Origin of the sequence: Candidatus Enterococcus wittei (genome assembly GCF_002140175.1) — a bacterium.
Lineage (GTDB): Bacteria > Bacillota > Bacilli > Lactobacillales > Enterococcaceae > Enterococcus_B > Enterococcus_B wittei.
In genome coordinates this window covers 638,619-696,289 of sequence record NZ_NGMO01000002.1, presented here as the reverse complement: position 1 = coordinate 696,289, position 57,671 = coordinate 638,619, and the positions used below count along the sequence as shown (strand labels likewise).

51 protein-coding genes (1 of these 51 only partly in view) are annotated in these 57,671 nt (G+C 37.9%); 9 read left to right on the top strand and 42 right to left on the bottom strand.

The window, feature by feature from the left end; all coding sequences use genetic code 11:
* The 11 genes from A5844_RS07400 to A5844_RS07350 all read right to left on the bottom strand — a co-directional run.
* Nucleotides 1-1,836: the 5' portion of a QWxxN domain gene (locus tag A5844_RS07400; RefSeq protein WP_086284562.1), read on the bottom strand. The gene continues 264 nt to the left of window position 1, outside the view; the window shows 1,836 of its 2,100 coding nt (coding positions 1-1,836); the start codon lies at nucleotides 1,834-1,836; the stop codon falls past the left edge of the window.
* Nucleotides 1,837-2,489: 653 nt separating this feature from the next.
* Nucleotides 2,490-3,095, bottom strand: coding sequence for an aggregation-promoting factor (apf, locus tag A5844_RS07390; protein WP_086284560.1), 606 nt, complete (start codon nucleotides 3,093-3,095; stop codon nucleotides 2,490-2,492).
* Between the two features lie 378 nt (nucleotides 3,096-3,473).
* Nucleotides 3,474-4,640, bottom strand: a complete 1,167-nt coding sequence (gene queG / locus A5844_RS07385; protein ID WP_086284559.1) for a tRNA epoxyqueuosine(34) reductase QueG — start codon at nucleotides 4,638-4,640, stop codon at nucleotides 3,474-3,476.
* A 14-nt stretch (nucleotides 4,641-4,654) separates the two neighbouring features.
* Nucleotides 4,655-5,401, bottom strand: a complete 747-nt coding sequence (locus tag A5844_RS07380; protein WP_086284558.1) for a hypothetical protein — start codon at nucleotides 5,399-5,401, stop codon at nucleotides 4,655-4,657.
* Between the two features lie 184 nt (nucleotides 5,402-5,585).
* The gene (gene efaA / locus A5844_RS07375; protein WP_086284557.1) at nucleotides 5,586-6,527 is read right to left on the bottom strand and encodes an Mn/Fe ABC transporter substrate-binding lipoprotein EfaA; all 942 of its coding nucleotides are present in this window, start codon (nucleotides 6,525-6,527) and stop codon (nucleotides 5,586-5,588) included.
* A gap of 30 nt (nucleotides 6,528-6,557) precedes the next feature.
* Nucleotides 6,558-7,415 carry a metal ABC transporter permease gene (locus A5844_RS07370; RefSeq protein WP_086284556.1) on the bottom strand — a complete coding sequence of 286 codons (858 nt, stop codon included), beginning with the start codon at nucleotides 7,413-7,415 and terminating at the stop codon, nucleotides 6,558-6,560.
* Nucleotides 7,412-8,140 (bottom strand): metal ABC transporter ATP-binding protein, encoded by a 729-nt coding sequence (locus A5844_RS07365; RefSeq protein ID WP_179190571.1) that lies wholly within the window; start codon nucleotides 8,138-8,140, stop codon nucleotides 7,412-7,414. Before A5844_RS07365 ends, A5844_RS07370 begins: the two co-directional genes overlap by 4 nt.
* Nucleotides 8,141-8,770: 630 nt before the next feature.
* The gene (locus A5844_RS07360; RefSeq protein WP_086284554.1) at nucleotides 8,771-9,661 is read right to left on the bottom strand and encodes a peptidoglycan-binding protein LysM; all 891 of its coding nucleotides are present in this window, start codon (nucleotides 9,659-9,661) and stop codon (nucleotides 8,771-8,773) included.
* Nucleotides 9,662-9,778: 117 nt separating this feature from the next.
* On the bottom strand, nucleotides 9,779-9,949 hold the full coding sequence (locus tag A5844_RS14245) for a hypothetical protein (protein ID WP_179190557.1): 171 nt from the start codon (nucleotides 9,947-9,949) through the stop codon (nucleotides 9,779-9,781).
* Nucleotides 9,946-10,623, bottom strand: coding sequence for an NAD(P)H-dependent oxidoreductase (locus A5844_RS07355; protein ID WP_086284553.1), 678 nt, complete (start codon nucleotides 10,621-10,623; stop codon nucleotides 9,946-9,948). Before A5844_RS07355 ends, A5844_RS14245 begins: the two co-directional genes overlap by 4 nt.
* A gap of 84 nt (nucleotides 10,624-10,707) precedes the next feature.
* Nucleotides 10,708-11,613: an AraC family transcriptional regulator gene (locus tag A5844_RS07350; RefSeq protein ID WP_086284552.1), complete on the bottom strand. Its 906-nt coding sequence runs from the start codon at nucleotides 11,611-11,613 to the stop codon at nucleotides 10,708-10,710.
* Nucleotides 11,614-11,809: 196 nt separating this feature from the next.
* Between A5844_RS07350 and A5844_RS07345 the strand changes: the two genes are divergently transcribed.
* From A5844_RS07345 to A5844_RS07335, 3 genes are read left to right on the top strand one after another with little or no spacing between them, the layout of a single operon-like run.
* Nucleotides 11,810-13,267, top strand: a complete 1,458-nt coding sequence (locus A5844_RS07345) for a glycoside-pentoside-hexuronide (GPH):cation symporter (protein WP_086284551.1) — start codon at nucleotides 11,810-11,812, stop codon at nucleotides 13,265-13,267.
* 15 nt (nucleotides 13,268-13,282) lie between these two features.
* A complete protein-coding gene (locus A5844_RS07340) occupies nucleotides 13,283-14,314 on the top strand; it encodes an aldose epimerase family protein (protein ID WP_086284550.1) in 1,032 nt (343 codons plus the stop codon).
* 5 nt (nucleotides 14,315-14,319) lie between these two features.
* Complete coding sequence (locus tag A5844_RS07335) at nucleotides 14,320-15,483, top strand: galactokinase (protein WP_086284549.1); 1,164 nt, start codon at nucleotides 14,320-14,322, stop codon at nucleotides 15,481-15,483.
* A 298-nt stretch (nucleotides 15,484-15,781) separates the two neighbouring features.
* Here the strand turns inward: A5844_RS07335 and A5844_RS07330 are convergent, their stop codons facing one another.
* The 8 genes from A5844_RS07330 to aroF all read right to left on the bottom strand — a co-directional run bounded on the left by A5844_RS07330 (nucleotide 15,782) and on the right by aroF (nucleotide 23,520).
* A complete protein-coding gene (locus A5844_RS07330) occupies nucleotides 15,782-16,291 on the bottom strand; it encodes a type 1 glutamine amidotransferase domain-containing protein (RefSeq protein WP_086284548.1) in 510 nt (169 codons plus the stop codon).
* A gap of 243 nt (nucleotides 16,292-16,534) precedes the next feature.
* Nucleotides 16,535-17,374, bottom strand: coding sequence for a prephenate dehydratase (gene pheA / locus A5844_RS07325; RefSeq protein ID WP_086284547.1), 840 nt, complete (start codon nucleotides 17,372-17,374; stop codon nucleotides 16,535-16,537).
* The gene (locus A5844_RS07320; protein ID WP_086284546.1) at nucleotides 17,371-17,877 is read right to left on the bottom strand and encodes a shikimate kinase; all 507 of its coding nucleotides are present in this window, start codon (nucleotides 17,875-17,877) and stop codon (nucleotides 17,371-17,373) included. The genes pheA and A5844_RS07320 overlap by 4 nt, the downstream gene beginning before the upstream one ends.
* On the bottom strand, nucleotides 17,877-19,157 hold the full coding sequence (gene aroA, locus A5844_RS07315) for a 3-phosphoshikimate 1-carboxyvinyltransferase (protein ID WP_086284545.1): 1,281 nt from the start codon (nucleotides 19,155-19,157) through the stop codon (nucleotides 17,877-17,879). The genes A5844_RS07320 and aroA overlap by 1 nt, the downstream gene beginning before the upstream one ends.
* 4 nt (nucleotides 19,158-19,161) lie before the next feature.
* The gene (locus A5844_RS07310; RefSeq protein ID WP_086284544.1) at nucleotides 19,162-20,241 is read right to left on the bottom strand and encodes a prephenate dehydrogenase; all 1,080 of its coding nucleotides are present in this window, start codon (nucleotides 20,239-20,241) and stop codon (nucleotides 19,162-19,164) included.
* A gap of 13 nt (nucleotides 20,242-20,254) precedes the next feature.
* Nucleotides 20,255-21,421 (bottom strand): chorismate synthase, encoded by a 1,167-nt coding sequence (aroC, locus tag A5844_RS07305; RefSeq protein ID WP_086284543.1) that lies wholly within the window; start codon nucleotides 21,419-21,421, stop codon nucleotides 20,255-20,257.
* The gene (gene aroB / locus A5844_RS07300) at nucleotides 21,422-22,486 is read right to left on the bottom strand and encodes a 3-dehydroquinate synthase (RefSeq protein WP_086284542.1); all 1,065 of its coding nucleotides are present in this window, start codon (nucleotides 22,484-22,486) and stop codon (nucleotides 21,422-21,424) included.
* A 14-nt stretch (nucleotides 22,487-22,500) separates the two neighbouring features.
* The gene (aroF, locus tag A5844_RS07295) at nucleotides 22,501-23,520 is read right to left on the bottom strand and encodes a 3-deoxy-7-phosphoheptulonate synthase (protein WP_086284541.1); all 1,020 of its coding nucleotides are present in this window, start codon (nucleotides 23,518-23,520) and stop codon (nucleotides 22,501-22,503) included.
* Nucleotides 23,521-24,065: 545 nt separating this feature from the next.
* Here aroF and A5844_RS07290 point away from each other — a divergent pair.
* Genes A5844_RS07290 through A5844_RS07280 form a run of 3 tightly spaced genes read left to right on the top strand, consistent with a single transcriptional unit; the run spans nucleotide 24,066 to nucleotide 26,190 of the window.
* The gene (locus tag A5844_RS07290; protein WP_086284540.1) at nucleotides 24,066-25,457 is read left to right on the top strand and encodes a Y-family DNA polymerase; all 1,392 of its coding nucleotides are present in this window, start codon (nucleotides 24,066-24,068) and stop codon (nucleotides 25,455-25,457) included.
* Nucleotides 25,420-25,923, top strand: a complete 504-nt coding sequence (locus A5844_RS07285) for a hypothetical protein (RefSeq protein WP_086284539.1) — start codon at nucleotides 25,420-25,422, stop codon at nucleotides 25,921-25,923. The genes A5844_RS07290 and A5844_RS07285 overlap by 38 nt, the downstream gene beginning before the upstream one ends.
* Nucleotides 25,924-25,953: 30 nt before the next feature.
* On the top strand, nucleotides 25,954-26,190 hold the full coding sequence (locus tag A5844_RS07280; protein ID WP_086284538.1) for a hypothetical protein: 237 nt from the start codon (nucleotides 25,954-25,956) through the stop codon (nucleotides 26,188-26,190).
* A gap of 516 nt (nucleotides 26,191-26,706) precedes the next feature.
* Here A5844_RS07280 and A5844_RS07275 read toward each other — a convergent pair.
* From A5844_RS07275 to A5844_RS07170, 22 genes are all read right to left on the bottom strand, one after another.
* On the bottom strand, nucleotides 26,707-27,105 hold the full coding sequence (locus A5844_RS07275) for a PTS sugar transporter subunit IIA (RefSeq protein WP_086284537.1): 399 nt from the start codon (nucleotides 27,103-27,105) through the stop codon (nucleotides 26,707-26,709).
* A 13-nt stretch (nucleotides 27,106-27,118) separates the two neighbouring features.
* Nucleotides 27,119-27,928: a PTS system mannose/fructose/sorbose family transporter subunit IID gene (locus A5844_RS07270; protein WP_086284536.1), complete on the bottom strand. Its 810-nt coding sequence runs from the start codon at nucleotides 27,926-27,928 to the stop codon at nucleotides 27,119-27,121.
* Nucleotides 27,915-28,802 carry a PTS mannose/fructose/sorbose/N-acetylgalactosamine transporter subunit IIC gene (locus A5844_RS07265; protein ID WP_086284535.1) on the bottom strand — a complete coding sequence of 296 codons (888 nt, stop codon included), beginning with the start codon at nucleotides 28,800-28,802 and terminating at the stop codon, nucleotides 27,915-27,917. The genes A5844_RS07270 and A5844_RS07265 overlap by 14 nt, the downstream gene beginning before the upstream one ends.
* Nucleotides 28,803-28,814: 12 nt before the next feature.
* Nucleotides 28,815-29,294, bottom strand: coding sequence for a PTS sugar transporter subunit IIB (locus A5844_RS07260; protein WP_086284534.1), 480 nt, complete (start codon nucleotides 29,292-29,294; stop codon nucleotides 28,815-28,817).
* Between the two features lie 247 nt (nucleotides 29,295-29,541).
* Nucleotides 29,542-30,546 carry a tagatose-bisphosphate aldolase gene (lacD, locus tag A5844_RS07255; protein WP_086284533.1) on the bottom strand — a complete coding sequence of 335 codons (1,005 nt, stop codon included), beginning with the start codon at nucleotides 30,544-30,546 and terminating at the stop codon, nucleotides 29,542-29,544.
* 5 nt (nucleotides 30,547-30,551) lie between these two features.
* Nucleotides 30,552-31,745, bottom strand: coding sequence for an SIS domain-containing protein (locus A5844_RS07250; protein ID WP_086284532.1), 1,194 nt, complete (start codon nucleotides 31,743-31,745; stop codon nucleotides 30,552-30,554).
* A gap of 13 nt (nucleotides 31,746-31,758) precedes the next feature.
* Complete coding sequence (locus tag A5844_RS07245; RefSeq protein ID WP_086284531.1) at nucleotides 31,759-32,490, bottom strand: GntR family transcriptional regulator; 732 nt, start codon at nucleotides 32,488-32,490, stop codon at nucleotides 31,759-31,761.
* Between the two features lie 782 nt (nucleotides 32,491-33,272).
* On the bottom strand, nucleotides 33,273-34,652 hold the full coding sequence (locus tag A5844_RS07240; protein WP_086284530.1) for an FAD-dependent oxidoreductase: 1,380 nt from the start codon (nucleotides 34,650-34,652) through the stop codon (nucleotides 33,273-33,275).
* Between the two features lie 120 nt (nucleotides 34,653-34,772).
* Complete coding sequence (locus A5844_RS07235; protein ID WP_086284529.1) at nucleotides 34,773-35,939, bottom strand: pyridoxal phosphate-dependent aminotransferase; 1,167 nt, start codon at nucleotides 35,937-35,939, stop codon at nucleotides 34,773-34,775.
* 35 nt (nucleotides 35,940-35,974) lie between these two features.
* A complete protein-coding gene (locus A5844_RS07230) occupies nucleotides 35,975-37,069 on the bottom strand; it encodes a M20 family metallopeptidase (RefSeq protein ID WP_086284528.1) in 1,095 nt (364 codons plus the stop codon).
* Nucleotides 37,029-38,378 carry an aspartate kinase gene (locus tag A5844_RS07225; RefSeq protein ID WP_086284527.1) on the bottom strand — a complete coding sequence of 450 codons (1,350 nt, stop codon included), beginning with the start codon at nucleotides 38,376-38,378 and terminating at the stop codon, nucleotides 37,029-37,031. The genes A5844_RS07230 and A5844_RS07225 overlap by 41 nt, the downstream gene beginning before the upstream one ends.
* Nucleotides 38,375-39,373, bottom strand: a complete 999-nt coding sequence (locus A5844_RS07220) for an aspartate-semialdehyde dehydrogenase (RefSeq protein WP_086284526.1) — start codon at nucleotides 39,371-39,373, stop codon at nucleotides 38,375-38,377. The genes A5844_RS07225 and A5844_RS07220 overlap by 4 nt, the downstream gene beginning before the upstream one ends.
* Nucleotides 39,374-39,396: 23 nt before the next feature.
* Nucleotides 39,397-40,092, bottom strand: coding sequence for a 2,3,4,5-tetrahydropyridine-2,6-dicarboxylate N-acetyltransferase (gene dapD, locus A5844_RS07215; protein WP_086284525.1), 696 nt, complete (start codon nucleotides 40,090-40,092; stop codon nucleotides 39,397-39,399).
* Nucleotides 40,089-40,811, bottom strand: a complete 723-nt coding sequence (gene dapB / locus A5844_RS07210; RefSeq protein ID WP_086284524.1) for a 4-hydroxy-tetrahydrodipicolinate reductase — start codon at nucleotides 40,809-40,811, stop codon at nucleotides 40,089-40,091. The genes dapD and dapB overlap by 4 nt, the downstream gene beginning before the upstream one ends.
* Nucleotides 40,808-41,689, bottom strand: coding sequence for a 4-hydroxy-tetrahydrodipicolinate synthase (gene dapA / locus A5844_RS07205; protein ID WP_086284523.1), 882 nt, complete (start codon nucleotides 41,687-41,689; stop codon nucleotides 40,808-40,810). The genes dapB and dapA overlap by 4 nt, the downstream gene beginning before the upstream one ends.
* A complete protein-coding gene (gene dapF / locus A5844_RS07200; protein ID WP_086284522.1) occupies nucleotides 41,682-42,491 on the bottom strand; it encodes a diaminopimelate epimerase in 810 nt (269 codons plus the stop codon). The genes dapA and dapF overlap by 8 nt, the downstream gene beginning before the upstream one ends.
* Complete coding sequence (gene lysA, locus A5844_RS07195; protein WP_086284521.1) at nucleotides 42,472-43,734, bottom strand: diaminopimelate decarboxylase; 1,263 nt, start codon at nucleotides 43,732-43,734, stop codon at nucleotides 42,472-42,474. The genes dapF and lysA overlap by 20 nt, the downstream gene beginning before the upstream one ends.
* 373 nt (nucleotides 43,735-44,107) lie before the next feature.
* The gene (trhA, locus tag A5844_RS07190) at nucleotides 44,108-44,749 is read right to left on the bottom strand and encodes a PAQR family membrane homeostasis protein TrhA (protein ID WP_086284520.1); all 642 of its coding nucleotides are present in this window, start codon (nucleotides 44,747-44,749) and stop codon (nucleotides 44,108-44,110) included.
* Between the two features lie 106 nt (nucleotides 44,750-44,855).
* Nucleotides 44,856-45,698, bottom strand: a complete 843-nt coding sequence (locus A5844_RS07185; protein ID WP_086284519.1) for a class C sortase — start codon at nucleotides 45,696-45,698, stop codon at nucleotides 44,856-44,858.
* A 37-nt stretch (nucleotides 45,699-45,735) separates the two neighbouring features.
* Nucleotides 45,736-47,583, bottom strand: coding sequence for a SpaH/EbpB family LPXTG-anchored major pilin (locus A5844_RS07180; protein WP_086284685.1), 1,848 nt, complete (start codon nucleotides 47,581-47,583; stop codon nucleotides 45,736-45,738).
* Nucleotides 47,570-48,973, bottom strand: a complete 1,404-nt coding sequence (locus A5844_RS07175) for a SpaH/EbpB family LPXTG-anchored major pilin (protein ID WP_086284518.1) — start codon at nucleotides 48,971-48,973, stop codon at nucleotides 47,570-47,572. The genes A5844_RS07180 and A5844_RS07175 overlap by 14 nt, the downstream gene beginning before the upstream one ends.
* The gene (locus tag A5844_RS07170; RefSeq protein ID WP_086284517.1) at nucleotides 48,970-52,506 is read right to left on the bottom strand and encodes a vWA domain-containing protein; all 3,537 of its coding nucleotides are present in this window, start codon (nucleotides 52,504-52,506) and stop codon (nucleotides 48,970-48,972) included. The genes A5844_RS07175 and A5844_RS07170 overlap by 4 nt, the downstream gene beginning before the upstream one ends.
* Before the next feature lie 349 nt (nucleotides 52,507-52,855).
* On the opposite strand from A5844_RS07170, the gene A5844_RS07165 reads away from it, so the two are divergent.
* Nucleotides 52,856-54,355, top strand: a complete 1,500-nt coding sequence (locus tag A5844_RS07165) for a helix-turn-helix domain-containing protein (RefSeq protein ID WP_086284516.1) — start codon at nucleotides 52,856-52,858, stop codon at nucleotides 54,353-54,355.
* A 91-nt stretch (nucleotides 54,356-54,446) separates the two neighbouring features.
* Here the strand turns inward: A5844_RS07165 and efp are convergent, their stop codons facing one another.
* Nucleotides 54,447-55,010 (bottom strand): elongation factor P, encoded by a 564-nt coding sequence (efp, locus tag A5844_RS07160; protein ID WP_086284515.1) that lies wholly within the window; start codon nucleotides 55,008-55,010, stop codon nucleotides 54,447-54,449.
* Nucleotides 55,011-55,377: 367 nt separating this feature from the next.
* Here efp and A5844_RS07155 point away from each other — a divergent pair, with 367 nt between their 5' ends.
* Together A5844_RS07155 and A5844_RS07150 are read left to right on the top strand one after the other, a co-directional pair.
* Nucleotides 55,378-56,295 carry a PLP-dependent cysteine synthase family protein gene (locus A5844_RS07155; protein ID WP_086284514.1) on the top strand — a complete coding sequence of 306 codons (918 nt, stop codon included), beginning with the start codon at nucleotides 55,378-55,380 and terminating at the stop codon, nucleotides 56,293-56,295.
* Nucleotides 56,296-56,355: 60 nt separating this feature from the next.
* On the top strand, nucleotides 56,356-57,501 hold the full coding sequence (locus tag A5844_RS07150; RefSeq protein ID WP_086284513.1) for a cystathionine gamma-synthase: 1,146 nt from the start codon (nucleotides 56,356-56,358) through the stop codon (nucleotides 57,499-57,501).
* The last annotated feature ends 170 nt before the right edge of the window (nucleotides 57,502-57,671 follow it).

The following is a 57,671-nucleotide window of genomic DNA, read 5'->3' as shown; positions in this document are numbered from 1 at the left end:
GGTGGGTTGTTGCTGTCCTTCAAACGTGTAATCTTGAAAGATATTATTATTTCTCCATTGGAAAAGGATATATGTTGCTTTGGTATATTTCAGATCTATATTCTGAAGACCCGAAGCTTTGCGGATAACACTAGCGAGGCGTCTTCTCCTGCTCATTTTAGTCTCCAGACCATCTTTTTCTTCCCATTTCTCTACGGCCTCGAGTAATTCAACCCCTGATAATCCGTCACATGGAACTCCTTGCCCACACAAATAATCTTTGACTTTTTGATTGACCACTTGTAATTTACTCCGCAATTCAAACGTTTCATGATCATACCAAAAAGATGGGAAAGGAACGGTATTCGTTGCATTAAAAGGCTTATGATCCAAATACGCTTTCATAATTTGCTTTATTTTCTCAACGGTTTCTGTCGAAAGTTCTTTAGAAGAGTGTAGGAACAATTCATCAGAAACAGTCGCAGGTAGCACCGCTGCCTCAGCACCTAAGTGTGAGAACATATCGAAATTGAAGCGTTGGAGAAACCCATCCACCCTTCCATAAAAATCCTCTAGCAAATGCCAGATTTGGGGTAAAATACTCTCTTCTTTTGGGGGCGATGCTGGCGTGGCTTTCGGCGCCGATTCTGGAACCATTTCTGAAGCTAGTTCCTGAGAATTATTTTTTTGCTTTTTCTTCTTCGATACTTTTCGTGATGTTTGGGTTGGGAGCGAGTTATCTATCGTGTGAGTGGTCATTGGAAGCTGCATCTTCTTTTCTGATTGAGGATGGTTGGGAATTTGTTCTCCGTAGTTTACCGAAAAGACATTCAGTAGCCAATCAGCAAAATATGACAGCAACGAACTGCTTGCACCATTTTGTTCTTGGGTAGAAGACGAATTTTCATGTTGGTAAAAAAACTGGTAAAACAGCTTAGTCAAGTCACTCCAAAACGTTTCTGTCTCTTGATTATGTACATGATTTGAGGAATCTATTGTAGCGTTATATTTGTTTTCAAAAGATGCTTTAAAGGTTTTACTTAGTCTCTGAGCTGCCTTCTCCGCAGAAAATTGTGGGGGGCCTTGAACTGGCGTATGAGTCATATCATGAGGAGAAGAAAGCCCACTTTCTTTTTTCCTCCCTTGATTATTTTGTGTCCCAGCTTGACCTACTGCATCCTGACAAATGGTTTGAAAACTCGTTTGTTCTACACTTTCTCCTGTGAAAATCAATGTGTTTACCTGATCCGTCCTTCTCATGGTGATACAATTCATTAGTTGATAGAGGTTATGAATTTTCTGATGAACAGAAAGACTCAATTCATGCGCTCTCTTCGCTATGTCAATAGCCGATTGTGTGGTTGTTGACGTCTGATGATAGAACGTCTGATTATCAAAAAGCGAACTAGCATAGACAAAAGGTAGTGCGACAGATGAGGATGAGTGAGGCCATGTATAGGTCCTATTCAAAAATAATGGCAATTGAATTCGTTCACGATTGATGATGGAGGTTGAAACAAAAGAATAAATCCTTGTCTGATTTCCTTCTCTTCTCACATCAATCCGTGTGTTCGCTTCAAATGCTGGCGAATTTTTTTTGATGACCGTCTGTTGTTCTGGAGGATCTACGAATCGAACGTTGTAGAAGATATTCGATAAAAAAAGGACTCCATCGAATGTCAATAAACCATCGGGAGTTAGTGTTTGTCCTATATTATTGGCAATATAATTTAACTGTGCTTGGTCATTTCCTGAGTGATTCTTGTCATTATGTTTGTTGTTTGCCTTCCCAATTGTTTCTCTAGAGGAAGCTTGTGGTATCCTTCCCTTTTTCGACATCTTTGATTTTAGTGGCATCTTTTTCACTCCTTCATTGAAATTATTGAACTATTTTGTTACATAAGTGTTCATTTTAATAACATCTAAAAATCCATGATTTTACATCACCAATCAAATTTCTACGAATAGATCCAACAACTCTACATCATTTCTTCAAAAGGAACAATTTTTTCGTGTAAAAAGGAACAACTCAGCAAACCTAAAAACAAAAAATAGATAAAAACCACAATATAAACTTCTTTAGTAGATCTGACTGCACTAGACCACACTGCTGCGGTTAGTTTCTCTTTTCTATGTAACTTTTTGAAATCTCCTTTTAAGAATCCGCTTTCATATAAATTATAAAATAAAAAAAGGAACATGCCCGTACAGAATTTGTGACTATACCAAATATAAAATTAAAAAAGTTATATAAAATGAAATGATCTTCTCGATTTGTATACAAGACTTGATAAACAACTATTTTATTTGTTATTGAAACCCGAAAAAAATTACGCCACAGACAATACGATCAGTCTACGATTTGTTTTTGTCAACAGCATTTGACAAAAAGCCGATTTTATTTACAAAATCACAAAAAAAGATGCTGGCTTTATGTCCAGCACCTTTTTATCTACAGCCTAAGAAAACTACATGAGCAGATCCCTTGGTTTTTAATTTTATCTAGTTTTTTAGTACCAGCCGTTTGCTAACCAGAAAGCTTTAGCGGCATCCCATGAACCATAACGTCCTGATACATATTGTTCTGCTACACGTTCTTGATTGGCAGCTGAATAGTCACCGTTCAAGTAAGATGCATCTAATTGGTAACGTCCGATATAACGTCCATTAGTAGCAGTATAAGAACCACCTGATTCTTTTTGAGCAATCCACTCTTTTGCAGAGCTACTGTTGCTTGAAGTTGTTACAGTAGGCGCAGCTGGAGCTACTTCAACTGTTTCAACTGGCGCAACGTATGTATGTTCTTGCGCTGTTGTTTCAGTTACTACAGGAGTTTCTACTTTTTCTGTGGTCGTTTTTGGTGTTGCTTGTGAAGCCTCTGTTGGAATCGTTAATTCTTCACCAACATAAATACGGTTGATGTCTGAAATACCATTTTCTTCAGCAATTGCTTTAATTAGTGAATTGTCACCTGCAAATTTTTGTGAAATTTTAGATAATGAATCACCTGATTGAACTGTGTATGCTTCGTCAGCATGTGCAGTTGTACTTACAAACATTGCAGATGCACCAGCGGCAAAAGTTGTTCCTAAAACGATCTTTTTAATTGAATTCATATTAAGCTCCTTTATGTTCTCTTGTTTTGTCTCAACGTCATTAACTTTATCATCTAGAAATATTTCATAGGTGAAAGAATTGTGACATTTAATGACAAAAACACGTTTTTTTTAACATTTGTAACATTAGGAAATAAAAATAAGTCAGACTAAAGTCATAGAATCCTTTAAAACCAAGTGTGGAATCGTTTTATATATTTTATGTATCATTAGTTATAAAATCTGTTTTTTGTAATATAAGTGTGGAATCTTTTCCGAAAAAAAACACTTTTTTAGCGGAATCCTTCTCATTTTTCAAAAAAATGCAAAAAAAAATAAAAAAATCCAGTAATTGTTACAACAATTACTGGACAATAAAATCAATTATGACCAAAATACTTATTTTTTTCTACGATTTTTCTTTTGTAACATTTGTTTTGCTTGCTGAATTTCTTGAATAATTTCTTCTTCTGTCTCTTTTTCTAATGTTAATGAGAGAACTTCTTGCCATTTTTCTGGTTCTTTGACACCTAATTTTCCAATAGCCCAGGCAGCTGTACCACGAATAACTGGGCGAACGTCTTCCAGACATGCTTCAATCTGAGGCAGAGCAGAGCGATCTCCCAAATTTGCTAACGCAATCAATGCATTCCTTTGTAGCGGTTTTTTTCCTCTCCAAGAACCTGCTAAATGCCCAAACTGTTGCTTGAATTCTTTATTGGACATCTCGAGCATTGGTTTTAGTTTAGGGTAAACTTCTTCTACTTTAGGTTCCATTTCTTCGTGAAAATGAAAGTCTTTGCCTCGATTATAAGGACAGACTAATTGACAAATATCACAGCCATAGATGACATTACTCATTTTTTTTCGATATTCTTCTGGCATTAAACCTTTTGTTTGTGTTTGATAAGATAAGCATCTTTGGGCGTTCATTCGACCATCGCCTAATAATGCTTTTGTCGGACAAGCTGTAACACATCGCGTGCAATCACCACACCCAAATACACCAGGCTCGTCTGGCTCAAATGCAATGTTCGTAATAATTTCCCCCAAGTAGACAAAAGAACCAAACTCTTCAGTGATGAGTAATCCATTTCGACCAATAAAACCTAATCCAGCTCTTTGTGCTACTGCTACATCGATCAATTCACCCGTATCAACCATTGGTGCAAACCGCCAGTTTTCTTCTTTTTGCCAATGGCTTGCCCTCGACTGAATAAATTCAATCAAGTCTTTCAGTCGCTCACGTAAGATATCATGATAGTCGATTCCCCAAGAAGCCCGAGCAAACTGCCCTCTCTTCTCATCTTTTGGCACCTTTTCATGGATTTTAGTGGGATAGGCTAATGCAATAGCAATGATCGATCTTGGTTGATCAAATGTCATTTCAGGATAAAGGCGCTCATCGATATTAGGATGTTCAAATCCAGAAGTATGTCCAGCAGCTTTTTGTGCTTCCAATGATTCTTTTAAATAGTCGAAAGGCTCAGCTGTCGTAAACCCGATTTTATCAATCCCTAGTCGTTTACTTTCCTGAATGATTTCTTCTTTTAAAGTTGACGTCATTGTCTCCCCCTAACTTAGACCCGACTATAAAGGCCATAATATAATCGCTCTTTTTTCAATTGTACAAACTGGATCTGTTGATCAGGAACCTTACGTTCATTTAGCCAACGATTTCTAGCTGCAAACACTTCCCAATAGTTCACAGAGACCCATTTTCGACGATTATCTAAAGCATTAAAAAAGTTAAGGGAAACTGGCTTGGTATGCAATAACTCATGTAAGCGTACTTGCTCTTTGGCAGAGAACTCGGATAAGTCTCTCGAATAAACAACTTCTTCATATAAATTCTTTTGTTGTGCATACGTAAAAGTTTGCGGGATTTCTCCTGGACGTGCAATTTGTACCAATTGATTGTAAAACGTATTCATCCATTTACTATTGGCAATAAAAGCACTCTTATAATATGCAGACTGTATTTTTTGTATGACACCTTCTGTGCCTATAACTGAAAATAAAGCAGGCCATGCTTTAATCGTAAGTTCATTGTGTTGTTTGACTAATACTCCCGGAATGAAGCCTACAGATGAAAGAAAGACAAAATACCCTATTCCTGTTTCTTCATCCAATGGTTGGAATTCATCAAAAAGCCATTTCCCTGGATAACGTTCTTCTTCCAGTTCTTCTGGAGTCGCTATGAACAATTTAGCCATTTCTGTTTCAAGAAATTGAAGGTCTTGATCTTTGTCCATATTTTCCTGTTGCGCGATTGTTTTCGTTATTTCTTCTGCAATCAAAAGTTTATCTTTACGGGTAAAATTCATAGCTTCACCTTCCTTTCTTACCTTTAACTATAACGGAATTTTATTCAAATTGGTATCTAAAAAATAAAAAACGAACGAATTTTTTTAGGCAAAAAAAATAGAGGAAAGATTCCTGTCTCCTTCCTCCATTTTTAGTCAATCATAACAATTTATTACTATATTACGTGTAGAATTTTTCATTCTTTTATTCTGCTGTTCTTTTTTCAGACAGACCTTCATAAATCGTTTCAATATTCCATCTCATCATTCCATAGTAAGAATCACCGGTTTCTCCTTCTTTGGCAATAGAATCTGTAAATAGTTTTTCATGGATACTTAAACCTGTCTCATGAGCGACACGCTCCATGCTACGCGGATCGACACTGGATTCGACAAATAGTACCGGTGTATCAGATGCTCTCACCTGATTGATGATATTTTTCATCTGTTCTGGCGTACCTTGGTTCTCAGTATTGATCTCCCAAATATAACTTGAAGGAAGATCATACGCTTTTGAAAAATATTTAAATGCCCCTTCACTAGTCACTAATAATTTTTGGTTTTCAGGAATCAAAGCAAAACTTTCTTTGGCTTGCTGATCCAATTCGCTTAATTTTTCACTATAAGCATTGGCATTTTCTTCGTATTGCTCTCTATGATCTGGATCTTTTTCAGCAAAAATCCTTGCGATTTCCTGAACGTATTTGATGCCATTCCCCAAATCCAGCCAAGCATGTGGATCTGCTTTTGATTCTGCTTCTCCACCGGCTAAATAAAGCGGAGTAACTTCTTTACTTACCGCAAAGTAATCTTGCCCCTCTTCTTTTTTGACAGTTTCCATCAAGTTGGCGAACCAACGATTACCAGTTTCAAGATTTAAGCCATTATATAAAATCACCTGTGCATCACTTGTTTTTTTGATATCTTCCGGTAGTACTTCATATTCATGAGGATCTGTGCCAACTGGTACAATACTATGGATGTCCACAAGATCTTGTCCCACTTCTTTTGCAATGTCTGCGATAATTGAATTTGTAGCGACTACTGATAACTTTTCTTGGTCTTTTCCAGCTGAAGATTTTCCACAACCGGCAAAAATAAATAGAACAGCAAATATAATCGATAAATTCTTTTTTTTATTTTTCATCTATTTCTACCTTTATCTTTCATGATTTTTTTACATTTCAGTACGTTTACTCTGTTTTCTTTTTGAAAAAACAATGCCTTTTTTAGGTGAAAAGAAAAAAGCGAATGTAAAGAATACGGCACTTGCTAAAACAATCGTAGCTCCAGAAGGCCAATTGTAACTATAGCTGAAGAACACCCCTACAATGGCACTCAAGCCACCAACTGTCGCTGAAAGAGCAATCATCTTAGCCAACCGATCTGTCAAGAGATAGGCAGTAGCTGCTGGAGTGATCAACATAGAAATGACCAGAATCGTTCCTACTGTCTGTAAGCTCACAACGGCTACTAACGTGAGGAAAAACATCAATAAATAATGAATCAATGTGGTATTCAACCCGTAAGCCTTCGCCATCATGGGATCAAAAGAAGTGATTTTCAGCTCTTTGTAAAAAATAAAAATGAACAACAAAACGATCCCGCTGACCCATGCGGTCATTTGTAAGTCACTTTGCCTAACTGCTAACACATTTCCAAATAAAATATGATAAAGATCGGTTGCACTTTGAGCAAAGGAAATCAAAATGATCCCTAAGGCAAAAAAAGAACTAAACACAATGCCAATCGCTGTATCATTTTTTAATTGACTACGTTGAGTAACAAATCCGATCACACCAGCTGTTAACATGCCAAAAACTGTTGCTCCTAAAATATAACTGAATCCAAACATATAAGAGATAGCCACTCCGGGAAGCACTGCATGCGAAATCGCATCTCCCATCAAAGACATCCCTCGTAAAATAATAAAGGAGCCGATAACTCCAGAAGCGACCCCCACAAGGATTGATGTAGTTAATGCATACTGCAAGAACTGATAATTAGCGAGTCCTTCAATAAACGATTGAATCATGTTTTCATTTCCCCTTTCACTAACTGACCAATCACCTCACCATAAGCTAATTGTAAATTTTCCGATGTAAAGACTTGTGAAACAGGACCTGCAGCAATCAGTTGGCGATTCAATAGAATCACTTCATCGAAATAAGCCTCTACCTTGTGCAAATCATGATGTACGATCACGATCGTCTTTCCTTCCTTTTTCAATTCACTTAAAATCGAAAAAATCTTTCTTTCACTTACTGCATCAATTCCTACAAATGGCTCATCCAAAAAAAGCCATTCTGCACCTTGTGCCAAAGCACGTGCGATAAAAACACGTTGTAATTGACCGCCAGATAATTCGCTGATTTGCCTTTTTTCATAATCTGCCAAACCAACTTTTAGCAAAGCTTGTTTTGCCCGTTCTTTTTCTTTTCTTCCTGGACGTCGCCCAAATTTTAAGGATGGATAAGTTCCTAACAACACGACCCCAAACACATCAATTGGAAAGGATAGGTCCAGTTCACTTCGTTGCTCCACATAAGCAATTTTTTTTCGTATATTTTTAATCGGCAAGTTGGAAAACAAGATTTCCCCCGACAACTTAGGTACTAATTCTAATAAGGCTTTCATAAAAGTCGATTTCCCAGCACCATTAGGCCCAATAATACCTGTGATCTTTTGAGACTGAATGAGAACATCAATCTCTTTTAATACTGTTTTTCCTTGATAAGCTACCGATAAATCTTGAATCATAATCTCGTGATTATACAACTATAGCACCCTCTTTTTAGGTTAACCTAATTTTTTATTTAAACATAGTTTAACTAATTATTAGGTTGATTACAAGTCTCCAATCAAAAAAGCGTTACTCCTTTCCTTATCAATCACATTTTTTGCCAAGTAATAATAAGGTTTTTATAAAAAAATACAGATATTCCTATTTTTCAATTCTTGGAGAAGTAAATATCAAAGAAGATAACGATTGTTATGCAAATATGTGAACATCTGGCTTTTACTTTCATCTTGATGCCTTAGGAATAAAAATGACTGATTTGATGTAGAATCAAGCAATTGCATGAATGCAGGTTCATTTAAAAATAAGTCAAGAATTTCTAGAACTACAGTCAATTTTTACACACGGATCATCACTTGATTATTAAAAAAATTTACCTAAAAAAGCGTGGAACAAAAGTATGATTTACTCTTGTTTCACGCTCTAAATACATATAATCGGCGGAATCAGAAGCAACTCCTCCGATAATAAGCTGAAATTCACAAAAATTTGAAAAGCAATTTTCGTAAATCCCTTCTTATTTCTCGGAGCTAACCACTTCTGTCCCAGCCACCTTTTTTAGGAACTGAATTCTTTTAAGTTTTAAAAAATCAATCTAATTTCACGACTTCCCCAGGATTGAAGAAAAAGTTATCCATTGTCATTCCATTCAAGGATAGGATTTTCTCTACAGGGACACCTGTACGTTCAGCAATTTGAGTAGGTCCTTCGCCTTCTCGGACAACCGTCGTCGCTTGGCTCATTGGAGTACTACTTTCTATTGTTGTTTGAGTTGTTTCTTGGGCTACTTGAGATTCAGATGTTACTGTTGAAGTTGCTTCAGTGGTCGTACTTGTTTCAGAAGAAGCCACTGTTTCACTACTTACTGTTTCTGACTGTAGTGAAGCACTCGTCCGCAAGTAAATATCAGAGATTTTAGCTACTTGTTCGGTATAATTTGCAGCTAATTGATTAATTAGTGTATCAAGATCTACTTTTTCATTTGCCGCTGAATCTTGATACATCCCTCTTAATTTACTGATACCTTCGTCTGAGATTGCTTGCAATTCACGTGCTTTTTGATTTGCAATTGCCGATAATCCACTTACACCATCTTGATTATGTTGGATCTCTGCTTGATACTCTTCAATCAATACTGGTGCTTTTTCTTCGATTCTCTTGGAGTAATCAGTAACCACCGCTTGTAACTGTTCAGAGATGGTTCTTGTATCTGATGCTTCACTACTTTCCTGTGTCTCCTCAGTCTCAGAAGAAATAGTTGTAGATTCTTTTGTACGTGTTGTCGTTTCACTCGTTACTGTTGAAGGCTTTGCACTAGTATTGTTTTTCCCATGGATATATAATCCAGTCACTCCACCAATAAGTGCTAAGAATACCACTACAATAGCGCCAATCTTCATTAAACGCTGTCGTGCCTCTTGCTTTTGGCGACGTCTTCGCGCCGTCCGAACATTTTCACGTTGTTCATTCTCTTCATACATCTATTTCACCACCTATTTATTTATACAAAAAATAGCGTTATCAAATTTCATATAATTACATTGTAGCAAATAATCAACGTTATGAAAATTTTAAAATGTGTTATTCCTAAAGAAAAATCACCATTTTTGATGATTCCATGATTCTCCATCAATCTCGCCTTGCAATTGCTCAATACGCTGATCAATCTCTTCAAACAATCGAATGGTTTCCTGTAGTAGGGCTTTTCCTTCATAATCGACTTCTTGGCTCAGTGCTTCTATTTGTTCTAACAACCATTGGTTTTTCATGATGAGGTTCCTTTCAATTCTTGTAATGTAAAAGTCAAGTCTTCAATAGTTTCTTTTGCTTCTTCTAACATTTCTACAATCATTTCTTGTTTGTTTCCAGCACTTTGCTCAATAGCTGGATGTTGTTCTAATCGTTCCATAAACCAAGCGATACGGTGGACAAGCGAAGGTTTATTAGCGAGTGAAAGATACTGCTGATAGGCGATCAATTTTTCAAAACGTTGTGATTCTGTTTGATACATAAATTGTGACAAAACAAAAGGAGGTAAAAAGCTCATTTGGAATTTGTGAGCAATGCGCTGATAAGGACGTAAAAATTCAGAAATCGTATACTCTTCTTTCCCTCCTGCTTGGTATTCCTTTGTAGCAACACCAGTAGTGAGTACGATCCCTAGTTCCTTTCCTTTTAAATATTGTTCTGCTGACTCCAACACTTGATCTTGCCACATTTTTAAATGCGCTGGCGCACTATACCAATAAAATGGAAACTGGAAAATAATGCGTTCATGTTCCTTTAGTAGATTTAACTCTGTAGGAAGGCCTACTTTTCCATCGGGATAACATGCTTCCAGATGATGCCAAGTGATGGGAAGAGTAGCTGAAGCTTCCTTAAAAAACTGCTGGTTCAATGACGTATCAATCGTCGGATGACTAATAATAATCAATGTTTTCATCATTTCCTCCTCTTTTCTAGTCTAGCATAACGTTTCGTATATACAGTGAACATTGCCCATCACAATAATTATCACTAACAAATATCAGGTTGCCCATGAAACGATTGCTTGTTTTTCTAACTGTTTTTTCAATTCTTCCGTTGAAACTTCTCCTACCACTTCATTATTCATCCGCTTGCGGTAACTAGTAGCTGTTTCTCCTGTGAATTTCTTAAACATGCGGCTAAACACAACTAAACTGTTGAATCCGACTTGATAGGCAATATTTTCCACTGAATCTTCAGTTAATGACAATAAAAAAGCGGCTCGATTGATTCTCACACCAATCATGTATTCTTTAATGCTGATTCCTAGATGGTTTTTGAACACACGAGATAAGTGGCTTCGATTTACCGCAAGGTGCTGGGCAATCTCTTCCACTGTTAACTGTTGGGCATAATGCTCTTCAATATATTGAACAGTTGCAACAGCTAACGCCGAATAATTTTTTTGTTCCCCTAAGCGAATGTATCCCCCATCTTCTAATAAAAGAGCCAACAGTTGATAGGTCAGAGCATTGAGTTGGAGTTCATCTGCCAAATTTTTGGGTGAATAATTCATACACGCTAAGATTATCGACACATATTTGGAAATTTCAGAAGACACCATCGTATACTGATCTTCTTTGAATAAAGAATGTTGAATGATTTTATCTGCAACAACACCTCCAAAAGAGATCCAGCAATACACCCACGGATCCTCACCATCTGCTAAATAAAAAGTAGAATCCCCTGGGCGGATCAAAAAGAGATCCCCTTTTTTCAAATGATATTGTTGATTTTTTACTCGATAGATCCCTTTGCCTTCCATCACGATATGTAAAATATAATCTTGACGTATCGCAGGGCCAAACGAATGGAATGGTAATGTTTTTGAAAAGCCACAAAAATCAAAATACAATTCTTGAGACACTGGCTGATGCTCATTTTTTAAAAAAATTGCTTTCTCCATGTGATCACTCCTGATCGTTCCTGACGTATAAATTTAGTCTACTACATATGCAACAAAAAGTTAAATACAACTCACACAAATACATTTCTGAGTAAGCGATTACTTGTTAAAGTTAAATCACAAAAGAAATTTAATCAGTTTAGATTGTAACCGGTTTAATTTTTATGTATATTTAGTGAAGAAAGGTCCTGATAGTATGAAGAACAAAACCACACAACGCGTAGCCTATGCCCTTGGCGCTTTTGGCCACGATACCTTTTATGTCACCTTAAGTACCTATTTTATGGTATTCGTGACTAGCCAAATGTTTGCAGGTACAGATAAAGCCACAACAGCAAGAATGATTGCTACGGTGACAAGTTTAGTCGTTGGTATCCGCTTAGTAGAAATCATTTTTGATCCGTTGATTGGAGGCATCATCGACAATACCCGCACAAAATATGGAAAATTCAAGCCATGGTTGATTATTGGCGGACTGATTAGTTCTGTTTTACTGATTTTTCTATTTACCAATTTCTTTGGACTAGCAACCCATAATTCTCCTTTATTTCTATTTGTTTTTGCAATCGTTTTCGTTTTATTAGATAGTTTCTATTCTTTTAAAGATATTGCTTTTTGGTCCATGATTCCTGCATTAAGCACCGAAACAAAAGAACGAGAAAAATTTGCCACATTTGCTCGCTTCGGTTCTTCACTAGGTGCAAATGGTACAACCTTGATCGTTGTCCCAATCGTCACCTTCTTTACTTATTTAATAACTGGGCATCACACACAAGGAGCTTCTGGTTGGTTTTGGTTTGGGATACTTGTTGCAGTAGTTTCAGGAGGAACAGCGATTCTTACTGCTTTAGGAACAAATGAAGTCGATACAGCGATCCGACAACAACATGAAAAAGCAAGTATCAAAGATATTTTTAAAGCAGTGGCTCAAAATGATCAATTGATGTGGTTAGCTTTAGCTTATATTGCTTATGCCATTGCAAACGTTGCCACCACTGCTGTTTTATTTTATTTCTTCAAATATGTCTTGGGACAACCAACCTCATTTTGGCTAGTAGGTTTGATTGCCGCAATCCTTGGATTAATCGCAGTACCCTTGTTCCCAATGCTCACTCGCTTGATTTCACGACGTTACATTTATCTAGGCGGGATCGCGATGATGATTGCTTCATACGGATTTTTCACTTTAGCTGGGATGAATCTGATGTTCGTGATCATTGGATTGATTTTATTTTATTTCCCTCAACAATTGATTTTTTTATCTGCTTTGATGACAATCACTGATTCTGTCGAATACGGTCAATGGAAAAATGGTATAAGAAATGAAGCTGTCACCTTATCGATTCGCCCTCTACTTGATAAAATAGCTGGCGCATTATCTAATGGCCTCGTTGGTTTTATTGCAATCGCTTCCGGAATGACAGGGAATGCCACTGCAGCAGATATCACAGCTCATGGAGTCGCAACATTCAAGGCCTATGCCTTTTACTTCCCTGCTGCATTGATGTTCTTTTCAGCGATTATTTTTGCTTGGAAGATCACCTTGACAGAAGAAAAACATGCACAAATCGTCACAGAATTAGAAAACAAATTACTCGAAGAAAAAACTGCTGAAGAAGCCACTCAAGAAGAAGAGTTACTTTTCCAGCATTAAGAAAGGACTACTTAAATGAACATCACAAAAAAATCATTTGGTAAAGATGTACAACTGATTACTTTAACGAACAAAAATGGTCTCTCGTTGTCCGTCACTGATTTAGGCGCACGGATCGTTAGCTTGAGATGGCAAGATCGCGAACTGGTCTTAGGCTTTGATTCAGCAGAAGAATATCTTCAAAAAGACTCCTTCATCGGCGCTTCGATCGGTCGGACAGCAGGACGTATCGAAGAAGGTCGGTTTATCCTAGGTGATCAAACGTATCAACTAGATGTCGACCCAGCCACTGGCCACTCTTTACATGGTAGCTCGCCATCTTTTGAAGAAAAGATTTGGCATTATGAGATCACGGAAGAGGAACAAGAAACGACGGTCATCTTCACTACAACTAGCCCTGATGGTGAACATGGTTTCCCTGGAAATCTCAAGGTAGAAGTTCGTTACACTTTAACCCAAGATAACATTTGGAAAGTAACGACCAAAGGTATCAGTGATCAATCAACTTTGTTCAATCCAACGAACCACGTATATTTCAATTTAAGCGGTGATGTTACTCAATCCATTGATCAGCATACACTTTGGTTAAACAGTGCGACATTTGCGCCATTGCGAGAAGATAGCATTCCTACAGGCGAACAAGTAGCCGTACAAGATACACCTTTTGATTTTCAAACACCCAAAACGCTAGATACAGTTTTCACCAGTGATTTTGATCAGAAAAATCTTTTTGATGGTATCGATCACCCCTTCTTCTTGAATGAAACTGGTTTAGATCGAACCGCCGCTTATTTGATCAGTCCTGATGGCAAGATCAAAGTAAGTGTAGCGACTGATGCGCCAAGTATCGTTGTTTTTACCGCTAATTTTGGTGAAGATACCCCTGAAATGCATGGCGCACGACTTAGCCATCATGGAGGAATTACCTTTGAAACACAAATCGCACCTGGAGCCGAACAGTTTCCTTCTTTCGGTACGATGGCATTAGCCCCTGAAACTGTTTTTGAAACAACTACTGAATTTAAAATCGATGCAAGAGAGGAATAACACAAATGGAAAACAAACAACTAGTTAACAAATTTACCGAGCTATTCGGTCAAAAACCAACAGGCCAGTATTTTTCACCAGGAAGAATCAACTTGATCGGTGAACATACCGACTATAACGGCGGTCATGTTTTTCCTGCTTCGATCACTTACGGTACACAAGGTGTCGCCGCACCACGAGAAGATGATCAAGTACTGGTTTATTCTACAAACTTTGAAGATCTTGGTATTATTAGTTTCAGTATCAATGAACTAGACTATGATAAAAAAGCCAACTGGGCCAATTATGTCAAAGGAATGATTTTAAAATTAAAAGAAGCAGGATTTGTCATCGATCATGGGTTTGAATTACTTGTCGAAGGGACCATTCCCAATGGTGCTGGGCTTTCAAGTAGCGCTTCTTTAGAATTATTGGTCGGCATCGTGCTTGAAGATCTATTTGATTTAGATATTGATCGTTTGGAATTAGTCCAAACAGGAAAAAAAGTTGAGAATGAATTTATTGGTGTCAATTCTGGTATCATGGATCAATTTGCTATCGGTTTTGGTGAAGTAGATCAAGCAATCTTATTGGATACCAACACTTTGAAATATGAAATGGTGCCAGTCAAATTAGATGGCTATGCCGTAGTGATCATGAATACGAATAAACGACGTGAATTAGCTGAATCAAAATACAATGAACGCCGTAGTGAATGTGAAGAAGCCTTGAAACGACTTCAAACAAAATTACCTATCCATTCTTTAGGTGACTTAGATGAAGACACATTTGAAGCAAACATCGACTTGATTGGTGATGATACATTGATTCGTCGTGCACGTCACGCTGTTACTGAAAATCAACGTACGTTAAAAGCAAAAGCAGAGTTAGAACAAGGAAACTTAGAAGCTTTTGGGCAATTGCTCAATGATTCGCATCACTCTCTTCGCCATGACTATGAAGTGACTGGTATCGAACTTGATACACTGGTAGATGCGGCTCAAGATCAATCAGGAGTTTTAGGTGCGCGGATGACTGGTGCTGGCTTTGGTGGCTGTGCCATTGCCGTAGTAAAAGAGGATGCTGTTCCTACATTTAAAGAAAATGTTCACGATCGTTATTTAGAAGTAGTTGGTTATGAACCTGAATTTTACGTTGCTCATATTGGAAGTGGTACAACAAAAATCTAATATTTTCAAGCGTTAACCTGAAAGAAAATATGAAACGAACACCCAATTGTTCTGCTCCAACTAAACGGTGTCTAAAAACTACACCTGTAAGAATAACCTAGTGGTACTTGAATATATAAAACTATATCCACATTTGCCACTTTAAAAATGAAAAATCCAGTCGAAATCAAATTTGGCTATACACAAAATAAGCCGAAAAGCTCCCAAAATAGAAAAACTATTTTCGGGCTTTTCAGCTTATTTTTTGGAGTTATACTGAAATGTACAATTCTCCGTGATTGGTCATCAAATTACAGCTCTAACCTAAGATCTCAACGATTGCTTGATTGAATTCTGGTAGATCATCAGGTGTTCGGCTAGTAATTAATTGGTTATCGATTACTACTGCTTCATCTTTTACGTTTGCACCGGCATAACTAATATCAGGACGAACAGTGTCATAAGCTGTCATCGTTCTGCCTTCTGTCAAACCTGTTTGAATAAATAGTTGTGGTCCATGACAGATTGCAAATAAAGGTTGGTCATTTTTCAAAAAGTAAGAAACGAAATCAACAAAACGTTGATCACCACGTAATTGATCTGGTGAGAAACCTCCAGGTATCAATAGCGCATCGAAATCTTCAGGAGAAACTTCGTCAATACTTTGCTCAACCGTAAATTCGCCACCTTTTTTACCTTTGATGGTTTGATTTGCTTCAAAACCAACGACAGTAACATCATGTCCTGCGTTTTCCAATGCTTCTTTTGGTGAAGTCAATTCTACGTCTTCCACTAAATCTGTTACGATTGCTGCAATTTTTTTTGCCATTTTTCCTCTTCCTTTCTTATCGCTTAATTCAAGCCTAAAGGATTTTAGAAAAGTGTGCAAATCATCTGTTTATCATCATGAATAACTGCTAGTTTCTCATTTTATTAGCTACTTCGATCTGTCTCTCTCCAATTGGATAAATAGTATTCCATAGCCAACTACTTTGGGATTAAAGCATCTTCGAAAAAAATATGTAACTATTCTTCTCAATTTGTGTCTTAATCCTTGAAACTGAACGTTTTTTTATAACTTTCGATACACTGGATATTTCCCGATGAGTTGGACTGGGAAATGTTTGTCTTGAAGTGAATCAATAACTTCTTCCAATGTATTGTCTGATGGTGTAATCTCTACTTCGATCACAAAAAAATATTCTCCTAACCGTGTTTTTTGGGGGCGTGATTCGATTTTCGTCAAGTTGAGCTTTTTTTCTGCAAATACAGCTAGTACTTGATATAGCGCTCCTGGATGATTTTCTGGTAGGTCGACAAACAAAGTTGCTTTATGCATGAGTATGGGTAAAGTAGCTGAAATTGCTGATTGCCCTAACAGCCAAAAACGTGTTTCATTGTCTCGTATCGATTGAATGTCTTCTTGAACGATGATCAAACCAAATTGTTCTGCTGCTTCTCTTGGACCGATTGCTGCTAACTTTTCTGAAGGATGTTCCGCCACTTGTTGGGCACCTTGTGCAGTTGAACTCATTTGCTCGATTTCCACTTGCGGAAAATATTTTTTTAAATAGATTTGAGATTGAGCAAGCGCTTGAGGATGACTGCAAATTTTCGTGACGGATCGCCACCCCTCTTGATTCTTAGGATGCACCATCAATTGTTGTTTGATAGGCAACACGATTTCCCCTTGGATCTTAGGCAATGTTTCATAAACATGATCTAAGGCTGGCAAAACAGAACCCTCGATTGAATTTTCGATTGGTACCATCGCATAATCAATTTCTTTTGCTGTTTGTGCATCAATCAAATCAGTCAATGAGATATATGGTAGCCATTCACCATTTTGAAAATAATTTTTGACAGCACTGTATGTGAATGAACCTTTTGGGCCTAAATAACCAATCTTCATAGGCTTTCTACCTGTTTGACGATCTCTGCTACGACTTCTTCTGGTGTTTTGCTATTTGTATCTATTGTGATATCAGCTAAAGTTTCATAATGTTTTTCTCGTAAAAAAAACAGCTGTCTTAATTCTTCATCTTTGCTACTTTCTGCTAAAGGTCGAATTTGTTTTTTGTCTTGACGGATACGGTCGATCAATTGGTCGACATCCGCTTTTAAGTAGACTACGAGGTGATCCTTCAAGAGTTTTTGATTTTCTTCCTGCAAAACAACCCCACCACCTGTTGCAATCACGCCCTCTTCTTGTAAACAAGATTTCAATAAAGCAGTCTCTTGCATTCGAAAGGCAGATTCACCGTATGTTTCAAAATAGTCATTGATGGAACAACCTAAATTTCCGACCAAGTGAACGTCCATATCAATTAACGGTTTATTTAATACCTCTGACAATTTTTTACTAACTGTTGTTTTTCCGGCACCCATAAATCCAATCAAGACAATGGTTGACATCAGACATCCTCCTTGATTAATTTTGCTACATCCTTAAAGAAAGTAGGATAAGAAATATTGACTGCTTCGGGTTGTTTCAGTTCAACGGCTTCATCTGTTAATAAAGCGGCAATTTGTAACATCATACCAATCCGATGATCTCCATGACTATCAACGATTGCGCCATGTAGAGGGGTTGGACCATGGATAATCAAACCATCTGGAGTAGTTTCAATCGCTGCTCCCATCTTTGTTAGCTCTTTGGCTGTGGCATCAATGCGATTCGTTTCTTTGACTTTTAGCTCTTGTGCATCACGAATGATAGTTGTACCAGTTGCTTGTGTCGCAGCTAAAGCTAGAATCGGTAATTCATCGATCAATCGCGGAATGATCGCTCCTTCGATCGTACAAGATTTTAATGTAGCAGAGCGAACAATCAAATCAGCTGCCTGATTCTGAGAATCAATAGCTACTTGTTGGATCGATGCGCCCATTTCAGCTAAAACATCTAAAATCCCAGTACGTGTGGGATTGATTCCTACTTGTTTCAGTGTCACTTGACTATTTGGTAAAATACTAGCGGCCACTAAATAAAATGCAGCCGAGGAAATATCGCCTGGTACGGTGATTTCTTGCCCAATCAGTTGTTGTCCACCTGAAATGGTGATTTTTTTATCTTCTACAGTGATTTCTCCACCGAATTGTTTGATCATTTCCTCTGTATGATTTCTTGATTTTTCTTTTTCAAGAATTGTTGTTTCCCCTTCAGCTTGCAATGCTGCAAATAAAATCGCTGATTTCACTTGGGCGCTTGCGATCGGCATAGCATAATCGATTGCCTTTAACGAAGAACCCGTAATCCGCAATGGCGGTAGATCTGGTTGATTGATGCCTTCCAAATGCGCACCCATTTCACGCAATGGCCGCATCACTCGTTCCATCGGACGACGATTCAAGGATTCGTCTCCAGCGATTTCTGCAGTCAACTTGCTTCCAGCCAAGATCCCCAATATCAATCGGATAGTTGTACCGGAATTCCCGGCATCTAAACGTGTCGTTGGTGTTTGCAACCCTTCTACTCCTTGACCATGGATATGGATTTGTCCATTTTCTTCTGTGATATCCACTCCTAATTGTTTAAATACCGAAATTGTACTCAAACAATCCTCTGCTTTTAAAAAATTCGTCACCGTTGTTTTCCCATGGCTGATTGCTCCAAACATGATACTGCGGTGAGAAATTGATTTATCAGCTGGAACGACTAATTCTCCTTGAAGATGTTTTCCACTAAGTAACTTCATTGTCTCAACTCCTAATCCAACAGTGAAAATTTTCGGCTTGAATCAAGGCTCGACCTGTCTCTAGATCCTGTTGGTTTTTAAAAGACAATTCGAGTACACCAAAAATATCTTCTCTGGTTTCTTGTATTTTCAAATTGATAATAGAAATATCCGCTCGGCTTAAAGCTGTCGTCACTTTGGCAACAGCTCCAGCAATATCTGGGATATCGACGTATAAATCGTAAAATGCTGGAATGGCTCCTTTTTGTTTTTTTGGCAACTGATCACGTATCTGTTTTGCTTGTGCAAAAAACTGATAGATGGCTGCTTGATCATTTTTTGCAATTTTACTTTTTAGTTCAGACATCGATGCTTGCCAGTCCGACAAAAGTGAAAGCAAGATATCTTGATTCGTGAACAAAATATCTGTCCACATTTTTGGGTCTGAAGAAGCAATTCTTGTGATATCACGGAAGCCTCCAGCTGCTAACTGGGAAGCTCGTGGGTATTTCCCGCTTAATTCAGCACTCGTCTGAACCAATCCAGCAGCAACGATATGAGGGAAGTGACTGAGTACACCAATGATTTCATCATGGCTCTGTGCATCCAGTAAAATAAATTTTCCACGAGTCGGTTTCAGAAGCTCTATCAGTTCATCTATTCGTTCACTTTCTTGATCGTTCGTCAAGATATAATAAGCTTCTTCAAATAAATGAGGATTGCTTGCCTTGACTCCTGATTTATGGGAGCCCGCCATTGGATGGCCACCTATAAATGTAAAAGGTAGGTGTTTTGCGACTTCCATGATCATCCCTTTTGTACTTCCAGTATCACTGACCAAGACAGACTCTTTTAATGGAAGGTCTGCGAGTATCCGTAAATAATCTATACTCACTTGTACAGGAACAGCTAATAAGATGACATCCATTTGAATAGCATCTTCAATCCCTGTTGCTAGATGATCAATTAAATGTGTCTCTTTAGCGATTTTTCGTGTTTCCTCTAAATGATCCCAACCGTAAAGTAGGATATCTTCTGATTTGATTGCCCGACAAAGAGATGCACCTATTAGCCCTAACCCTAAAATAAACACTTTTTTCTTCATATATATTTCCTCATCAAAATTCCCGGATCATTTGACGATGACTGGCTACTGTTTTTTTCAGTTCATTCATATTATCCGCTGGGAATTGATCGAGAATCTCCACTGCCAACGCTGTCGCAATCACGTGTTCAGCTACGACTGAAGCGGCTGGCACAGCGGTACTATCGGAACGTTCCACACTAGCTTTATACGCTTCTTTCGTATCAATATCGACACTCATCAATGGTTTATAAAGGGTAGGGATTGGTTTCATCACCCCACGAACAATGATTTGTTCGCCATTGGTCATTCCTCCTTCAAATCCCCCTAAATGATTACTCGTCCGGCGATAGCGATTGTCTTGATCCCAAGTAATTGCATCCATGACTTTTGAACCTGGTAAAGACGCTGCCTCAAATCCGATACCAAATTCGACTCCTTTAAAGGCATTGATACTAAGCATTGCTTGAGCTAATTTTCCATCTAGTTTTTTATCCCACTGCACATAACTACCCAAACCAGCAGGAACATTTTCTACCCGAACTTCCACTACGCCACCTAATGTATCCCCTGCTTTTTTCGTAGCATCGATCAATGTTTTGACTTGCTCTTCTATCGTCGAATCGACCATGTTCACTTCAGAAACACTTGTTTTTTCTTTGATTTCCGCTACAGATAGATTATCTGGAATATTGGCCTTGATGCCACCTAAGATTGCGACATGACTAGCGATTTCAATATCTAAAGCGTTCAAAATCTGTTTTGCTAAGGCACCGATCGCCACACGCATCGTGGTTTCTCTTGCAGAAGATCGTTCCAATACATTTCTAAGATCACGGTGTTGGTATTTCATACCACCAACTAAGTCAGCGTGTCCAGGTCGTGGTTTTGATACTCTCCGTAATTGTTCATTTTTTGCTTCCACCGCTTCTACAGACATGACCGTCTGCCAGTTTTTCCAATCTTTATTTTCAACAACTAGGGTGATCGGTGAACCGATCGTTTTTCCATGACGCAAACCTGAAGTGATTTGAACTTGGTCTTTTTCGATTTTCATTCGTCCTCCACGACCATATCCGCCTTGTCTTCTGGCTAGATCAGCATTGATTTTTTCGACTGAGACAATTAAACCAGCAGGGACGCCTTCAATGATCGCTGTCAATTTAGGTCCATGAGATTCTCCAGCAGTTAAATAGCGCATTTACTCACCTTCTTCTAAATATTTTTTGATTTCTTCAATGGGTATTTCATGGATCTTCGCTTGACCAATCGTTTCTAATAAGATTATTTTCAATGTTTTCCCACGTGCTTTTTTATCATGGGTGATCGCTTGATAAAGCAACTCCTTATCCCAAGGCTGATAAGTGATCGGCAAGTGGTATCTTTCATTCATTGTAATTAATTGTTGTGTAATTCCTTTGGGTGTTTGTTTCATTTTTTCAGCATTTTTCGTGATTTGGACCATGCCGATTGCTACTGCTTCACCATGACTAAGTCCACCATAACCTGCTAAATGTTCAATCGCATGACCGATCGTATGCCCAAAATTCAACAACAAGCGGTTGCCGTTATCGAAGGGATCTTCTTCAACTACTTTTTTCTTTACTCTTAATGCTTTTTCGATCAGCGCTTCACTATGGTTCAAAAAATCAGCGATTCCTGTTAAATTCGCTAAATCTTGCCATAATGTTTGGTCACTGATTGCTCCGCATTTGATGATTTCAGCGATTCCTTCTTGGATCCTTTTTTCTGATAGACTCTGTAAAGTTTCAGGATCAATCAAGACTCCATCTGGTTGAGCGAATGTTCCAATCATATTTTTGGCCATTGGTGCATTGACAGCTGTTTTCCCTCCAATACTAGAATCAACCTGTGCCAATAAAGAAGTCGGTACTTGGACAAAAGCAATCCCTCGCATATAAGTAGAGGCTACAAAACCAGCTAAATCTCCAATGACACCGCCTCCCAGTGCAAGGATGCCATCGCTACGAGTGAACTGTTCTTTTGCTAAAAATGTATACAATTCAGCAGCCACATCTAATGTCTTACTCTTTTCACCGGCTGGTACGACATAATGCACCACTTCATACTGTTCTTGCAATTGCTGACAGATTTGTTCTCCATAGAGTGGAAAAACATTTTCATCACTGATAACAGCGATTTTTTTGTGCTGCCATATGTTGCCAAGCCATTCTGAAATGTGATTTAAACTATTCCGTTCAATGATGATCTCATAACTTTTTTCTGGTAAGACGACTTCTAACATATCCATCCTCCTTTCTATAAAGCTTTGATTTTATTCATCGCTTCCACTAAGATTTCAATCTCTTGCATCATTTTCAAGTAGTTCTTTTCGTTGAGAGATTGTTGTCCATCAGACCAAGCGTGGATTGGATCTGGATGGATCTCAACGATCATACCATCTGCCCCACTAGCTACACCCGCTCTTGCCATTGGAGAAACAAGATCCCAGACACCAGTTCCATGACTTGGGTCGACGATGATAGGAAAATGACTTAACTTTTTGATGATCGGTACAGCACTCAAATCAAAGGTATTACGTGTAGCCGTTTCATAGGTACGGATCCCTCGTTCAATAAAGATAATATTCGGGTTATTTTGGACTGCAATGTATTCAGCTGCATTCAACCATTCTTCAATCGTTCCTGAAATCCCACGTTTCAGCCCAATTGGTTTTCCTGTTTTGCCCACTGCTTCCAACAAGCGAAAATTCTGCATATTACGTGCACCAATTTGAATGATATCGGTGTATTGACAAACGACGTCGATATGGGCTTCGTCCATGACTTCCGTGATCATTTTCAACCCGTATTGATCCGCTGCTTTGCGCATCATTTTTAATCCTTCTTCACCTAATCCTTGGAATGCGTATGGGGAAGTTCTAGGTTTGTAGGCACCTCCTCTGAGGATCTTAGCACCACCGGCTTTCGCCATGCGCGCAGTCTCCATGATTTGTTCTTCTCCTTCAACAGAACATGGACCTGCCATTGTAACAAAACTTCCATCACCGATTTTCACCCCATCCACATCAACAATTGTATCTTGAGGATGAAATTCTCGGGAAGTTAACTTATATGTGTTAGAAATCTTCACAGCACGTTCGACCATTTCATATCTTTCAAAAGGTACCTCTTGGATGATCTTGGGATCACCCACTAAGCCTAAAACGATTCGATCTTTTCCGTAGTTGATTTGAACATCTAATCCTTCTTCTTTGATACGTGAAATAACTGGTTCTAATTGCTCTACTTGAATTCCTGGTTTAATAATCAAAATCATAAAATAACTCCCTTTTTTTATTTTTTAACATACATTTTTATGAATTCATAACTTACAATTTTACTCCTTTTCCTTTAAATAACGTCTTTGCATAAAAAATGCTGACGTCGTCTCCTTTCTTTATGTATAAAAAAAGCCCGCCGTAGACGATCTACAGTGGGCCTTAAAACTTTCTAATAAAAAAGCCACTATAGATTTTCATCTATGTGGCGGACATGTCATCTCAAACATCCTTAGCCATCATAGATACAAACAGTGTGTTTGCACCCATGAATCTCATGAACACAAACTTATCTAAAATAGCTAAAGTAGTACGTATTCAGTTGTGAACATAATGTGATTTTCATAAAAATCGCTCCAAACTGATTTAAGATTGTTTTAAGTATAGAGTTGTTTCAAAAATAAGTCAACTATTTTTTTACTTCACTTTTTTGTCTTTTTTAAGTGGTGAACTCATTTTATTGTTTTTAAAACTTATTTAGTCGATTTTTCCGTTGACAAAAAACACGAACATGTGTTCTAATCAATAAGAAGAGGTGACCGTTATGTTTAAAAATCAAAACCCAAAATTTGATTATCACAAAGAACCTTCTAGAGATATCCTATGTATTGACTGTAAGTCATTTTATGCGTCTGTAGAGTGTGTAGAACGTAATTTAGATCCTTTAAAAGCGAAACTTGTTGTTATGTCTTATCCTTCTAATTCGTGGGAAGAACGTGGGAGTGGACTGATTCTGGCTTCGAGTCCAGCTGCAAAAAAAGCCTATGGCATTACGAATATCAGTCGTGCTCGGGACTTACCTTTCCCCTATCCAAGTGATTTAGTGATTGCTCCACCAAGAATGGCTTATTACATGAAAAAAAACAAAGAAATCAATACGATCTACAAGAAATATGCCGACGAAAAGAATCATCATGTTTATTCTGTCGATGAAAGTTTTCTTGATGTGACGAATAGTCTTACATTATTTGGTGTTCAAGATGCTAAAACCCTAGCAAAGAAAATCCAAAAAGATGTGTATACACAAACAGGGATCTACACAACTATAGGAATTGGCGACAATCCTTTACTAGCAAAACTAGCATTAGATAATGCTTCAAAGAATACCAAAGAAATGATTGCAGAATGGCGTTACGAAGATGTTCCAAAAAATGTATGGCAAATCCCCGAGCTGACTGATTTCTGGGGAATCGGCAAAAAAACAGCTGCACGTTTGAATAAATTAGGGATCCATACCGTCTATGAGCTTGCCCATGCCGATTACTACCGTTTAAAAAGTACACTAGGAATCATCGGTACCCAACTTTATGCTCATGCTTGGGGGATCGATCGCAGTTTTTTAGGGGAACCGTATACTCCTAAGTCCAAGAGCATGGGAAATAGTCAAATTTTAAACAAAGACTACACCCGAAGAGAAGAAATCGAAGTCGTCATCAAAGAAATGGCTGACCAGCTAGGCACTCGTCTACGCCGTGCAGAAGCAAAAGCTGAAGTAATCAGTCTCTGGGTGGGATTTTCACTAGACTATATTGATCCATTAGGCAAAAAGGGATTTCATCAACAACTTAAAATTCCTCCCACCAATGCGAGTCATGATTTAGCTAGTGCTTTACTACAGATGTTCAACCGACATTATCGTCAGCAAGACATCCGTAGTATTGGGGTCAATTGTTCTCATCTCGTTTATTCTACCGGCATACAATTAAATTTATTTGATGATCCACAAGAACAACTAAAAACAGCGAAAGTCGATTTTATTGTCGATAAAATCCGCCAAAAATATGGATTTAGATCGATCGTTCATGCTCATAGCTTATTAGAAGGTGGTCGAGCTATCGCCAGAAGCGCACTCGTGGGTGGACATGCAGGTGGAATGGCTGGCATTGAAGGTGAAACTTATGCGACGCACGAAAAAAGAGTTTCTCGATTACAATGAGTACCGTGACCGCCCATTTGGCCTAAAATGGGGCACGGCTTTTGCCATGGATGAGCTGGTGAAAGGCATTGAGGAAAACAAAGAATATGCATTGAAAGAGCTACATCCCAAAAAGCAAATGACCCGAGAAGAAATAGATGCTGTTCTTTTACAAGCCTTTCTTTATCGACAAAAAATCACAGTCCAATTGAATACAAAAGATGAATTTGGGCGCATCATGGAAAACCTAGAAGGAACTTTTTTAGGCGATTGCGATACCGATCATCTCACATTGGATCAATACCAGATCCCTTGGGAAGCTATTCGCCATCTCGAATTAAAACAAGAAGCAAAATGGTTCGATCTTGCCCCAATTACTGATAATGATTTACAAGACACTGCACGGATTGATCTTCAGGAAAAACAGACCGAAATCCAACAAATCAAAGATGAATTCTATCAAGAATTTCCTGAAGACGACTGCTAGCTGAGACTGAACAAAGAAAGAAGTGATTAGATGAAAACGATCCATAAACATTTTGAAACAGTGGTCATCACCGCTTACATTGCCAAACAAGAAATCACGATCCATTCAAAAACAGGTGAGAAATACCATGGGATGGTTCAAGAAAACATGACTGAAAAAGGTTTTTCTTTAGATAAAAATTTTATTTTCTGGAACGAAATCGCTACGATCGAATTAACTACTGAATACTTTCAATTTTGGCACAACATGATGAAAGTCTCACTTTGAACAACACACTTTTGACGATAGCCTTAACACATAGCTTCATTCATTTACTTTTAGACAAGTGAAAGTCAACTATTCTCTCGGTTGAAGTTACTAAAAAACTAGCTTTTTATTCTATCATGAGGTCATCGTCTTAAATACTTCTGGACAAGCAACAAATAACATTTTGTGACTATTACTTTCAAATCGTTAAAGTGATAAATATTAGCTATTTAGCTACGAACTATTCCCCACAACTTCTTATAAAAAACGATCGATTGTATAGTATCTACTGCTCTTTTCCAACAGTAAGTAATCTATCAGTCGATCGTTTTTTTCAATAAGAGGCTGGGACGGAAGTGTTAAGCTATGAGAAATAAGCCAAAATTCACGAAAATTGCTTTTCAAATTTTTGTGAATTCCGGCTTATTTCCGAAGGTGTTGCTTCTGCTCCCGCCGTTTACACGTGTTTAGAGCATGAGAAAAAATTGTTCTTTATTTTTGTCCTGCGCTCTTTATTTGTATATCACAATCTAGAGGCTATTCTACTTCGTCTAGTGAAGCAATGATTTCATTCACGTAAAGAATATTTTCAACACCTGAGCGAATGAAATCAGGTATCACCCCCACCATTTCACTGTTGATAAATTCAATGACCATCGGCATGTTCATACCCGCATAAAGTTCAATTTCTTGTCCTTCCATGATCAATTGAGAAATGATGTTTGCTGGAGTTCCTCCCATCAAATCACAAAACACCACATAATCTTTTAAAGGGGCAACGGTCGAAAGGAATTTCTGCTTGAAATCTTCCATTCCCTCTTCGGGTAAAAGAGCAACAGTATGGATATCGTCTTGTGGCCCCATAATCATTTCTGTACTCATCTTTAATCCTTCACAAAAATGGCCATGGCTAACCAAAACTAATTGTTTATTCATCTTCTTCATTCTCCTATTTTGAAACCACGCCTAGAGCAGACAAAGCAACGCATAATATCAACACGATAAAAATGGCTCTCGTAGATGTCATATTTTTTTTGCCCAGCAACCAGTAAACACCACCAACGATAGCTGCTGGTAACAGCTTAGGTAAAACCATATCTAGATTATTCTGCATGTTCATCGTCACATCACCAATACTAGGTGCCCATGACAATTTCACATTGACCATTGTAGCTACTAATGCGCCTACCATAAAAACCCCTAATAATGTAGCAGCATCTGTCAAAGCAGTGAGTCGTGACTGCATTGTCGTGACTAAAGAAATTCCTTCTTTATAGGCAAATTCTAGTTGTTTCCAACGAAAAATCATGACAATGATTTGTGCGAAGATCCAAATAAAGATTCCTGCTGGATTTCCATCGATGGCCATATTCGCCGCTAAAGCTCCAAAAATCGTCGGAATCAACGCCGCAAATATCGAATCGCCAATTGCCGCAAATGGTCCCATCAACCCTGCCTTCATCCCGGAAACTGTTTCTTTTGATGCAAAACCTTCTTTTTCTTCTATCGCTAAATCAATCCCAGTGATGATCGTATTAAAAAAGTTCGATGTGTTAAAAAATTGCGTATGTGTCTTCATCATTTCTTTCAATTCAGGGGTATCATCGCCATATATTTTACGCAATTGAGGCAAGATCGTATATAAATAGCCAGAGCCTTGCATACGTTCATAGTTCCATCCTAATTGAAAGGTGAATAAACTTCTACGGTTGATTTGTTTAAAGTCTTCTTTTGTCAATTTATAATTAGATTTCGTCATCTTCGATTTCTCCTTCCAAAGATTCTGTAGTGTGACTTGCTGCTTGATGATTGTCTCGTTGATTATTTTTGTAGCTAATCGCAGCGAATGAAAAACCAATCAGCGCAACAGCCAACATTGGAAGGGAATTAAAGGTGCCAGGGATATCTTTGATCACACTTGCCACACTGGTACCTAATAACTGAACATTGGAGAATAATGTAGCCAGCAAAGCGGTGATCGTAAAACCTAAAATGAGGTAAGGGAAATGTTTTTTCACTGGTAAATAACGTAATAAAATAGCAAAACCGACAGCTGGTAAAACAGCACCTGCAACAGATAATCCATCCCCAAGCCATTTTAGATTTCCATTTAAGACTGACACAACATTTTCAACTAAGCCACCACCAAATGCTAAAGCTAAAAATACCGGAATGACTCGTGACAATGACCAAGGAAGTGCCCCTAGTAAGAAGTTACGTTCAATTGCCTGATAATTCATTGTTTCAACATGTCGATCAATGCGGTGTGCAAAATAAGTATTCGTAAATCTTGCTAAAATATCCAGTTGAATCATTAAGCTGGCAACTGGGACCGCAATCGCAGCGATTGCTTGTTCTGGATTCATACCTAAAGAAATCGAAAAAGCCGTTGCTAAAAGTGTTCCTGAATTTGCATCAATTCTTGAAGCACCGCCAAATGTCCCTACTCCCAAGATTGTTAATTGCATACTACCACCAATGATCAGTCCAGCTTTGACATCTCCCATCACTAAACCAGCGTATAAACCGGCAAATACTGGCGCACTCATGGAAGAATAAATTTGTAATTCATCTAAGATCTGATAACCAGCATATAAAGATAATAATAAAATTTGCCACCATTGAATTTCCATTACTCTCACCTCCTATTTGACTAAAAGATTCATGAAATCTTCTGCTTTATCACTTGGTACCATTTGGGCAACTAAATGAACCCCATGTTGATCCAAACGTTCAAAATCTTCAATATCTTTCTCAACGACATTGATTGATTTCGTGATTGATTTTGTTTGACTTGTCTGCGACATATTTCCTACATTGACCTCTTTGATCGCCACGCCTAGCTCTACTAGTTCCAGGATCCGATCAGGTCTTTTAGCAACAACCAATAGTCGTTGTGAATCGTACTTACCTGCCAAAATATTTTGTGCTGCCTTTTCCACTGGCAAGACACTCAACTTGACACCAGCTGGAGTGGCTAGTTTTAAACCACTTTTTTCTATAGCATTTGTTGCTACCTCATCATCAACCACTAATATACGCGTGATATCCAGCTTCGTTACCCAAAGATTTGCCACTTGCCCATGAATCAATCGTCCATCAATTCTTACACCAATAATTGCCATTGTTTCCTCTCCTTTGCTTAATTATTTATTATCTCTCTTTTAAAAAAAGATAACGTTTTCATTTTTGGTGCCAAGTTCCCTAATTTTTTACTAAAGATTCTGCTACTTTCGCCTAATTTTTTCCCCTGAATGTCTGGATAGCCAATAACCTTTACTTTCTTCTTGCAGCTTTATACATATTTTTCCCAAGTACATGGACTTGTTTTTTCAATATATGAGTATAGAGAAAGACGAACAATCACTACACTCATGGCAAAGCTCTAACGGCTGTTTGTTTTCTTGCTGATTTTTGGTACCAAGGAGTTGCGGTTTTATTTACGATCTTATTTAATGTTTCAATATTGCTTCTTCCCTGTGTACGTAACCATTGGATAGCGCCTTCTCTGCCACCTTCAGCATATTTCTTTACCCCGTCTTTCCACGTAGCACGTCCACATAAGACACCATTAAAAGTTGATCCTGATTCATAAGCAAAGAGCAACGTGTTTTGGAATAATTCCGTAGAAACCCCTGCACTTAAAAATATAAAAGGGAGATGAGTAGCATCACTTTGTGCTTTGAAAAACGAAGCGGCTTCTTCTTGACTATAAACAATTGTTTTCTCTCCATATCCTTCCACATAATTCATATTGACAGGTACTTCTACTTTCAATACATCCACTTGATATCTAGGTTTAGAGAACTCCCTCATCATCTCAATGACTTTACGAGGCTTTATCTTGGCATATTCTTCGGAAGCGCTATCATTATTTGTAACATCGTAAGAAACTAATTCTAAATAAAAGGGACGATCTTCTCCGACACATTCACTCCCCAAACGCTCAATAAAAACATGCTTCAAATGATTGATTTTTGGATCTTCATCCACATCATAATATAGTAAGAATTTGACTGCATCCGCTTGTTCTTCTTTTAGTCTTAAAGAGGACCAGTTTTCTAATACATCGGGTAACCGTCCTGGATTCGTTGTATCATAGCCGGTTTTTTCATAAGCTAAAAGCAGACCGGTTTCTGGATGACGGGCTTTGGCTGCTGGCAACCCATATTCAGGATCTAATAATATGGCAGAAGCATAGGGTGTCAGTTCACTTGAAACTAATTCTTTAAATTCCTGAAGCTCTTCAGTGGTTGGTATTTTCCCTAGAGCCATAAACATTTTTTTTAATGCGCCTCGTTGATCAATCGCTAGCGCACTGATAATTCCATTATCTGTTGATAGATGCTCCATTGCTTCTTTCTTTTTTGGTGTCATCTTTCCTATTGACCTCCTTTTTCTTCCATAAGATAGTCATGAATCACTACTCCTTTGACTACACGATTGACAGTTCCTGTGGGCGAAGGGGTATCTGGCGTATTTCCAACTTTGATTGATGTATATAAAGCAATGACTTGAGCTGTAAGGATCATCACTAGTGATAAATAAGCATCTGGTAATTTCTCAGCAGTGGATTCAAGGAAAAAATTATCCCCTGAAAAATTAGCGTCGCTAACTTGTGCAATCCCTATTACTTTTGCTGCAATCCCATTTCCATGGATTTCTTCCAAAATATCTAAATCATAGTGGCGTGTATAAAGATGATTATTTATAAAGCCGATCACCAAGGTTTCTTCATTGACAAATGATTTTGGACCATGTCTAAATCCCATGGATGAATCAAAGATTGTTGCGACTTTGCCAGCTGTCAATTCTAAGATTTTCAATTGAGCTTCCCTTGTTGCCCCAGATAAACTTCCTGAGCCTAAATAAGCCAAACGGTTAAATGGTATTGTCAATAATCGTTCAATCTCTTTATCTCTTGAAAGAATATCTTGACCGATTTTTACTAAATCATGAACATATTGTTTTTTTGTCGCTTGATCCGTAGTATCAAAAAGCCACAAGGCACTTAACAACATACAAGTGAAACTTCCTGTCATCGCAAATCCAGCATCATTGGACTTTTCTGGCATCAATAGTAAAAAGGAATTTTCCTTTTCAGTGGCATCCTGTGCCAACTGCCCTTTTTTCGCACAAGTGATGGCTAAATGAAAAATCGAACCAACTACTTTATCAGCAATATTTACCGCAGCAATACTTTCCGGGCTGTTACCACTTCGAGCAAACGAAATGAGAATGGTCGGTTCATCTGAAAACAAATATTCCTTTGGAGAAGCCACGATATCTGTTGTACCAAAGCTATGAAAAAGATAACGCTGTGTGTCACCATGCTCGTTCAAATATGGAACGATCGTATCTCCTACATACTGTGAAGACCCCGCTCCAGTAAAAATAACGTGGATCTTTTTATCTTTGGCTTGTTCCTTTAATGTATCCAAGAATTTAGTTAGCTCTACTTGTTTTTCTTCTAATATTTCCACGGTCTTTTTCCATAATTCTGGTTGTTGCTTGACCTCTCTTGTCGTGATGGATGCCCCAATTTCTTTCAAATCTTTTTCTGGCAATTCAAACATTTTCTTTCTCCTCTCAATTACCTCGGACATGACGAATCTTATAATGGAACTGGTCTGCTCTAGCCACACTTTCTGTATACTCAATCACTTCATTTTTGGTATTGTACGTCGTTCGTTTCAAATGTAAAATCGGTGCCCCATCGGAAATACCTAAGGGTTCCGCATCTTTTTTCTGGACGATGCTAGCATAGAACTCTTCTTCAGCTACTTGGATATGATGCTCGTAATCTTGTAAAAAAACATCATATAAAGGTTTACTTTTCAATAACGGTAGATCCAGACCAATAAACAATTTTGCTGGTAGATAGGATCGCTCCACCATCAATGGTATATCGTCTGCTAAGCGAAGACGCTTGATTTTAAAAACTGCCTCTCCCAAGCTCAGATTTAAAATTTTCGCTAGTTGCTTGTTTGCTTCGATTTTTCGAAACTCTAAAATAATCGTTTTTGGTGTACGTCCTAAAGCCAACATTTCTTCAGTGAAGCTATAGGCGCCTGCTAAACTGGAGCATTTATTCGATAAGTCACTGACAAATGTTCCCTTTCCATGTTTTTTATAAATATAGCCTTGGCTTTCTAACTCTTGTAATGCAAGTCGAACCGTCGTACGACTTACCCCATAGTATTGACATAACTCACGTTCAGACAATAATTTATCATGGGGGATCATTTGGGTTTCAATACGTTCTTTTAATGTATCTACTAGTTGATAATACAAAGATTTCCCTTTACTTGAATTTTCCATTCATGTACTCCTCTCAAACTGGTTATAACCACGATACAATCGTAAATAATACAAAGTAGTTTGTCAATAGCGAAAACATTTAAAAACCCTATTATAACAACGTTTGCACAATATAATTCGTACAAAAAAATAAATACCACGAAAATACCACTTCAAATAAAAAAACAAAACTGATACTTAGTTAAATCAAAAGATCTGTTGTTTCTCAATCCTAAATATCAGTCTAATTACTTTTTAAATAACTTGGAAATTTATCTCAACTTCTCCTTACTTGAATAGAACCTGTCTCTTATACACATCTAGATGTGTATAAGAGACAGTATTTAGTCTATTCTTTTTGGGAAAACAAGTCTACATAAAATGTAAGCCCTCTATATAAACTGATTGGAACAATATTTCTATTTTAGTACTATTTATATAGAATTAACTTTTCGGAATAAATAATTATATTTGTCCTGTACAAATTGTTATCCATAGTAGGCAGCCCATTAACTTGTATTCTGTTATCTCCACTAATACAAATAAAATGTTTACTCAAAATTCTTACCATCTCACAAAAAACCTCACTTTTCAGAAAGTGAGGTTTTAAAGGTTCTATAATATCTAGTGTTAGCAGAAAACAAAATTGTTTTCCACCAACACTACTTGTTGAAAAGCCCTTTTTTATTTAAAACTGAGCAAGTCATGACAAGTATTCTAAATCATACTTGCACACGATCATTTGATAGGATCATGAGGATTTCTTACTCGTTCTTTTATTATAAAGTGTATGTTGTTATAGACTACTCAACAAATGGTTCTTCACCAAGTGCTTGTTGAGCGGCTAAGTTTAACAAACTCCATTGACGATCAAAACCTGGTTGGAAGAAGAAGTCTGCTTCTGCTAAGTCTTCTAATGTTAATTTTTGTTGTACAGCTAAGGCAATGACATTTCCTTGCCCAGTAACATCATGAGTAGATAAGACTGCACCACCTAATAGTTGATGAGTAAATGGATCGAAGAACAGTTGCACTGCAGCTTTTGGATTCCCAAATTCTTCAGGAACATATTTTGGGCGTAAGGTATCTTCATAAAAAGCTGAACTGATCGCTACGCCAGCTTTGGATGCTGTAAAGCTGTTCAATCCACTTGCTGCAAAATGATAATCGAAGACACTCAACGCTGAAGAACCGACAACCCCACCAAATGGCTTGCTTGGTGTTTGTTCAAACAAATGTTGTACGACATAGCGTGCTTCTCTGCGAGCAACTGTGGCTAAAGCGATTGGCATTTTTGCACGTGCAGGTACTGAATAAGCCAACGTGGCATCACCGACTGCATAGACATCCGGTAAGTTTGTTTGTAAATATTCGTCAGTTACGATCCAACCACGATCATCTAGATCTACGATTCCTTTTAACCATTCCGTATTGGGTTTGACACCTGCTGCTTGAATGACTAAATCTGTCGCAATCTCATCTTCACTTGTTTCGATAGCGGAGACTTTTCCTTCCCCTTTGAAGGCTTTGATTTTTGCTCCCGTACGAACAGTGATTCCTTTTTCAGTTAAATGTTTTTCTAAGATATCCGTCATTTCTTCGTCTAAGTACGTGCCTAAAGGACGATCAATAACATCTAGTAAAGTGACTTCTTTTCCTGCTTTACAAAATACTTCTGCTGCTTCGATACCAATGTAACCAGCACCGATCACGGATACTTTTTTCACGGATGGATCACTTAATTTGGCTTTGATTTTTGTTGCCCAATCATAGCCACGCATCAAATAAGCATTTTCTAAATCTGTTCCCGGAACTGGTAACGAATTAGGTTTGACACCAGAACTTAAAATCAATTTATCATAAGCATACTCTGATGTATGCATATATTCTTTACGTGTGACTGTTACTGTTTTTTTATCTGCATTGATTGTTTTGACTTCATGATTATTTAAAATATGAACGTTTGATTGTGGAAAGTTTTCCGGTCTGAAATTACGTACATCGTTCACATCTGTTACTTGGTCTTCTAGATATAATTCCATTCCGCATGACATAAATGAAACATAATCGCCAGCTTCAAACAGAGTAATATCCACATTTTCTCCATATCTTGATAACAGTTCCAAAATGGATTGATGTCCCCCATGAGATGCACCGACGATAATAACTTTAGCTTTTTCCATTGACAAAAAACCTCCTTAAACGATTGTTTAGAATCATTCTAAACAATTCAAACATAACATTCACTTTAGGATAAATCAAAAGAAAAGGCTTGCGTAATTTTAATTTTTGTTATTTATTTATCATAAATCAGCTAGAAAAATTTCCATTCGTCGGCAGGCTTCCTGTAGATCCTCCATGCTACTTGCATAAGAAATCCGAATATAACCTTCTCCTTCTGGTCCAAATGCTGAACCAGGGATACAAGCTACTTTGGCTTCTTGTGCCATTTGCAAACAGAACTCCCATGAATCCATCGTGATCGTTTCAGGCAGACGGCAGAACAAGTAGAATGCCCCATCGGGTTGTGAAACAGTAAAACCTAATGCTGTTAATTTGGGCAACAAGTAGTCTCTACGTTTTAAATAACGTTCCTTCATTTTTTCACCATCATACATCCCTTTAGTCAATGCTTTCACTGCTGCTTTTTGCGAAATCGTCGTTGCAGAAGTAACAAGATATTGATGGACTTTGATCAATTCATCTATTAAGTATTGTTTGGCAAAGATAAACCCGATACGCCAGCCAGTCATCGCATGTGATTTAGATAAGCCGGTGACAATAATGGTTTGTTCAGGAAGATAAGAAGCGATCGACACGTGTTTTCCTACGTAATTTAATTCTGCATACACTTCATCACTGATAACAAATACTGGATGCTTTTTTAAGACTTCAGAAATTTTTTCCATCTGCATTTCAGATAGCAACGTCCCAGTAGGATTGCTTGGATAATTTAAGATCACTGCTTTGATCGTATCACCATGCTCAGCGAATGCTGCTTCTAATTGTTCGGGTTGACAGATAAACTCCGTCTCAGATGTATCGATTGTGATCAACTCTGCTCCGGCTAAATCAACGATTGGTTTGTAGCCTGGATAAGCAGGCGCAGGGATCAACACTTTGTCTCCTTTTTCTAAGATAGCCAACAAAGCTGTTGCAATCGCCTCGGTTGCACCGATGGTCGTCAAGACTTCTGTGTAGGGCTCGTAGGAAAGACCATAACGCTCTTTTTGAAAATAGCAGGCTGCTTCACACAATTCTGGTAATCCTCGCATACCGGTATAATGAGAATAATCCTCTTCAATAGCTTTGATACCAGCACTTTTGACATGTTCTGGTGTAGCAAAGTCCGGTTCTCCAAGGGTCAATCTGATAATACCAGGAATACTAGCAATTTGTTGATCAAACATCCGAATATGGGAAACCTCGACTTTTGACAATCGGGGATTAAAACGTTGGGTTAAGTTCATATACTTCTCTCCTCCTTATGACTGTCTCTATTTTTTCAGAAAAAACCTTTTGTGTAAAGCAATCTTTGATACCATGACACTCCTTTTTCTAAAACAGACATATCAAAATCGAAGGTCGCTTCATGAAGTGCAGGCGTATCGCCTAGACCTAAAAAGAAAAAGACACAAGGATATTTTTCTGTATAAACCCCAAAATCTTCGGCTTGTAAGACGGGTTCTGGCAATTCATGCAATAAATCTGAATCTGAAAAAGCGGCATAGAGTTGCTCATCATTATGGACAGCTGGATAACCATCATTGTAACGAAAAGTGATGCTTGCATCTGAATTTTCTTGAAATTCTTCAGCTAATCTAGCGAGCTGTGCTTTTAAATCTTCTTGAGTGGTGCGACTATACGAACGGATGCTACCAGAAACAATCACTTCATTTGCTAAAACATTGCGGATCGTCCCTCCTGTGATTTGTCCAAATTTTAATAGATGCATTAGGTTTTTTGGCAACGATCTATCAAAGTCATAAACATTTTTCATGAAACGCATCGCTGCCTCAAGACTATCGATTCCTTGATCACTTGAAGCAATATGAGCCGCTTTTCCTCGAATGATAACATCAGTTTCGCTACTTTGTGCCATCAATGGTCCAGGGCGCGAAAAAATTTCCCCTTTCGGTAGACCTGGCCATAAATGAAAGCCGAAAATCGCCTGTACCTGATAGCGATCCAATAAGCCTGAGTGAATCACGCTCGCTGCACCGCCAGCAATTTCTTCTGACGGTTGGAAGATCAAGACAACATTGTAGATCATCACTGCACGATGTTGTGAAATGTATTCAGCTAAACCTAAAAGCATAGCCATATGTCCATCATGTCCACATGCATGCATATAACCTTCGTGTAACGAGGAGTATGAGGCATTAGTTGCTTCATAAATCGGTAAAGCATCTATATCTGTCCGAAAAGCGATTGTTTCCTGTTTCTCTTGATCAAAGTACAGCAATAGACCGGTTGCTCCAATTTCGTGGATGACTCCACCATAATCTTTGATTTGTTGATATAGATATTGTTTGGTTTTAAATTCATGAAAGCCGATTTCAGGAATTTGATGTAAGGCCATTCGGTGTTTGTGCAACACAAGTCTTCACCATCCCTTCGTAAATTCCTTTGACCACTGTTTCATACTGATCATTTGCCACCCCAATAATCAAATTCAATTCCTGTGCTCCCTGAGATAAAACAGATGTGCGGATCTCTAATTGATTCAAAATCGATAAGACTTTCCCCGAAAGACCGATCAACTCTTTATGAGGACCTCCTACCACAGATATCAATGCTAAATCTTCGATCACTTCGATTTCTTCTACGCCTAGTTTTTCTTTTAGTTCTTTTGTGATCAAAAATAATTTATCAGCAATCGCTTCTGCAGAAACGATCACACCGATATTATCGATCCCTGATGGAATATGCTCGATGGAAATCCCATGTTTGGCAAAAATACTCATTGCTTTCCAAATAAAGCCGATTTCATCAGACATATGACGTTTAAATAGGGTAATCGAAAGAAAATCCTTTCGCCCAGCAATCCCAGTCAAGCCATTTTCTTTTTCAACTTCGTGATTTGAAATTTTTGTTCCATGATCTTGTGGACGATTCGTATTTTTTATGTGAATTGGGATATCTGCTTCTTGAACAGGAAAAATGGCCGATTCATGTAAGACATTTGCGCCCATATAAGCCATTTCTCTTAATTCCCTGAAGGAAATTTCTTCAATCACTTTTGGTGAATCGATAATGCGTGGATCAGCCATCATGATACCAGAAACATCTGTCCAGTTTTCATAACTTTCCGCTTGTAACACATTGGCTAAAATCGATCCAGTGATATCACTACCACCCCGGCCTAATAATTTTTCTTTACCAGCTGGATTTACGCCATAAAATCCAGGTACAACGATTGCTTGAGTTTCTTGATATTTTTGTTGAACTGCTTGGCTTGTTTGCTGAAAATCGATTTCTCCTTCATGATCGAAAAAAATTAGCTGACTCGCATCTGCAAAGGAATAATCTAAATAAACAGCCATCAACTGAGCGGTTAAATACTCCCCACGACTAACGAGATAATCTAGGGTCACTTTCTTTTGTTTCAACTGATATTCGATTTCTGCTAACTGCTCTTCTATAGAAAAATCTAATTCTAGAAGATCTCTGACTTGAATGAACCGTTCTGTGACCCGCTGCCACAAAGGCGTCCAGTCCACTTGATGCTGCAAGTAAGCATAGATCAAATAAAGCAAATCGGTCACTTTATCATCATCAGCTGTTCGCTTTCCTAAAGCAGACACAACAATGACTTTACGTGCGGGGTCTGCTAAAACAATCGAACGTACTTTACGAAACTGTGTTTCATGAGACATGGAACTGCCTCCGAATTTTGCAATCTTCATCCCCCATCCTCCCCTGGCTGGACAAGTGCTAATGCAATTTGCACAGCATTCGCTGCTGCCCCTTTACGAATATTATCGGCAACCGTATAAAATAATAGCCCATTTTCTAAAGAAAGATCATGTCGGATCCGGCCAACATATACTTGATCGGTTCCATTTGCTAAAGTACTAGTAGGATAAATGTGTTCTTTTAGATCATCCACAACGACCACACCGGGAAATTGACTGAAACAGCTTCGTATTTCTTTCAACGAGAACGGCTTTTTCAACTGGACCGCCACACTGACCCCATGACCATTCTCAACGGGAACACGAACACAAGTAGCTGAGACAGGCAACTCTGGTTGATGGAGGATCTTACGTGTTTCATTGATCATTTTTTGTTCTTCTTTTGTATACCCATTTTCTAACGCCACATCAATTTCTGGAATCACTGTTTGATGGATATCATGTGGATAAAGCATCGCATCTTGACCATTGATAGTATCTTTCAATTCCCGAATCCCTTTTTGGCCAGAACCGGAAACTGCTTGATAGGTGGAATAATTGACACGCATAAGACCGAATGTATCCTGTAGAGCTTTTAAAGGTAAGACAGACTGGATCGTAGAACAGTTTGGGTTAGCGATGAGTGAATTTAATTGATGATCTTTTAGATTCACTTCGGGAACAATCAAAGGAACCGCAGGATCTTCTCGCCAAGCAGCAGAATTATCGATGACGAGTAACCCTTTATTTCTGGCAATTGGTGCAAATTTTCTAGAAATATCTGCGCCAACAGAAAATAGCGCCAAATCATACCCTGTAAAGGAAGTCTCGGTTAATTCTTCCACAACGTATTCCTTTTTATTAAATACACAACGGCTTCCGACAGAACGTTTGGATGCCAAAAGTTTAAGTTTACCTACTGGGAAGCCATATTCTTCCAATACTCTCAACATTGTCTGACCAACTAGACCGGTGGCTCCGACAATACAGGTAGCTATTTCGCGCATGTTTTTGACCCCTCTCTATCTCTCTATAATTCCCGTAATGCCGCAATCAACGCCGTGTTTTCTTTCGTCTGTTCATCTTTGATTTTCAACACTCGAGCTGGAGTCCCTCCCACCACTGTTTCTGGTGCTACATCTTCCAATACGACAGCACCTGCTGCAACAACGGCATTTTGACCGATACGAACACCTTCTACAATCACTGCATTTGCCCCTATCAATACCCCATCCTCAACAACTACAGGTTTTGCAGAAGCAGGTTCAATGACACCAGCTAGAACTGCTCCTGCCCCGATGTGACAATGGCTGCCAACGATTGCTCGTCCTCCTAATATCGCTCCCATATCAATCATCGTCCGTTCGCCGATCACTGCCCCAATATTGATGATCGCCCCCATCATAATGACCGCTTGGTCACCAATCGTTACTTGTTCACGAATGATCGCTCCTGGCTCAATGCGGGCATTGATAGCAGTGATGTCTAAAAGAGGAACCGCACTATTTCTTGCTTGTTGTTCGATTTCAATTGCCAAGATCTTCTCTGCTTCTTTTTCCAAGATAGGCGCAATCTTACGATAATCCCCAAAAACAACTGGACTATGGACTTCTCCGAAAACTTTGCTTTTTGGAAATTCAATTGGTTCTAAAAGATTTAAGTAAACTTTGACAGGGGTCTTCTTTTCAGCAGTTTGAATAAATTGAATGATTTCTTGTGCGTTCATTGTTTCCCTCCTTTAGGTGCGAACAAATCTTCTAAATGATAAAATCCTGGTGGCTGTTCTTTAAGCCAGTAACTTGCTTGTATGGCCCCTTGAGCAAAAATCCGATTCGAAAAAGCTTCATGTTTGATGCTCAGTACTTCATCGTTTCCAGCAAATAAGACTTCGTGTTCTCCTGGAAAAGAGCCTGCTCGAATGCTGTGGACACCGATCTCATTTGCTTGTCTTTCTTTATCTGTCCATTGATAGACGGGTGTCAGGTTTTGAACTGACTGCAACGTCTCCACCAAGTATTTAGCTGTTCCGGAAGGTGCATCTTTTTTTTGATCATGATGTTTTTCCATGACTTCAATCTGCCAACTGGCTAAGTCCATTGCTGCCTGTTTGATCAACCGGTTCATCACCATGATTCCTAGTGAAAAATTTGCACTATAAAGGACAGGGATCGTTTGAGCTGCTTTTTTGAGGTGTGCCAACTGTGCTTGTGAATAGCCAGTTGTTCCACTAACTAAAGGAACATGCGTTTCTTGACTATACGCCAAGACTTTTTCTAAATTGTCAGGATGTGAAAAATCAATGAGGATTTCCGGTGATTCAGCAAAATCGATTGATTGTAATCCTCTCAAAGAATGTATCACTTGTAGTGGGGAATCTCCTTGTTCTTTAACGATTTCTGCAATTCTTTGCCCCATTTTGCCATTCCCGATAATGCCGATGTTCATTGGCCATACACTCCTTTTTGTTTTAGTAAAACAGTAAGTTGTTTGATTTGTTTTTCATCAAGAGAAACTAATGGCAGTCGTAAAGGTCCTGCTGGCAGTCCTAAAATATTCATTGCACTCTTCACAGGGATTGGATTTGTTTCACTAAATAAGGCATTGATCACTGGCAATGCACCGAGTTGCTTTTCTTTAGCCGCGCCTAAGCGACCTTCATTAAAATCATGGACTAACTCATGAACGATTTTTGGTTGGATATTCGCCCAGACACTAATGACACCGATCCCTCCTACACTTAAAATCGGTAACGTCAAGTCATCATTGCCGCTATAAAGAACAAAAGATTCATTGACGAAACGAGCGACTTCCATCGTATAAGACATATCACCAGAAGCTTCTTTGATCCCAATGATCATCGAATGTTTTGCTAGTTGTTCAACTACTCTGATGGGTAATCTTAGACCCGTTCGAGCTGGTACGTGATAAAGGATGATTGGCACAGGAGAGGCATCTGCGATCGTTTTAAAATGTGCTAGTAAACCTGCTTCGCTCGTTTTATTGTAGTAAGGCGTGATAACTAATACTTGATCCGCTCCTAGTTCTGCAAAACGTTGGACTTTCCTACATGTCTCCGCCGTTGCATTTGTTCCCGCACCAGCGATAACTGGTAGACGACCCGCAACTTTTTTCACAGTCGTCCGTAAGATTTCCTCTTCTTCTTCCTGTGTCAGCGTAGGGGATTCACCAGTTGTGCCTAATATAAGCAAACCATCTGTGTGCTCATTGAGATGGAAATCAATCAGTTGTTCCAAACCGTTATAATCGATTGCTCCTGTTTCTGTCATCGGGGTAATAAGCGCTACGATCGATCCTTTAATCATCTTCATTCCTCCAGTTTTTCTGCCATTCATAACTTGCCGGTCCTGCCATAGTTATGGTCTTTTCCCCCGAAATGATCAAGTCGCCCTGTTCTAAATGGACAGTGGCATTTTCTTTTGAGAGATAACCATGGTCTTTTGCCACCACATACGCTGCACAACAACCTGTACCACACGCTAATGTCCAGCCTACCCCTCGTTCATAGGTGCGTACGATCAATTCACTGTCATTGACTTGTTGCACAAAATTCACATTCGTTTGTTCCTTGAATAGAGGGTGATGACAAAGTTTCTCTCCCGTCATTTGCGTTAATTCAGCTACCGCATCTTCGACAAAGACCACCGTATGGATTGTTCCCATAAAAACACTGGTTATTTCAAGCAATCGATCCTCTATCCATATCTTTTGTTGGATGATCGGTCTCGCTTGTTCTACTGCTAATTTACTTGGTGTATAATCTGGTTCCCCCATCCTTACCCTACAGTAAAAAGGTTCTTGCATCACAATCGTCACATCGATTGCTCCAGCCAATGTTTTTACTTGAAAATCCAGCTCTTCTATCAACTGTTGATCCTTCACGTAACGGGCAAAACAACGAATCCCATTTCCGCACATCGGCGCTTGGCTTCCATCCTTATTGTAGTAGATCATTTCCAGAGGATTGGTTTTTACGGCAATCAGTCCATCCGTATCAAAAAAATCTACAGCACACAGTTTTTTGGCCAACTGGCTGTAATTTGTTGCTTCATCGTAATCCACTAAAATAAAATCATTGCCACACCCATTATATTTGTGAAGTTCCATTGATTTCTCCTCTCAACAAATCGGCATATTCTTGTCTACGAACGACGAGTCTGGAAGCTCCTTCTTTGACAAAAACGACTGCGGGTCGTAAGGCACGATTATAATTGCTACTCATAGAATATCCATAGGCACCTGTAGCATAAACTGCTAACAAGTCGCCGGTTTGCGCCGGTGGTAAAAAGGTATTTTTGATCACTACATCCCCTGATTCACACATTTTACCCGCAATGGTCACTTTTACTGTCTTTTCTTCCCCTAATTTTTTCGCAAGATCACAGGTATAATTTGCCTGATAGAGTGCTGGTCGGATGTTGTCTGTCATCCCGCCATCTACAAAATAATAGTTCTGGTGAGGCGTTTCTTTGATATAGCCAATCGTATAAAGGGTCGTCCCAGCCTCTCCAACGATGCTTCGACCTGGCTCAATCAATAACTGCTTGATCGATAATTTTTTTTTGGCAAGTGCTTCTTCTGTATGACTAACCAACTTTTCCACTGCTTCTTCAATCGGTAATGGTGTATCCTCAGTGGTATAACGAATACCAAATCCCCCACCAAGATTCAATGAAAGAGGTTGGTCGAAATCTTGCAAATAACTCACTAGCTGATCAATCTCTGCGAACCAAGCTGTCATATCAAAAATTTGTGAACCAATATGCGCATGGAATCCTTCTAAAGAAAGATAGTCACTTTCTTGGATACAGCGAATCGCTTGTTGACAAGCTTCGCTCTCATACAACATGCCAAATTTCGAATCAATATGAGCGGTCACTATATATTCATGTGTATGCGCTTCTATCCCAACATTTAGTCGTAACATGATTGATAGTTTTTGCTCATACTCCCGACTCAATCTTTCCAACACTTCAACTTCCATTACATTATCAGCCACAAAATGAGATAGCCCATTCTCAATAGCGTAACGTAGTTCGTCTACTGTTTTGTTATTGCCATGGAAATAGATATTTTCTACGGGGAATTTTGCTTGTAATGCCGTGTAAATCTCTCCACCACTGACTACATCTAGACCTAACCCTTGGGAGTCAATCAGGCGTAGCATCTCAATCGTTTGGAAAGCTTTCGAAGCATATAAAATTTTTGTTTGAAAATGAACAGAAGTGAAACCACGCTTGAATGCCTTGATCGTTTCTTCCATTTTTTTCTCATCATATACATAAAGGGGTGTTTGGTACTTTTTTGCTAACTGACTTACTGGAATTTCACCGATCATTAATTCTGTCATTCTCATTTTCCCTCTTTTCAACCATTTTTTCTCATCAAATTGGATTTTCATTTCAATTTGAATATTATTTGAATAATATTAAACAACATAGTCATGATTGTCTAGTATAAACTGATTTTTTCTGAAATAAATGATTATTATTGCAATAAATTGCATATAAATAAAAAAATGGACATTCTAGAGAATAGTTTCCTTGTCTTCTACTTCTCGATAAAAGGTAGTTTTTTTTCCAAGCTTTGATGAAAAAAGATAAAAGAGTCGAAGATCTCAAAAATAGAGGTTCCTATTTTTGAGATCTTCGACTCTTTCTCGATACTCAATATTTCGTCATTCATTTATTTGTAGAAGATTGTTTTTTCATAGATGATCGTCTTTATAAACCTAAGTAAATAGCCAAAAACATCAAGGCCGCACCCAATATGACAAACAAATGCCAAATCACATGGGTGAATTTTTTGCTTTTCATACTATAAAAGATGGAACCGATCGAATAAGCCAATCCACCAGCCACTAATAACAATAAGCCTGTTAGATCTATATTGTGATACAATTTTGGCAACACCACAACGATTCCCCAGCCCATCACGTTGTAAATAATAGTCGAAACTTTAGAGACATGGTTTGTTTTTGTCAGTGTCAGACATTTATAGATCATCCCGATAACAGCAGTTGCCCAAACTACACTAAGTAAAACTAAACCTGATATTCCTTGGACGAACAATAGACAAAAGGGTGTATACGTTCCGGCAATCAATAAATAAATCGAACAATGGTCAAATACTTGGAAAACTTTTTTTGCTTTTGTAAAAATCAGACTATGAAACAAAGTTGAGCTAAAGAAAAGCAAAAACAACGAACTGCCATAAATTGCAAATGCCACATAATCCAAAGTAGTATGCGCACGATCCATCAATAAATTGAAACAAATCAGACTTAACAACGCTGCAAAACCATGGGTGACCGCATTTAACACTTCATTGACAATTTGATATTTCCGGCTAAATTCTATTTCCATCGATTATTCACTCCGTTCATTCATTACAATTGATTATACACCATCCACGTTCTAATTACAAAAACTTCGCTATCTAGTTTTGGAAACTACATAGATTTTTGTTCCCTTATTTTTTCTCTTTTGTAAAATATTTTAACAACATGACTAAAAAAAGCAATAAAAACGAACTTACCCCAAGTATTACTAATAGAATGAATTGTTGTTTCTTCTTTTTCACTTTTGCTAATGAATCAGTAACTTCTTTTTTATCAAGAGGAACACGATGACCGCGTACAAGTAATCGATGACTGTTGACCATATAAGGGGTACAAGTCACTAGGGTGACTAGGTCCTGTCCAGCTTGAATTTCAAGTCCTTCGGTTTCCGTTGGCTCCACCGTTTTTATTTGATCGACTTGATAAGCTAAATACTGTCCGTTGATCTCAATATAAAAACGATCCTTGTGTTTTAGTTTGGGCAAATCGGTAAACAACTTGGCTTGAGGTAGTCCACGATGACTTGAAAGAACTGCATGGGTGGATTCTCCCCCCACTGGATAAGACGTGCCTCCAAGCAAACACGCCCCTTTTTCTAATAGTGTAGGATTCGTTTCAACAAATATCGGCAACTCAACATTGATTTTGGGGATCGTCAAAACACCAACGGTATGTGACTCTATATATGTTTTTGTCGATTTTTGTGCTTCTTTTCCTTCAGAAGAAAAAGGGTCCGTGCCTGATTGCTGAACTTTTTCTGCTAAACGTTGGTTTTCTTCCACCATCTTTCTTTGAATAGCAGCCATTTTTTGCTCATTTTCACTTTTGGCTTTTTTCTGATAATTTCTGATCACAAGTTGATCCAGTGAATCGTTGATAGCATCACTGACGAAAGGGTAAGTTAGACTTGCTATGCCGATAAAGAATACCACCAACATCAACAGATCTAAAAAGTGCCATTTTCTTTGTTTCATTTTTCCACTCCCGTCAGTTTGCCTTAACTATTCAAGTTCATTTTGCTTTTTGTTTTCTTACCCAGTACATACCGGCGATTGTCAGCAAGATGATGCCGATGCCTAGGTAAAGTAAGATCCCTTGACCACCAGTTGCTGGTAGTGTACCTTTATGTTTATTTGGTACCTTATCTGGTGCAACTAATGCATCTGATACGAAATAAGAATTTGAATCAACTTCAAAAGCAATCCGTTCATTCAAACGTACATAATTGTTTGGTGCTTCTACTTCTTCCAAGTAATACGTACCATATTTCAAACCAGTGATATCGATTAGTCCATCACTTACAGTAGTAAAAGTTGTTGCTTCTTCTTTAGAAGTTGTCCAACTAACCGCTTTTGTTGCTGCATCAATCTTCGCATATTTTGCTGTCTCACTGTCTTGGTCGCGTACAACAAATGTAGCATCTGCTAAGGGTTGTGTTTGATCGACTGAACCGTCTACTTTAATAAATCGTTTACCACCAGTTACTACTTCTACAGTTGGCGGTGTTTGGTCTGTGGTATGGCCATTATCGACATTGGCTTCATTTTTATAGCCTTTAGTAGGATCTGCTAAATGGTTCAAGTACATGGAATAAACAAATCGTAAAGTTCCCCCTGGTGTCAATGAAGGAATAGCTGCTGGATTGATTGCCACTGTAAAACCATTCGTTTCTTCTATAACCTGATATTTTGTTGTATCGATGACTTGATTTCCATCATAAAGAACATAGCCTGTTGTACCTTCTGCTTGATTGATAAATGTCAATGCTTGGTCATGTGTATCCACTAGGTTGAACTTCGTGTATTTATTTTCTTCTCCCTCTTTATCTGCGATTCCTAAAGGGATATTTGTAGTAATTTCATAGCGAATGATTTCGCCAATAGCTACATCTTGTCCATTTAACTCTGGTGTTGTTTTTTCTACTTTTGATGTATCATTTTTCACCGTTTTTTCGACAGGAGTTTGACTGTTTGATACGATCGTAAACGTCGTATTTGTTTGAGAAGTGACTAATTCCGCTTGCTCTGGTGCTTTTACTTCTTCTAAAACATACTCTCCGACTTCTAAGTGATGGACGTGCAATTGTCCTTTTTCAATGGCAGATTCTACAAACTCACCATCACCTACTGCATAAGAATTTCCACTAATAAAATGCTTAGCTTGTTCTTTATCTGTTGTCCAAGTATAGATTCCTTGGGCCACGCCTTGAATGTATTTTGTTACCTCTGAGTCTTCTTTACGGATCACAAATTCTGCACCATTTAGTGCTTCTTCTTCTGCTGAGCCGATTTTTTTCACTTGTAAGATCCCGCTATTTTCAACAACATTTTTTGGATACAAATGAACGGTATTTAATTCTTCTGTGCCATATTTATAAGAACCATCCGCTTGTTTGATTAATTCATAGACTGGAAAAGCGATCACCATATTGGCTGATGGAGTGACACCGGTTTTTTCGTTTTCTTTAATGACATACACCGCATCTTTACCTGATTGTTTTTTCGGTAAAGACATGGTCAACTCACCGTCTGAATTCGTTTCACCTGTAGAAACTGGTGTTCCTGTAGTCATATTTTGAACAGCACTTTTTGCTTCATCGACTGTTGAACCGTTCGCACGAGCCTCATAAAAAGCATTGGTGACATCATATACCGCAAATGACACATCCGCTAACCCTTGATAGCTATCAAATTCGGACATTTCTTGACCCGTGTTTTGGATATTTTGTGCTGGAAAATCCAACATCTTTTTCTTATGGATCACCACTTGCGCTCCATTATCTATTGCATAAGCTTGTTTCATTGGTATCAACGTGAAAAGTGCTGCTATAAGGAAAAATAGCACATTAATTTTGTTCATTTTTAGTTTCATTGTTCTTCTCCCTTTCTTTTATCAATAAACTGATACAACCAAGAACGATCACAATTCCAATAACAAAATAAGCAGCTTTTTGTTCATTTGTTTTCGGGAAGAAAAGGGACTGACTTTTTTTCTTATTCCCTATTTTCAATGGATCACTTTGTTTACCATCTACTGCATAAGACATGCTTTTTACTGTAAATGAAATCGAGGATTGGTTTTTCACATAACCAGCTGGTGCTTTGATTTCTTCTAACTGGTAATCGCCATCCTTCAAACCATTGACTGAAAACAGTCCATTCGCATTTGAAGTCAGTGTCAGTGCATCTTTAGCCTTTTTCTCCCAATGGTAAATGCCATCGATCAAATGAAGGTATTCTCCATTTTGATTTTTCACTAAAAAGACAGCACCTTCTAATGGCTGTTGTTCGTTATTACTGGCCACTTTTTGGAACCATTTCCCTCCTGTGCGGATATGCGTTGTTTGACTTATTGAGTCCTCGCCAATATCCAAGATTGCATGGTTGTAAATTGCCTGATCAGCAATTGCTTCTTTTTTGAGTTGCATTTGGTACTTAATATTCACTGTTTGACCTGCTAGCGAAGCTAACTTGTCTTTTGCAAAGACAAGGCTAAAACCATTTTCTTGATTATGGACCGTAAACTCTTGCATTTTTTCTCCAGCTACTAACACTTCTAATGTTGCTGGTAAAAAAGCTAGTTCTTGATCCGCATGGTCACTGATGACACATGTTTCTTCATTTGAGAGTCGATCAGGCAATTGTAATTTCAAACTATAGCGGATCGTATCTCCGATTGAAAAATTATCTACCTTTTCCGCTAGTTTTTTTTCAAATACTAATGAAGAGCTAGGCTGTGTTGTTTTAGGATACAAATGGACCGTTGTTTGTTTCTGACCTTTTTCGTCATAAATAGGTAATACTACAACCATATTTTGGGTAGGATCTGAATCAGGTAGCCCTTCACTCGTTTCAACGAATAAATACACTTTATCTTTTTCCTGTTCTTTTTCAGGTAAATCAAAGACCGCCACACCTTCTTCGTTATCGACAGTTCTCGTGATTTTTTCCATGATGAAATCACCAGCCGGTGTTCCTTGTCTTGCAATGATCTGTTGCGCTTCTTCTAGATCAAATCCTTTTTCCCGTAACTGATAGAAAGCATTGGTGACATCATAAACTGCAAAGCTTGCACCATTTATACCTTGCTCGTTATTCAATATTCCTATATTTTCTGATTGTTCATTGGTTCCTATCAATTTATGCAGTCTAAATTGGATCATTGCTTCACTTTGGGCAAGACTCGTTTTAGGAAAAGCGAGTACCAGCATTGGGAGTAAGAACAAGATCAGCCATATCTTTCGTTTCATTCTTTTACCCCTCCTCTTTTATTCAGTAATGCATAGATGGGCAATGATACTACTGCATTAAAACCAAAGAAATAAAATCCTAAGCGTCCAGAACCACCTGTTTCTGGTAAGGGTACTTTGGCCTTGTTTGTAACCGTCAAGCGAAGTTGATTATTTTTTTCACCTTCCACTAGTTTTACTTCTAATAGTTGGTTATCCACTGTTGCCGTACCATCTTCTTTGATCACGATGGTCAATGCTTCTTTCAATCCTTGATAACCTTCAGGGGTATCTGTTTCCTCTAATGTGTAAGTTCCAGGTTTTAAATTTTCAAAAACAAACGTATCTGTTGCTGTTTCGTCTTCTGGCAATTGGATAGAAACGTCTTCCCCTTTTAATGTAAAAGATGCTCCTTTTAAGGGCTGACCTTCTTCTGTTTCTTTGCTCACAGTCAAATTAAAGGCTTTTAAATGATTCCTATGGGTCAATGTCCATACGTCTGTGTTATCCACATTCTGTCCATCATATGAAATTTCCCCATAAGGATCAATTTGGAATTCATAGTTTCCAGGAACAGTGTCATACCCTGCGGGACCTGCCACTTCTACCATACGATAGCCACCGGCTGTTTCGACTGTAAATGAAGCAAGACCAGATTCAGCCGTTACTTGTTCTTCAATCGTTTGATAACTTCCTGTTTCATCTTTGCGTTGTAACGCAAATGTAGCTCCCTTCAAGTTCACTTCCTTACCTACTTGTACCGTATATTTACGGATCGCGATTGGAATTTCTGAGAAAGGATTTTCAATCGTCAATTGGATCGTTTGATTGGATACAGATTGCGCCTTTTCATCGATCGTCACTTTTCCTTCTTCTGAAATCACGATTTTCCAAGTATGTTTTTCGGAAAGTTCATGTCCTTTAGGTGCATTGTTTTCTGTCAGTGTATAAGTTGCACCTTTTGCTAAGCGAACATCTTCTGGTAGTGAGTACGTACCGTCTTCATGGTCAACTAATGTGACATCTGTGTCTTTTCCAGTTACTTTAAATACCGCTCCTTTTAAAAGAGTATTGCCTGAAGAAGATCGTTTTGTCACATTCAAATCTAATGGGATGAATTGTTTCTTATTCCGCCAAGTCGTTGAATCGACTTTTTCTGATTCATAACCTGAAACAGGTAACTCTTTCACTGCGTCATACTCAAAAGATCCACCTTGATTATTGTAGGCTGGTAAGTTCAATGTTTCTTGATAATTTCCAGTTGCTACTTCTGAAAGCTGCGTTACTTCTTTTCTTTGCCATTTATCTACTGCATCGCCTTCAGGTTTTGTCAGTTTCAAATAACCGGTTTGCCAACTATTCGCTCCTGTCGTATTTTTGCGATTGATTTCATAGATGACTTGATCCGGACGATTCGTCACATCATGGTCGAATTCTTCCCATTCTTTCGTAAAGCTCAAACTCACTCCAAGAGCTTTCGCAGAAGGAACGCCAAATTCTGCGATCATTTCTGGAGCTTCTGTTGGTTGGAACGTAGTTTTCCCATTCATCTGATACCATTTTTCTGGTTGGAATGTCTTATCTTCTGTTTGTATTCTCACTTGATAATGGAGTTGGATCTCTTGTCCTTTTTCCAAATAAATTTGGTCCACATTCAATGTCTGACCTTCGACAGTCAGAACTGGATCAATAGACACAGGTAAAGAACCAACACTTTTAACCGTCGCACTACCTGTTTGATAAACAAAAGGATCGATGATTGGGTCAGTGATTTTCCCATTCACTACTGTTCCCGAAAGCTGGATCGCTTGTCTTGCCAAATAATCTGAGATGTCTGAAGCTTGATCCGCTGACTCATAGTACAATGTTCCTTCTTCACTTGAAGAAACCATTTTACGCATGCGTTGTTCAACCTCATTTTTTGAGAGTCTTGCAGGCAAGTCTGATTGAAGCTGGATTCCTAATCCATGGATTTCAATTCCAGCTTTTTTTAAAGCGATAGCCTCTCCCATAGTGGCTGTAAATGTAGAGTTATTTTCCTGTAGTCGATGATTTTGATCTTCTACAGAATAAGAGCGAAATGTTGATGTATCCCCTCGTCCTTCCACGTCACCAGTAAAGGTTATTCCATAATTAAGGCCATCGGCTTCTGTTTGGATACTCTCCACGTGATAAGAATAAGTAGGCACGCCATCCGTTAATAAAACGAGGATTTTTTTGTGGCCATTTTTTTCTGCTAATAGATCTCCTGCATCACGCAATGCTTGTTGTGTAAATGTTCCACCACGTGTAGTAGAAGGCGTGAAGGTTTTGAATTGTTCTTTGATAGAATCAAAACTCGTTAATGGTAATACACCATTTGTGTAACCTCTCCCTTTACTTGAATAGCCTACATAGCCCATATTGATTTTGTCTGATATCCCACTTTCTTCTAACGTATCGACAAAGCGGTTGATCCCATCTTTCACTTCTGCGATACGGCCTTGCTCATTCATACTGCCTGACCAGTCCACTACCAATACGACATCTAATGGAGTGACTTGTTTTTGGGTGTTCCCTCGAATATTCAAATATAAATCAAATAGTCCAGGTGTAGCTGTTTCTTTTGCAAATTTTCGGATCGCATAATCTGCGTTCGTTTTTTGACCACCATATTCAATGTAAGAGGTCTCTTTATTTTTAGGATTACCATCCCAAGACTCGATACCATCCCACTGTTCTCCACCATTTACATTTCCTTGATGATTGATGACGTTTTGATTTCCTTCAGGCTGCCATGCTGCACTTGGAAAAGTACCTGTATCATTTGTCGTATACGTTGGAGCAATCAATGGTAATACGGTTTTTGGCAATGATTGGCTTGCTAGAATTGGTAGATCAAAAGGACGAAAGACAGACGAATCATTCGATTCCTTTTCTTCTGTAGAGGATGTTTCTTGTGTGGTTGATGTTTCTTCTGTGATTGAAGCTTTTGTTGATGTTTCGGTTGTTGCTTCTTTTGATACTTCTGTCGATGTTTCTTTTGTTGTTGATTCTGTTGTAACGATATCTTTTACAGCATTTTCTTGTTCACTTTCTGGTATTTTTGGCTCTAGAGATAAGAGAAAAGTCTCCGCCTCAGGCAATAATAATTGATCTGGTTCTTCTTCTACCTGAATCTCTAGTTGTAATTGTTTCCTATCTTTTGGCAAAGAAACAGTCCATTCTTTTTCGACCATTTCTTTGCTGAATGCTGTCGTAAACCATTTTTTGTTGTCTGTGTCTACATAAGCAATCGATTTCTCATTTAGAGTTCCCACAAAGGTTCTCTCAGAATCTTCTACTTCATATAGTTGAAATAAAAACCGCCTTCCTTTTGTATTTTCAAGTACACGATAATTGAATTGTACTTGATCAGCTGTCTGAAGGAGACTCACCTCACCGTAATCATTTTTCATTACTACTATTGGTGTATCCTCTTTTGCTTGCACAGCATTTATTTGTTGAAAGCAACCATAAAAGAAAGAAAATATACCTACTAAACAAAGAACAAAAATTGATGATTTTCTTTTCATTTATGTATCCCTCCTTAAAAAAACTTTAAAATTCAATTAGATAATATAAAAAAAAGAAATAAATCACTATTTTTTCTCATTTTCTTCATTTTTGTATCTAAATAAAGTTTTAAAGTTATTTTTACCTCTTTTCGGACGTTTAATAAAAAGAAAAAATTAAAATAAACGTTATTTTAAAGAGTTTACATTTATATTTTTTCAAATATAACTAACAGAGAACTATAACTTTGAAATAGCTTCTCTTTATTTATTTCTTCCTTCATTGAGAATAAAAAAAAATTTGAAACGACTATTTACAAAAGAATATATATAAGGTGATAATAAAAAAAATGCCAAAGGAGATGACATATTGATCGAAAAGATCTTATTAGATGAACATTCAAGAATGAAGTTAAACGTTTATGGAAAGTTATTGATACTACCGCCAGGCGAATATATTCTTGATAATCTACGCGAGAATTTAGATAGTTATTTAAGTCTCGCACGCTTAAAAAAAATACTTTTTTCTATTCAAGAAGATTTAGAAAAAATCAATCATATTCAACTTCTAACAAATAAAAATAAGTTGTGTATCAATGACCAACTAATCCAATATATGCAATACCAAAATTTTCTTTCAACAGAAAGTGTTCCTTATAAATTGTTGATCAGTATCTTAACCGAGAAAGATACTGATCTAGCATCTTTTTGTAGCCGAAATTTTATCAGTCGATCAACTTGTTTCCGTCAAACAAAAAAACTCGCTGAATATTTAAAGGATTATCAGATCACTTTAAACCTCTCGAATCTCACTCTGAATGGTTCTGAGATGCTGATCCGCATCATCTTTTTCAACTTTTTCTGGTTTGTTTCTTTAGGGGAAAGTTTAAATGACGTAGCTTTTAGCACGGAGATCGAACAATTGATCTATAAACATGAAGGAAATGATTTAAAAAATCGATTTGAGATTGGAAAAAAACAAGCAAAGTTGCATTGCATCATCAGTTTATTGCGAATGAAAAGCGGCCATCCAACAGATATTTACGAATGCTCCTCTGATTCGTTTATCCCAAGTGAAACAAGTCTTGATTTCTTTTATGATTTTTTTGAAATTGCGTCACTTCCTTTAGACATCCTTGAAGTGAATTCGTTATTCTATTTGTTTTACTATTGGCCATTGCTATCTTCAAATCAGAATATCAATCTGCCACTCGTTCGTCATGCTTATGATCGACCAACAAACGAAATCAAACCGCTACTAGAGGATTTTGATGAACATTGTCAAAAATATATTGCTTCCTTTGACTTTGAGCATGAGCCTGCTCTTTATCTAAACATTTATCTTTCAATCTTGAATTTTAGTTTATTCAAACAAAATATTCCTTTGACAACGCTGTTTATTTCTTCTTATATTGAAGTGAAATACCCACTCCTACGTATTTTGACGAACAAGATCGAAGGGTATTGGAAAAAAGTAGCCAATCGAAAAAAGTACACTTGGCTCAAACCATGTGTCAAAGAACTTTCGTTTATCCAAGCATGCTTACTTTACCCTCACTATTCTCAGATTGAAGATAATTACAAACTAAAAGTTGGTTTCGTTAACGTATCGGAACATTTGATCTCTTCTGAAATCTTAAATCTAGGAGAAAAAATTCCTTTTGTCGATATCGAGCGAATCACCATGCCGATTACTAAAGAATACGATTTCTTGATCTTAGGTTCTCCCTTATTGATACCTGAAGGGCTTGAATCTTCAAAATATACTGTATTGGATTTTAGTCGTTACGGTAATTTTGAAACTGAGCTTTATCAAGAACTTTTAGAAGCACATCATGCAAAATTGCTGAATTTGACAAAACATGTATAAAAATTTACAAACAAAAAGCACCCTTACAAAACACATTGTTTTGCAAGGGTGCTTTTTCAAATGAAAAGGAGATTCCTTTTCTATTAGAAAATTATTTTGATGCGCGTTTCACATATGAACCTTCTGCAGTGTTGATTTCTAATAATTCATCAGCTTCAATAAAGTCTGGAACATTGACAACTAAACCAGTTTCCATTGTCGCAGGTTTTCCAGAACCAGTAACTGTCGCACCTTTGATTGATGGCTGTGTTTCAACCACACGTAATACGACTGTTGTTGGTAGTTGGACACCGATTACTTCACTACCAAAGAATTGGATCTTCACTTCCATATTTTCTAAGATATATTTCATTTCTTCTTCTACAGTTTCTACAGGGATTTCATATTGTTCATATGTTTCAAGATCCATAAAGAACGCTGTATCGTCCATTGTATATAAATACTGAACGGCTTTTGTGTCGATATGTGCTTTTTCAAATTTTTCTTCTGGTCTGAAAGTTGTATCATAAGTAGCTCCAGTACGCACATCTTTCAGTTTCATGCGCATGACTGTATTTCCTTTACCAGGTTTGTGATGACTCGCATCTAAAACTTTAATTAATTTGCCGTCTTGAACAAAAGTCATACCGGCTTTTAAATCACTTGCTGAGATCATTATTTTTGCTCCTTTTCTTTATCATAATCAACCTTATTGTATCAGACAACCGCTTAGAAAACTAGGATATTCTCACTTTTTGAATTTTAGTCTTTGACTTTCTAGTTTATTCATGCTATTTTTAATGAAATTATCGTTTGGAGGAGTAAACATGACAGTCAATTATTTAAAACAGATGAATGATTGTTGTTGTATGGTGTGTAAAAACAGCATACTATTTGTCATGTCTATTGATTGCCCTTCATAAATAGCAAACGAAGTGTCATTCTTTTTGAAAGTCCTTCGTTCGCTTTCGTTTATTTTATGATTTTTGAGGAGCTGATTGAATAGTCGGCTCCTTTTTATTTTACTTTCAGGAGGTTATGCCATGATCATCACGTCGATTACCGAAGCTATCGGTCAGACACCCCTTTATCAATTTACTGCTAAAGATTATCCCATGCCTAAAGGGTCAACTATTTATGCAAAACTAGAATATTTGAATCCGGGAGGCAGTATCAAAGACCGATTAGGACACTATTTATTACTTAATGGGTTTGCATCTGGAAAAATAACTAAAGATACAGTGATCATTGAACCTACTGCTGGAAATACTGGGATTGGCCTTGCATTATCGGCTTTAAAATACCAATTAAAAACCATTTTTGTAGTACCAGAAAAATTTAGTATTGAAAAACAACAATTGATGAAGGCTTTAGGAGCCACTATCATCCATACCCCTAGTGAAGATGGAATAAAAGGAGCCATTGAGAAAAGCAAAATACTCGCTGCTGAAATCGAAAATAGCTACTTACCTTTACAATTTGAAAATCCTGATAATCCTGCTGCCTATTATCATACCCTAGGCTCAGAATTGTTTCAGGAATTAAATGGCTCTATTGATAGTTTTGTCGCTGGTATTGGTAGTGGTGGAACGTTTGCGGGAACCGCTACTTTTTTAAAAGAACAACTACCGGATATACGATTAATCGGTGTCGAACCAGAAGGATCGATCTTAAATGGTGGTCCTTCCCATTCTCATGAGATTGAAGGAATTGGTGTCGAATTTGTCCCACCTTTTTTATCCTCTCTTACGATTGATCAGTTTGAAACCATTTCAGATCAAGAAGGGTTTGACTTTACACGTCAGTTGGCAAAAAATCAAGCCCTACTGGTCGGTAGTTCCAGTGGTGCCGCATTTGCAGCAGCTTTAAAAGAAATCCAACGTTTACCACAAGGACAGAGGGTTGTAACCATTTTTCCAGACGCCGCTGACCGTTACCTATCTAAACATATTTATCCTTAATGTTACGCAACCTTTAATCATTAAAAAAACTATACTAAAATTAATCAGGAGGAATCAATGATGCACATTCAAACAAAACTTATCCATGGTGGTATTAGCGAAGACCCGACAACTGGTGCAGTGAGTGTTCCTATCTATCAAACATCTACTTATCGTCAAAATGCCGTAGGCAGTCCCAAGCAATATGAATATTCTCGCTCAGGAAATCCAACACGCTTTGCTTTAGAAGAATTGATTGCTGACTTAGAAGGCGGTGTTCAGGGATTTGCATTTTCTTCAGGTTTAGCAGGAATCCATGCCGTTTTTGCTTTGTTCCAATCAGGAGATCATATTTTATTAGGCGATGATGTTTATGGAGGAACTTTCCGCTTGTTTGACCATGTTCTAACTAAAAACGGATTACAATATACTATCGTTGATACCAGTGATTTAACACAAATCGAAGAGGCAATCCAACCAAATACGAAGGCACTTTATCTTGAATCACCAAGTAACCCATTGTTGAAAATCACCGATTTGGAACAAAGTGCAGCACTCGCTAAAAGACATCAACTATTGACGATCGTCGATAATACTTTCGCTACCCCTTATTTTCAAAAACCTTTAGCATTAGGTGCTGATATCGTATTACACAGCGGAACCAAATATTTAGGTGGACATAGTGATGTCGTCGCTGGTTTAGTTACAACCAATCAAAAAGAATTAGCGGAGAAGATCGGTTTTTATCAGAATGCCATTGGTAGTGTGCTAGGACCACAAGATAGTTGGTTGATTCAACGAGGGATCAAAACATTAAGTGTCAGAATGGAAGAACATCAAAAAAATGCCTTTGCAATAGCTGAATTCTTGAAACAACAGCCCCAAGTTGAAGCAGTTTATTATCCAGGATTAGTTACTCATAAGAATCATGAAATCGCCGCACAACAAATGACTGGCTTTAGTGGCATGGTTTCATTCACCTTAAAAGATGATCAAGCAGCTATCCCATTTGTGGAAGCACTGAAACTATTTATCTTAGCGGAAAGTTTAGGTGGTGTAGAGAGTTTAGTCGAGATTCCTTCCGTCATGACCCATGCTTCTGTTCCAAAAGAAAAAAGAGAACAAGCAGGCATCAAAGATGGTTTGATCCGACTTTCTGCCGGAATCGAATATGGTCAAGATCTAATAGATGACTTAACTCAAGCATTTGAACAATTAGATAAATGATTATGTAAGGTGGTAAACTTATATTATTCTGTCTTTTGAACAATTAATTTTTAAAAGTACTGAAAAAAAATCTGGATCCCTACACCTATAAGTAAATAAGTGTTAAAATCAAAGTGAATCAAGTTTGTTGTTGTTTGAAGTATGGACTATTAAAAACAATACCTTACAAA

Excerpts from the sequence above, each read along its gene's own strand:
- A5844_RS07275 (WP_086284537.1), bottom strand. The coding sequence starts at position 27,105 with ATGAATAAACAATTAGTTTTGGTTAGCCATGGCCATTTTTGTGAAGGA.
- A5844_RS07235 (WP_086284529.1), bottom strand. The coding sequence starts at position 35,939 with ATGAACTTAACCCAACGTTTTAATCCCCGATTGTCAAAAGTCGAGGTT.
- trhA (WP_086284520.1), bottom strand. The coding sequence starts at position 44,749 with ATGGAAATAGAATTTAGCCGGAAATATCAAATTGTCAATGAAGTGTTA.
- dapA (WP_086284523.1), bottom strand. The coding sequence starts at position 41,689 with ATGATTAAAGGATCGATCGTAGCGCTTATTACCCCGATGACAGAAACA.
- A5844_RS14245 (WP_179190557.1), bottom strand. The coding sequence starts at position 9,949 with ATGAAAAACCAATGGTTGTTAGAACAAATAGAAGCACTGAGCCAAGAA.
- aroB (WP_086284542.1), bottom strand. The coding sequence starts at position 22,486 with ATGTTAGAAGTCGTCTTACCAGAAAAAAGTTATGAGATCATCATTGAA.
- A5844_RS07245 (WP_086284531.1), bottom strand. The coding sequence starts at position 32,490 with ATGGAAAATTCAAGTAAAGGGAAATCTTTGTATTATCAACTAGTAGAT.
- A5844_RS07380 (WP_086284558.1), bottom strand. The coding sequence starts at position 5,401 with ATGAATTTTACCCGTAAAGATAAACTTTTGATTGCAGAAGAAATAACG.
- A5844_RS07175 (WP_086284518.1), bottom strand. The coding sequence starts at position 48,973 with ATGAAACGAAAGATATGGCTGATCTTGTTCTTACTCCCAATGCTGGTA.
- lysA (WP_086284521.1), bottom strand. The coding sequence starts at position 43,734 with ATGACAGAATTAATGATCGGTGAAATTCCAGTAAGTCAGTTAGCAAAA.
- queG (WP_086284559.1), bottom strand. The coding sequence starts at position 4,640 with ATGACGTCAACTTTAAAAGAAGAAATCATTCAGGAAAGTAAACGACTA.
- A5844_RS07280 (WP_086284538.1), top strand. The coding sequence starts at position 25,954 with ATGAAAACGATCCATAAACATTTTGAAACAGTGGTCATCACCGCTTAC.
- A5844_RS07240 (WP_086284530.1), bottom strand. The coding sequence starts at position 34,652 with ATGGAAAAAGCTAAAGTTATTATCGTCGGTGCATCTCATGGGGGACAT.
- A5844_RS07225 (WP_086284527.1), bottom strand. The coding sequence starts at position 38,378 with ATGAAGATTGCAAAATTCGGAGGCAGTTCCATGTCTCATGAAACACAG.
- A5844_RS07150 (WP_086284513.1), top strand. The coding sequence starts at position 56,356 with ATGCACATTCAAACAAAACTTATCCATGGTGGTATTAGCGAAGACCCG.
- A5844_RS07350 (WP_086284552.1), bottom strand. The coding sequence starts at position 11,613 with ATGGAGAAAGCAATTTTTTTAAAAAATGAGCATCAGCCAGTGTCTCAA.
- A5844_RS07265 (WP_086284535.1), bottom strand. The coding sequence starts at position 28,802 with ATGGAAATTCAATGGTGGCAAATTTTATTATTATCTTTATATGCTGGT.
- pheA (WP_086284547.1), bottom strand. The coding sequence starts at position 17,374 with ATGAAGATTGGTTATTTAGGCCCAAAAGGTTCATTCACATACAGTGCT.
- aroC (WP_086284543.1), bottom strand. The coding sequence starts at position 21,421 with ATGCGCTATTTAACTGCTGGAGAATCTCATGGACCTAAATTGACAGCG.
- A5844_RS07360 (WP_086284554.1), bottom strand. The coding sequence starts at position 9,661 with ATGTATGAAGAGAATGAACAACGTGAAAATGTTCGGACGGCGCGAAGA.
- dapD (WP_086284525.1), bottom strand. The coding sequence starts at position 40,092 with ATGAACGCACAAGAAATCATTCAATTTATTCAAACTGCTGAAAAGAAG.
- lacD (WP_086284533.1), bottom strand. The coding sequence starts at position 30,546 with ATGACACCAAAAAAGAAAGAAGCAATGGAGCATCTATCAACAGATAAT.
- A5844_RS07355 (WP_086284553.1), bottom strand. The coding sequence starts at position 10,623 with ATGAAAACATTGATTATTATTAGTCATCCGACGATTGATACGTCATTG.
- A5844_RS07310 (WP_086284544.1), bottom strand. The coding sequence starts at position 20,241 with ATGAAGAAAAAAGTGTTTATTTTAGGGTTAGGGCTAATAGGTGCATCT.
- A5844_RS07365 (WP_179190571.1), bottom strand. The coding sequence starts at position 8,140 with ATGATTCAAGATTTATCGGTAGCTTATCAAGGAAAAACAGTATTAAAA.
- efp (WP_086284515.1), bottom strand. The coding sequence starts at position 55,010 with ATGATCTCAGCAAGTGATTTAAAAGCCGGTATGACTTTTGTTCAAGAC.
- aroA (WP_086284545.1), bottom strand. The coding sequence starts at position 19,157 with ATGAAGTTACTTAGTGGAAAACATCTTCAAGGAGAATTAGTCGTTCCA.
- A5844_RS07220 (WP_086284526.1), bottom strand. The coding sequence starts at position 39,373 with ATGCGCGAAATAGCTACCTGTATTGTCGGAGCCACCGGTCTAGTTGGT.
- A5844_RS07285 (WP_086284539.1), top strand. The coding sequence starts at position 25,420 with ATGCGACGCACGAAAAAAGAGTTTCTCGATTACAATGAGTACCGTGAC.
- A5844_RS07155 (WP_086284514.1), top strand. The coding sequence starts at position 55,378 with ATGATCATCACGTCGATTACCGAAGCTATCGGTCAGACACCCCTTTAT.
- A5844_RS07340 (WP_086284550.1), top strand. The coding sequence starts at position 13,283 with ATGAACATCACAAAAAAATCATTTGGTAAAGATGTACAACTGATTACT.
- A5844_RS07330 (WP_086284548.1), bottom strand. The coding sequence starts at position 16,291 with ATGGCAAAAAAAATTGCAGCAATCGTAACAGATTTAGTGGAAGACGTA.
- A5844_RS07185 (WP_086284519.1), bottom strand. The coding sequence starts at position 45,698 with ATGAAACAAAGAAAATGGCACTTTTTAGATCTGTTGATGTTGGTGGTA.
- aroF (WP_086284541.1), bottom strand. The coding sequence starts at position 23,520 with ATGATTTTGATTATTAAACCAGGAATTCAAGTAGAGCAATTAGAACCA.
- A5844_RS07345 (WP_086284551.1), top strand. The coding sequence starts at position 11,810 with ATGAAGAACAAAACCACACAACGCGTAGCCTATGCCCTTGGCGCTTTT.
- dapB (WP_086284524.1), bottom strand. The coding sequence starts at position 40,811 with ATGAACATCGGCATTATCGGGAATGGCAAAATGGGGCAAAGAATTGCA.
- A5844_RS07335 (WP_086284549.1), top strand. The coding sequence starts at position 14,320 with ATGGAAAACAAACAACTAGTTAACAAATTTACCGAGCTATTCGGTCAA.
- A5844_RS07370 (WP_086284556.1), bottom strand. The coding sequence starts at position 7,415 with ATGATTCAATCGTTTATTGAAGGACTCGCTAATTATCAGTTCTTGCAG.
- A5844_RS07260 (WP_086284534.1), bottom strand. The coding sequence starts at position 29,294 with ATGGCAATTATTGGTGTAAGAATTGATGGACGATTGATTCATGGGCAA.
- apf (WP_086284560.1), bottom strand. The coding sequence starts at position 3,095 with ATGAATTCAATTAAAAAGATCGTTTTAGGAACAACTTTTGCCGCTGGT.
- A5844_RS07250 (WP_086284532.1), bottom strand. The coding sequence starts at position 31,745 with ATGTTTGAATTGCCAGAAAAAGATTTGAAAGAAATTGGGGCATCCATC.
- dapF (WP_086284522.1), bottom strand. The coding sequence starts at position 42,491 with ATGGAACTTCACAAATATAATGGGTGTGGCAATGATTTTATTTTAGTG.
- A5844_RS07290 (WP_086284540.1), top strand. The coding sequence starts at position 24,066 with ATGTTTAAAAATCAAAACCCAAAATTTGATTATCACAAAGAACCTTCT.
- A5844_RS07320 (WP_086284546.1), bottom strand. The coding sequence starts at position 17,877 with ATGTCAACCATTGTCTTGATTGGATTTATGGGTGCCGGAAAAACAACA.
- A5844_RS07270 (WP_086284536.1), bottom strand. The coding sequence starts at position 27,928 with ATGACGAAATCTAATTATAAATTGACAAAAGAAGACTTTAAACAAATC.
- efaA (WP_086284557.1), bottom strand. The coding sequence starts at position 6,527 with ATGAAAAATAAAAAAAAGAATTTATCGATTATATTTGCTGTTCTATTT.
- A5844_RS07180 (WP_086284685.1), bottom strand. The coding sequence starts at position 47,583 with ATGAACAAAATTAATGTGCTATTTTTCCTTATAGCAGCACTTTTCACG.
- A5844_RS07170 (WP_086284517.1), bottom strand. The coding sequence starts at position 52,506 with ATGAAAAGAAAATCATCAATTTTTGTTCTTTGTTTAGTAGGTATATTT.